This is a genomic window from Pseudomonas sp. R1-6, assembly GCF_051132115.1.
GTDB lineage: Bacteria > Pseudomonadota > Gammaproteobacteria > Pseudomonadales > Pseudomonadaceae > Aquipseudomonas.
Genome location: NZ_CP071662.1, coordinates 2,923,402 through 2,981,072, shown reverse-complemented (window position 1 = coordinate 2,981,072; position 57,671 = coordinate 2,923,402). Strand labels below are relative to the sequence as shown.

Genomic DNA, 57,671 nt, shown 5'->3' with positions numbered 1-57,671 from the left:
CGCGACCGAAAAGGAGTTGTCATGACCGTTACCGCCCATCCTATCTACCGAAGCACGCCGGGACCGCTCCATGCGGTCCTGCTTGCCGGCACGGTTCCACTGTTTCTCGGGGGCCTGCTCAGCGACATCGCTTACTACAAGACCTACCAGATCCAATGGAGCAATTTCGCCTCCTGGTTGATTGCCGGTGGGTTGCTGTTTTGTGGGCTGGCGTTGGTGTTCGCGCTGGTCAATCTGATTCGCGCGGACCACAAGGCCGGTCGTCCAGTAGGCTATTTCCTGTTGTTGCTCGTCACCTGGGTGTTGGGGCTGATCAACGCCTTCGAGCACGCCAAGGACGCCTGGGCCGCGATGCCCCAGGGCCTGGCATTGTCCGTCGTCGTGACCTTGCTGGCCTGCGTGGCGGCATGGGTCGGGCTGACCAACCTGCGTTCGGGAGGTGAGCAATGAACCCTCGCATCCCATTGACGGCCTTGAGCATGGCCCTGCTGTTGAGCGGTTGCGGAGGCGAAGGGGACGCCACGCAAGCGCGCGGTCCGGACCCGAAGTTGCCGGAGCCCCAGCGTAGCCTCCTGCCCAGCATGAAAATCGCCGAGCCGGTGGCTTGGGGTGACCAGAAGCCTACGGTGCCGCAAGGCTACGACATCACCGCCATCGCCACCGACCTGAAAATACCGCGCCAGACCCTCGTCTTGCCCAACGGCGATATCCTGGTGGCCGAAGGCAGAGGCGGAAATGCACCGAAGTTGAAGCCCAAGGATGTGATCGCCAGCGTCATCAAGGCGAAGGGCAACACGCAGGTCAAGGGCGGTAACCGCCTGACCCTGTTGCGCGACGCCGATGGCGATGGCACTTACGAGCTCAAGACTGTCTTCGCCGAAAACCTCAACGCGCCCTATGGGCTGGCGTTTGCCGACGGCAAGCTGTACGTGGCGAACCAGGATGCGCTGGTCCGCTTCGACTACCAGGAGGGCCAGACCAAGGCCAGCGGGGCGCCCGTCAAGGTCACTGATCTACCGTCGGCGATCAACCATCACTGGACCAAGGCGTTGGCCATCAGCCCCGACGGGCGCTCGCTGTATGTCGGTATCGGTTCCAACAGCAACGTCACCGAGCGTGGCATGGAAGTCGAGATCGACCGAGCGATGGTCTGGCAGATCGACGCCGAGACGGGCGCCCACAAGCCTTATGCGACCGGCCTGCGCAACCCGACGGCGTTGAAGGTCGAACCTGGTTCCGGGCAGTTGTGGGCGGTGGTCAACGAGCGGGACGAGTTAGGGCCCGACCTGGTGCCGGATTACCTGACTTCCGTGCGCGAAGGCGCGTTCTACGGGTGGCCCTATAGTTATTGGGGGCAGAACGTCGATCCACGGGCGCAGCCGCAGGATCCGCAAAAAGTCGCCGCTGCGGTCAAGCCCGACTACAGCCTGGGGTCCCACGTCGCCGCCCTGGGTGTCGATTTTTCGATTCCGGCCATGGGCGAACAGTTCGCCGAAGGGGCGTTCGTGGGTGAGCACGGCAGTTGGAACCGTGACCAGCCTGTGGGCTACAAGGTGATCTTCGTGCCGTTCAGCAACGGGCGGCCCGCCGGTGAGCCGGTGGATTTCGCGACTGGCTTTCGCGGGTCCGATGGCAAGACCCGAGGGCGGCCAGTGGGTGTGACGGTCGATCCTCGGGGTGCCTTGATCATCGCCGACGACCTCGCGAACACGGTCTGGCGTGTAACCCGCAAGCCATGATCCCCAAGCCCGGGGCGGATCGTCGTCCCGGGCAACCTCCATGACTTACTAAGCGGAAACACTGTTCGACCGGTTTTTTGCGCCTTCAGAACGGGCCCAGTTTAAGTGGGTACTGGATGACGATGTACAGCCTGTCGATGTCATCGCCGGCCTGGGCGCTGTTGGCGCGATGGGTGACGTGGGACAGCTGCAACGACAAGTTCTTGGCCGGGCCTGACGGCACGAGATAGCGCAGGTCGATGTCGCGTTCCCAATGTCGGCCGCCGTCTCCCTGCTGCGGGACGTAGTTGCCGATGTTGCCGTCGTACGGGTTGTAGGCGCCGCCCCGGGGAGCATGGCTGCCATCTATCCCGCGCCCTGTCACGTAGCGGGCCATGAAGCTAAGGCCGGGAACGCCCATGGCGCCCAGGTCAAGGTCGTAGCGTGCCTGCCAGGAGCGTTCGCCCGGGCCATTGAAGTCGGCATATTTGATCGAATTGGCCAAGTAGATGGAGTCGCCGCCGACGAAGTCGAAAGGCGTGTCGCCGCGCACTTTCTGATAGGCCAGGGTGAATGCCTGGGCCTCGCGTCGGTATTTGCCCGCGAGGCTGAATGCCGTGTTGTCGATGGCCCCGGCACTGGCTTGGCCGTGGTCGCGGGTGTAATACAGGTTGCCGTCCAGGAACAGGTCGCCAGCGGTTGCGTGCAGATTGCCGTAGTACTGGCGCCAGGTGTCGCTCAGTTCGGAGGCGTAGAGCGCGCCGCCCACTCGCTGGCCGCTGAAAAGATCGGCACCGATGAAATCGATGCTGGCGTGTCGGGTGGTTGCCCCGTAGCCGGAAAAATCTCCCTTGGCGGTGGACGCATCCTGATTCTTGAACGCGCTGAAATGACCGGCCTGGAGATCGACCCCGTCGATCTCCCGACTGGTGAGGAGTGCGCCGCTGGCGTATTCCGGTTGCAGGCGTTTGTCCGCAGTGTCGAATACCGGCGTCGCCACGGTCATTTCGCCCAGTGCCAGGGTGGTTCGCGACAGGTTGAATTTCAGCGCGCCGCCGGCGCTGGAATATTGATCCTCGCTACGGCTGTCGCTGTCCAGCGGCAGCAATCCCGTTCCGGCGTGGCCCTTGCCGCCGTCCAGTTTCAAGCCCAGGAACCCGTGGGCGTCGATGCCTACGCCGAGGATGCCGGGGGTGAAGCCAGACTCGAACGTGGCGATGAATCCTTGCGCCCATTCCTTCTTGTAGCTTTGGCCCGCCGGGGTAGGGGACCGGTAGTCACTGTTGAGGTAAAAGTTGCGGCCCAGTACCTCCAGCGACGCCCCTTCCAAGAGGCCGGGCGCCGCCAGTGCTGGGGCGTTTGCTGTCAGCAGGGCGAGGAACCAGAGCGGCTTCAGCGTAAACGTCGCTTGCCCGGGGGCGATCAGGTTTTTCATGACAGGCGACATGGATGATTTCCAGATAACAGAGGCTCGCGCGATCACCCAGGCTCCCCCGCGTGCAGTAACGTGCGCAGCATGCGGTATCGCCAGGCGAACGGGCTGATGCCTTCGCTATGGGTGAAGATGTGGCAGAAGTGCGCCTGGTCGCAAAAGCCGCATTCCTGGCTGATTTGCGTGAGGGTCAGGTCGGTGGTCTGCATTAGCCGCTTGGCGCGCATGATGCGCTGGGCCCTGATCCAGGCTTGAGGGGACTGACCGGTGCTGGCCTTGAACGCTCGGGAAAAGTGACTACGGGAAAGCGCGCACGCCTCGGCCAGCCGGGCTATTGCCAATGTTTCACCGAGGCCGTCGAAGATCATTTTCTTGACCAGGCTTTCACGCCAGGGCGAAAGGCCGCCGTGGTTGGATTTTTGCAACGGCGTAAGGGGCGTCCTGACGGCGGTGAGCGATGGATGAGCCATGACATGAGTTCCGTGCCAGCGGGAAGCACGTCGATGTGCAGCGCTCTGGGGCGCGCGTCCCGCTTTAGAAGGTCTGCAGAGAGCCTCCATTTTTGGTGACGCCGCGCGCGGGTGCGAGTTAATCGTTGTTAATTACGTTCAGACAATCGAATGAACGCCTGATTTGACCCACCGGTCATACGATAACGGACCCGACAGCACTCCAGAAAGCCGCGCCCGTGCCGACTCAAGGGTATTGCCTATAGTTTCTGCTTCACAGGGACGCCCGCTGACGCGACGGAACACAGATCATGACCCAATCTTCTTCCCATCCCAACTTCAAGTCCCTTGGCTGCGCCGAGTGTCGTGACCACGAGGCGCTGGGGTTCGAATTCACCATGGCGTTCCAACCCATCTTCAATGTCCGCACGCGCCAGGCGTTTGCGTACGAGGCGTTGGTCCGAGGCCTGAAGGGTGAGTCGGCCGGCCATATCCTGGGGCTGGTGAACGACAGCAACCGCTACCGATTCGACCAGGCCTGTCGCGTGAAGGCCATCGAAGAAGCCGCTCGGCTGGGTGTCCTGGAGATTCCCGGTTGCCTGCTCAGCATCAACTTCCTGCCCAACGCGGTTTACCGGGCCGAGACCTGCATTCGCGCAACCCTGGAGGCTGCGCGTCAGACCGGCTTTCCGCCAGACAGGCTGATGTTCGAAGTGACGGAAGGCGAGCGTGTCGACGACCCGGATCACTTGAAATCGATTTTCATGGAATACGAGCGCCAGGGCTTCACCACGGCCATCGATGATTTCGGGTCTGGCTACTCAGGGCTCAACCTGTTGGCACTGTTCCAACCCCAGGTGCTGAAAATCGACATGGCGCTGACCCGAGGCATCGATCACGATCCGGTCAAGCGTGCCATCGTCGAGGGGATCATCCTGGTCGCCAACCGGCTGGGGATTACCATCATTGCCGAGGGCGTCGAGACGCGCGAAGAGAGCGCTACGCTGCTGGCGATGGGCATCGAGTTGATGCAAGGATTTCTTTATGCGCGGCCCGAAATCGGCCGGCTGGCGGTCGGAAGCTTTGATTAACCGATAGCTTGAAGCAATGGTGACGCAGGCCTCACCGGGGTGGGCCTGCTTTTACCAGGGCGGTGCTGTTGTGGTTACACCGGCGGAGTCCGCGGCGGGATCATCCGTTTCGATCCCAGCGACTCGAACGCCGAAGCCAGCTGCAACAGCTTCGAATCGTCATAGGCTCGGCCGGCGAACGTCAGGCCGACAGGCATGCCGATGTCTGCCATGACGCCCATCGGCACGGTGACGGTGGGCACGCCCAGGTGGCGGATGGCGAGGTTGCCGTTGGCGACCCAGACCCCATTGCTCCAGGCGATGTCGGCCGAGGCTGGATTGACGTCCGCGTCCGCTGGGCCGACGTCGGCCACCGTGGGGAAGATCACCGCATCGAGGCCCAGGCGCGCCATCCAATCTTCCAAGTCGATCCGGCGCGTCTCTTCGAGACCTCGCAAGCCATCAGGCAAGGTAGGAATCTGGTCCCACGGCGTGATTCCGCGCTGGGCCATCTTCACGTACTCGTCCATGCCGGCGGCAAGGTCATCCTCGCGGTTGGGCAGGGTGCCAGGGTCGTGGGGGAAAATCAGCGGTCCGTCGACGTCGGCCAGGCGATTGAGTTTCGGATCACCGTTGGCCCGCAGGAAATCATCGAATGCCCAGGCCGATAGATCCCACAATTCGTGATGCAAGAACTCCTTGGACACCAGGCCGCGGGTGAACACGGTCGGCGCGCCAGGGCGATCACCCTCGCAGTTGGATACCAACGGGAAATCCACCTCGATCACCTCGGCGCCTTGGGCTTGCAGAGCCTTGCGCGCTTCTTCCCAAAGAGCGATCACCGACGGGCGCGTGATGATGCGCTGGCCGGTCGGGCCACCGATCCCTGGCTTTTCGGCCGTGCCCGCCTCGGGGTCGGCGTTGATGTACATGCGCGGGACCCCAAAGCGCACGCCGGCCAGCACCTGCGGTTTGGCGGCAAGGCTTTGGTAGGACGCGGGACGAACGGAATCAACGGAGGGAATCGGCACCCAGGGTTGCAGGCGCCACAGGTCTCCGCGGGTGTCGGGGTCATTGGCCACCACCACGTCCAGCACTTCGAGCAGGTCGGCCATGGTTCTGGCGAAGGGCACGACAACGTCCATGGTTGGCGTCAACGGCCAATTGCCGCGCACCGAGATCACTCCCCGCGAAGGCGTGTAGGCGCACAGCCCGTTGTTGGACGCGGGGCCGCGTCCGCTGGACCAGGTTTCTTCGGCGAGGCCAAAGGCGGCGAAGCTGGCGGCGGTGGCGGTGCCCGCACCGTTGGACGAGCCGGAGGCAAAGGGCGCGGTGAGGTAGTCACCGTTGTACGGGCTTTCGGCGCGGCCATACACGCCGCGTTGCATGCCGCCGTTCGCCATCGGCGGCATGTTGGTCTTGCCCAGGCAAATGGCCCCGGCGGCGCGCAGCCGCTCGACGGTGAAGGCGTCGCGATAGGCAACCAGGTCCTTGAAGGCCGGGCTGCCAGAGGCAGCGGTCAGGCCCTTCACCAGGTAACTGTCCTTGGCCGTGTAAGGAATGCCGTCGAGCGGGCCCAGTGTCTGGCCCTTGGCCCGACGGGTATCCGACGCCTTCGCCTCTTGCAGCGCGTCGGGGTTGCGAACCACCACGGCGTTGAGGGCCGTAGGCGTTTCGGGGCCGTCGTAGGCGTCGATTCGGGCAAGGTAGGCCTGGACCAGTTCGACCGCCGTGGTCTGGCCGGATTCGAGCGCAGCCCGGAGTTGGGCGATGGAGACTTCGGTGATTTCAATCATGCGATGACCGCTGCGGCTGGCGAATGACGTGATGCGAGGCTTGGTTCGAACGAAGTTCGGGTGGCTTCACGTCTTTCAAAATGGGTTCTGATATCGGTTGCAGACTTTACTACGAGAGCGCCGGCCATTCACGAGGAATGTCCCGTGGCGTGGCAGCCGTTGTCACTGACCGTCCGAGGGGACGTGCGGTAATCGAGCGTTCTTGACAACAGATTCGTGGGCGCGAATACTTCCGTCTAAATTCATATAGATGACTAGATAACAAGGTAGATAACGTCTGATGAACCCACTGCCCAGCGATGCCCGCTTGCCGCTCTATCAACGTTTGCGCGACCAATTGGCCGAGCAGATTGCCAACAATCGCTGGCGTCCGGGGGAGGCGATTCCCACCGAGGCGGCGCTTTCAGCCGAATACCAACTGTCCACCGGGACGGTGCGCAAGGCGATCGATGCGTTGGTCAGCGAAGGCGTCCTGGAGCGTCAGCAGGGCCGAGGCACCTTCATTCGTCGCCCCCAGTTCCAGTCGTCGTTGTTTCGTTTCTTCCGTTTTCAGTCCGCGTCCGGGGAGCGCCGGGTTCCAGAGAGCCGCATCTTGTCGGTAGAACCGGTGGCGGCGCCGTCAGCCGTGGCCCAGGCGTTGGGGCTGCCAGTGGAGGCGGCGGTGATTCGTATCGTGCGGGTGCGTCTGCTGGACGTCGAGCCCGTGCTCGCCGAAGAGATCTGGCTGCCTCGCAGCCGATTCCAGCCGTTGCTGGAAATCGACCTGAACCACAAAGGCCCGTTGCTTTATCCCATCTATGAAGAGACCTGCGGACAGGTTGTCGCTTATGCGCAGGAAACCCTCACCGCCGAGTCAGTCAACGACGTGCATGCCCGCTTGTTGCAAGTGCCGGTCAACAGCCCGGTGGTGGTAATCGAGCGTCTGGCCCGTGATTACGCGGGCAACCCGCTGGAGTGGCGACGTTCGCGCGGGCATGCCGAGCATTTCCGCTACAGCGTAGAGATTCGTTGACCTCACCGGGTTAGCGGATCGTCCGGCAGCAAATACCGCTGCCCTTGCCGTTTGTGTTTTTCCTGACTGGCCTTGCAGCGGCACGGTTCGCGCTCGGCTGCCTTTCGTTCCACCTACAAGGATAAAAATCATGTTCAGTTGGTATCGGCAAATCACCTCCCGGGAGCGTAAGACGTTCTGGGCCTGTTTCGGCGGATGGTCCCTCGACGCGCTGGAAGTTCAGATGTTCGGCCTGGCGATCCCGGCGCTGATCGCCGCGTTCGCCTTGTCCAAAGGCGATGCGGGGCTGATCAGCGGGGTCACGCTGGTGACCTCGGCCCTGGGTGGCTGGGTGGGCGGGACGCTGTCCGATCGCTACGGGCGGGTGCGCACGCTGCAGTGGATGATCCTGTGGTTTTCGTTCTTCACCTTCCTGTCGGCGTTCGTCACAGGCTTCCATCAGTTGTTGATCGTCAAGGCCCTACAAGGCTTCGGGATCGGTGGCGAATGGGCCGCCGGCGCGGTGCTGATGGCCGAGACGATCAATCCGAAATACCGTGGCAAGGTCATGGGCACGGTGCAGAGTGCCTGGGCGGTGGGCTGGGGGTTGGCGGTGGGCGTCTTTACGCTGATCTATTCCCTGGTGCCGCAGGACATGGCCTGGCGGGTGATGTTCATCGTCGGCCTGCTGCCGTCGTTCCTGATCATCTGGGTGCGTCGCAACGTCGAGGAGCCGGACAGCTTCCAACGGCTGCAAAAGGAACAGGCCATTCCCCAGAGTTTTTTCAAGTCCCTGGGCGGTATCTTTCGCCCTGAGTTGATTCGCGTGACATTGTTCGGTGGCTTGCTGGGGTTGGGGGCACACGGCGGTTACCACGCGGTGATGACGTGGCTGCCGACGTTCCTCAAGACCGAACGCAACCTGTCGGTGCTCAACTCCGGCGGCTACCTGGCGGTGATCATCTTCGCCTTCTGGTGTGGCTGTGTGGTCAGCGGGCTGCTGATCGATCGCATCGGCCGACGCAAGAACATCCTGCTGTTTGCGCTGTGCTGCGTCGTGACGGTGCAGTGCTACGTGTTCCTGCCGCTGACCAATACCCAGATGTTGTTCCTGGGTTTCCCCCTCGGCTTTTTCGCGGCCGGCATTCCGGCCAGTCTCGGGGCGTTTTTCAACGAGTTGTACCCGGCGGATGTGCGCGGCGCCGGTGTCGGCTTTTGCTACAACTTCGGCCGGGTCCTCTCGGCGCTGTTTCCGTTCCTGGTTGGTCATATGAGCGACTCCATGTCCCTGGGGTCGGCCATCGGCATCGACGCCGGCATTGCCTACGGCGTAGCGGTGCTTGCGGCGCTTTGCCTGCCGGAAACCCGAGGCCGCAGCCTTGAGGCCACGGCGCCGCCTGCACCGGACGTAGCGCCTGGCACCGAGAGCGCCCGGGCCTGATCACTGCTTATTTTTGAAAGATGAAGACCAATGGTTGATACCTGCACTACGCCGATCACCGGCATCGACAGCCATGCCCATGTGTTCAGCCGTGAACTGGAGCTGGCTGCGGTGCGGCGCTACACACCGGATTATGACGCCACGCTTGCGCAATACCTGGATCACCTGCGCTCCCACGGTCTGAGCCATGGGGTGTTGGTCCAGCCGAGCTTTCTCGGCACCGATAACCGTTACCTGCTGGCCGCCCTCCGGCAGGCGCTGGGGCAACTGCGCGGCGTTGTGGTGGTCGAGCCCGAGATCAGCCGGACCGTGCTGAATGAAATGGCACGGCTGGGCGTGGTCGGCGTTCGCTTGAACCTGATGGGCAGGGCCGTGCCTGATTTTTGCGAGACAAGGTGGAAAGGCTTCCTGGCGCATCTTGCCGAGTTGGACTGGCACGTGGAACTGCATGCGCCGATCGACCAACTGTCCGGGTTGATCAGCCAACTGATCCCTTTTGGCATCCGCCTGGTGGTCGACCATTTCGGTCGTCCGGATGCCCGTCTGGGCCTCGACCAACCGGGTTTCGCCGAGCTGCTTGAGTTGGGGCTCGGCGGGCAAGTCTGGATGAAGGTCTCGGGCATCTACCGATTGGCGGGGACGGATCGAGAAAATCTCGACTTCGCCCGCTCCGCGTTGGCGATGCTGGAGCAGAGCCTGGGCCCTCATCGGATGGTGTGGGGCAGCGATTGGCCACATACACAACATGAAGGCGTCGTGGGCTTCGACACCGTTGTCCGGCAGTTGCGGGCTTTGCAATGTCCGGCGCCGCTCTTGCGCGCGCTCATGGTGGAAACCCCCCGCAGATTATTCAAGTTTTAAGACGCGCCCGCCGGTATGGCGAACTTTCCTGAACTCGTAGGCTGAATAAACATCTAGTATCTATTGCAGCTGCATGAAAAAATCCGCGCCGGCATATTTATAAGGAGTTATCCGGGCCGGGATCACGACTCAGGTTGAAGCCTGAGTCGTTGTGTAGCAGGCATTCAGCCAGGCGGATTGAGGATCAACCATGTCGAATATAGAAGCGTTTCCCACGGGGACGCGCACGCCGAGCGAGTATGAAAGCCTTGTGGCAACGGGCGCCAGCGCACTTGATGCGATTCCTGGCGCGGTGTACCTGTGCGATCACAACGGCTGGCTGGTGCGGCACAACAGCGAGGCGGCCGCCATGTGGGGGCGGACGCCGATTCTGGGAGAGGGCGGTGATCGTTTCTGCGGTTCCTACCGTTTGTTCCTGCCCGACGGCACTCCGCTTGCCTTCGAAGACTGCCCGATGGCCACAGCCCTCGTCACGGGTGAGGCAACGCGCAACCAGGAAGTGTTCATCGAGCGTCCGGATGGGTCGCGATTCATTGCCCTGGTGAATATCAGGCCGTTGAAAGACTCCCAAGGCATCATCCAAGGGGCGATCAACTGCTTCCAGGACATTTCGGCGCAGCATGCCTTGGCCGAAGAGTTGCGACGCAAGAATGAGGACCTTGAAGATTTCTTCGAGAACAGCGCCGTGGGCCTCCACATCGTCAGTGGTGAAGGCATCATCCTGCGCGCCAACAAGGCCGAACTGGCCTTGCTGGGTTATTCGCCGGAGGAATACATCGGCCGTAGCATCACCGATTTCCATGCCGACGAGCCGGTCATCAACGACATCCTGAACAAGCTCGGCAGCGGTCAATGCCTGCAGGATTACCCGGCGCGCCTGAAGGCCAAGGACGGCTCGATCAAGCATGTAACCATCACGTCCAACGGCCGGTTCGAAGAGGGAAAACTGTTCAATACGCGGTGCTTTACGGTGGACATGACCAGTGTCCACGTGGCCGAGACGGCGCGCCAGGAGAGCGACGACAGACTCCTGGCGACTTACCAAGCGGCGACGATCGGCATTGCCGAGTCCGCCGCGGATGGCCGGCTGCTGCGCGTCAACGACGCCCTCTGCAACATGCTGGGCCGCACGCGCGAAGAGCTATTGGAAATGACATTCCTGGACTACACGCACAGGGACAGTACCGACGAGGATGCAGCCCTCTATGCACGCCAGGTGGCGGGTGAACTGGACAATTACGTGCTGCGCAAGCGCGCCTTCAAGCCCGATGGCGAGACCGTCTACCTGGACATCCACAGCTCGTCCGTGCGCGACGCCAACGGCGCGTTTCGGTATGGGGTCCGGATACTGCAGGACGTCACGCTGGCGCGTCGCATGGAAAATCAGATCCGCGACAGCGAGCGGCATATGCGCAATCTGCTCGAGGCCCTGCCGGCGGCTGTCTACACCACCGATGCTCAAGGCCGTATCACCTTTTTCAATCGGGCAGCAGTGGAGTTGTCGGGACAAACACCACAGTTGGGCGACCTTTGGTGCGTGACCTGGAAATTGTTCACCACCGACGGGACCTTCCTGCCCCACGACCAGTGCCCGATGGCAGTCGCCCTGAAGGAAAACCGGCCGATACGCGGGGTCGAAGCCGTCGCGGAGCGGCCCGACGGCACACGGGTGCCGTTCGCCCCGTACCCTACGCCGCTGCACGATGCCGAGGGCAACCTGGTGGGCGCCATCAACATGCTGGTGGATATCTCCGAGCGAAAACAGGCGGAAGACCGGCAAAAAACCCTGATCGACGAGCTCAACCATCGGGTCAAGAACACCTTGGCCACGGTGCAATCCCTGGCGGCCCAGACGGCACGCAACGCAGAAAGCGCCAAGGACGGTTACAACCGGTTCGAAGCGCGGCTGCTCGCGTTGTCCCGCGCCCATGACCTGCTGACGAGGCGGCATTGGGGCCATACGGCCCTGGGGTCCCTGGCCCAGGAGGTGCTCATGCCCATTTTCGGCACTGATTCTGACCGTATCACGATCGAGGGTGATCCCATTGACGTCGATACCCGGGTCGCGCTCGGCCTCACGATGACGCTCAACGAATTGGCGATCAACGCCCTCAAATACGGTTCGATGTCCGTCGAGACGGGCCGCCTTTCAGTGAGCTGGAATGTCCAGCCGCAATCGAACGGCGTGTTGCTGACCGTGGACTGGCGCGAGCAAGACGGACCGCCAGTGTCGCAACCGGAACGCGAGGGTTTGGGATCGCGATTGATGAAGCGCTGCATCGAACGCGACCTGGGTGGAATATTTGTGCTGACCTTCGCGCCTGAAGGCGTGCTCTGCCGGTTCTCCTTCATGGTTCCCGAGCACCACGCATGACGATATTTGCCGGGATCAAGGTGTTGCTCGTCGAGGATGAAGGCACAGTCGCCATGCTGATCGAGGAAATGCTCGAAGAGCAGGGGTGCGAGGTGGTGGCCTCCATCCCGCGGCTTGCCATGGCCCGGGAAGCGGCGGGGACGGTTGAGGTCGATCTGGCGATCCTGGACGTCAACCTGGCCGGAGAACGGGTTTTTCCGGTGGCTGAAATCCTTCGTGATCGTAAAATTCCTTTTTTATTCAGCACCGGATACGGCGCCAGCGGCCTGCCCGCCGAGTTTGCCCAGTGCCCCGTGTTGCACAAGCCGTTTTCGGAAAACGAGTTGCAGCGAAAAATCGCGCTGACCCTGCAAGAACGCAACGCCATCCCAGGGCCGATATCGGCGGCTCTGAAACCCAAGGAGCAACCATGAGTCTGCACGGCCAATACGATTCCCAGAACATTTTCGCGATGATCCTTCGGGGTGAAGCACCTGCCTACAAGATCTACGAAGATGACGATGTGCTGGCCTTCCTCGACATCTTTCCCCAGTCCCGGGGCCATGTGCTAGTCATTCCAAAGGGGGCCCAGGCGCGCAATATCCTCGACGTCGACCCGGCAATCCTTGGCAAGATGATGGCAGCGGTACAACGCCTGACCCGCATCATCGTCGACGAGTTGCAACCCGACGGCGTGCAAATCGCCCAATTCAACGGCGCGCCGGCGGGGCAGACGGTCTTTCACATCCATGTGCACATCGTTCCGCGCTGGGAAGGACAGGCGCCTGGCGTACATGGGCAAGGGAAAGCCGATCCGCAGGAGCTTGAGGCGTTGCAGGCGCGGTTGGTGGAACGGATTCGCTCGAGGGCCTGATGGGGCGTAGTGCTTGTCCTCACCGCAGCGGAACGTACACATCGGTTTGCCATTGATCTCGTGGTGTCTCGGGATAGGCGCTCAGGTAGTGGAAAAACAGCGGCTGGTCACGAAGTTCCTCGCCGCTCGCGGGTAGCCATTCACGGTAGATCGGATAGATCGTTTCGCCGATATGATCAGGCGATCCGGCGTGGCGGACCACTGCGTAGCGACCGCCGGGGATGACCATCGGCTGAACACCGAACGCGTTCGGCGCCACTTCCTCATCAATCTCGCCGCAGATCGCGAAGCGGAAGTCGTGTGGCGGTGTGGTGTCGGGGTTGCCGTAGGGAATGCCAAACGTACGGCTTGATGCCACGGGCGACTTCCCGCTACGCATACGCCATTCGATGAACCGGTCCACGCTTTCGCTGACGAGCCCGGCCGGGCCGCGATGTTCAAGCGCCGCAATCCTGACTTCAGAGAACTCGATGATTCGAACTTGCATAAAGATACTCCGTGAGAAATGGGGGATGGCAAACACCGTACTCCAGACCTGCCAGTTGGGTTTCTTCCTGAACGCGCTTGGCGCCATGCCGAACGCTCGGCCAAACGCTCGACAGAACGCCTCGGGGCTTTTAAAGCCCGCATCCAATGCGGCATCCAGTACCGAGTACCCAGCAAAGGCAACCAATTGATGTGCCGCGCGTCGTAGCCGCATCAGCTGCACATAACGTGAAACGGGCACGCCCATGAACGCCGTGAATTGTCGATGGAAGTGAAATACCGAGAAGTTCGCCACATCACTCAACGTTTTCACCGAGAGATCACCTTCGAGATTGGCGTCGATGTAGGCGAGGACGGCGTCGAAGCGTCTTTTATAGGTGGAGGTCTTTGGCAAGTCGGGCACGGATCAGGGCTCTTGGAAACGGGTCGGGCCTAGAGTCGACTATACGCCGCGAGCCCGCCTAGCCGCTTTTGCTAAAAGAACTGGCGGGGACTACGAACGCGGACGGCTGAAATTACCCCGCCCGCCCTTATCACCGCGTGTTACGCGGGTCCGATATGCACGCGGTACCGGATATGTCGATCGAATCGGTCTTCCGGATTTTCATAGGCTTCCAGCTTTTCCAGGAAGCCTATGCGCTCAAGACCGGCCAAGTCCTCTAGCGTCCAGTCAAACGGGAAGTCGCCGGAGAACGTCTTGCCTTGATGTTCAACCCAGTGATCGACGGGGAAGGGCATGTAGCCGAGCCACTCTGATTGATAGGTGATTTCATCAGATTGGCTCGTGGTCACAACGGCTCGGATCAGCTTCTTGGTAATTGCTAGGCGTTCGTCCATGGGTTTTTCGAACCTGGTTGCCGATATATCACTTCAGGCTGTTCTGAAAGAAACTCATCAACTTGTCAAACGGAATCAGATCGACCCGATCATAAAGATCCACATGCCCGGCCCCAGGGATGATCACCAGTTCCTTGGGCTGGCCGGCAAGTTTATAGGCCTCTTCGCTGAACTCCCTGGAGTGGGCATCGGCGCCGGCAATGAAGAGCATCGGGTGAGGTGAAATGGTCTCGATGTCATTGAGCGGGTAGAAGTTCATGAACTTGATGTTGCTGGTGAGCGTGGGGTGCGTAGTCAAGTCCCTGGACGAGCCGGATGGCGTGAACTCGCCGCGTGGGGTGCGGTAGAAGTCGAAGAATTCGCGTTGGATAGGGTGGGTGTTTTCATCCAGCTTGTGCACCGTACCGCTGGTGTACAGCGTTTCACCGCCGGCGAACTCGACGTTACGCTGCTGCGTTGCCTGAGCGATAATGGCTCGGCGTTGATCGAGCGTCTGGGAATGCTTCAACCCGTTGCGATTGACGCCGCCCATGTCATACATGCTCACGGTGGCGATGGCCTTCATGCGCGGGTCGATCTTGGCGGCACTGATCACGAAGCTGCCGCTGCCGCAGATACCGAGGGCGCCAATCCGTTCCTTGTCGACGAAAGGTTGGGCACTGTTACTTCATGTTGTGATCCAGCAAAGCAGTCGCCACGCTGACAGTCAGGAAAACGGCCAATAGCCACCGATCGCTGTGCGTCGCCTACAATCATTTGTGCATTTGACCTCCTGTGGACGCAGGACAACTTTTCACCCCTGGTCGCTTTCAGAACACGTTTAGTCGTCCATGTGCAATCGCCACCCCCCGGGAGTGGCAAGCTGTGAAGATGCCCCGGACCCAGTGCGCCAAAGACATTTGGCCGGCGAGCAAGAATGGCGATCGGATTGCCACGTAACCGTGACGTGGGCCGCACGCCGCAGCCAAGACTCCGAACGGCCACCGCCACGCGGCGCTGTCGTTCGAGATGCCGAGGTACGTTTATGCCTGATGAGACGCTTCACCTGCCTCTGATTCACGACGTGCTGGCGCGCAAGAAGGACACCCCTGGTGCCTTGCTGCCCATCCTCCATGCCATCCAGGAAGGGTGCGGTTACGTTCCCGACACCGCCGTCCCTGAAATCGCCCATGCCCTCAACCTCAGCCAGGCTGAAGTGCGCGGCGTGATCAGCTTCTACCATGACTTTCGCACAACGCCACCGGCGCGCCACACCCTGCGCCTGTGCCGGGCGGAGTCGTGCCAGAGCATGGGGGCCGAGGGGCTGGCTGCGCAGTTGCGCGAACAGCTTTCGGTGGATGACCACGGCACCAGCGCCGATGGAGCGATCAGCCTGCGACCCGTCTATTGCCTGGGCGCCTGCGTCTGTTCGCCGGCCCTGGAGCTGGACGGGGAACTGCATGCGCGGCTGACCCCGGAGCGCCTGCGCCAATTGGTGAATGGCTGCCTGGAGGATGGCCCATGCTGACCCTCTTCATTCCCCGTGATTCAGTGGCCCGCGCCGTCGGTGCGGACAAGGTGGCCGATGCGCTGGTCCGCGAGGCCGAGCGGCGTCAATTGCCATTGCAGGTGTTGCGCACCAGTTCCCGTGGGCTTTATTGGCTGGAACCGTTGGTGGAGCTGGACACGCCAGAAGGACGCTTGGGTTTTGGCCCAGTCACGGCCCAGGACGTACCGGGCCTGCTCGACGCGCTGGCGGGTGATCCTGGTAGCCATCCATCGGCATTGGGATTGGTTGAGCACATTCCCTACCTCAAGAGCCAGCAACGCCTGTTATTTGCCCGTGCCGGCATCACTCAACCTTTGTCCCTCGATGACTACCGCGCCCAGGGCGGGTTCCTTGGCCTGGCCCGGGCGATCCAGACGGACGGCGCCGAGGTGGTGGCGCAAGTGCTCGACTCTGGCCTGCGTGGCCGGGGTGGGGCGGCTTTCCCGGCGGGCATCAAGTGGCGCACCGTGCGCGACGCTCCGGGGCCGCAGAAGTACGTGGTATGCAATGCGGACGAAGGCGACTCCGGCACCTTTGCCGACCGCATGCTGATGGAAGGCGACCCGTTCCTGCTGATCGAAGGCATGATCATCGCCGGCATCGCCGTCGGCGCGACTATGGGTTACATCTACGTGCGCTCGGAGTATCCGGACGCCGTCAGCACCTTGAACGAAGCACTGCGCATCGCCCGCGAGGCGGATTACCTGGGGACCGATGTGGGCGGCAGCGGTCGCGCCTTCGAGCTTGAAGTCCGGGTTGGCGCCGGCGCCTATATCTGTGGTGAGGAAACGGCGCTGCTCGAATCCCTCGAAGGCAAGCGCGGCACGGTGCGCGCCAAGCCGCCGCTGCCGGCATTGCAGGGCCTGTTTGGCTTGCCGACGCTGGTGCACAACGTGGTGACGCTGGCCTCGGTGCCGGTGATCCTGGAGAAGGGCGCGCAGTTCTATCGCGATTTCGGCATGGGTCGTTCCCTGGGAACCATGCCGTTTCAATTGGCCGGCAACGTTCGCCGTGGCGGCCTGGTTGAGAGAGCGTTCGGCCTGAGCCTGCGCGAATTGGTGGAAGAATATGGCGGCGGCACCGCTAGCGGTCGTCCGCTGAAGGCCGCGCAAGTCGGCGGGCCGTTGGGCGCCTGGGTGCCGCCAGCGCAGTTCGACACGCCATTGGACTACGAGGCGTTCGCCGCCATGGGCGCAATGCTCGGCCACGGTGGCGTGGTGGTCGCCGATGACAGCCTGGACATGGCCAGGATGGCCCGGTTTGCCTTGCAGTTCTGCGCGGAGGAATCCTGCGGCAAATGCACGCCGTGCCGCATCGGCTCGACCCGTGGCGTCGAGGTGGTGGATCGCCTGCTCGCCAGCACCGATGCCCATGCCCGTCAGGACCAGGCGCTGTTGCTGCAAGACCTGTGCGACACGCTGCAATACGGCTCGCTTTGTGCCCTCGGTGGGATGACGTCCTACCCCGTCGCCAGCGCCCTCAAGCATTTCCCCGCCGACTTCGGTCTGGCGACCTCGGAGGCCGACCAATGATCACTATCTTCGATCCAGCCAGCGACATCGACCTGGGCACCCCGGCCCGCGAAAGCGACGTGCAGGTCAGCCTGACCATCGACGGGCGCGAAATCAGGGTTCCGTCCGGTACCTCGGTGATGCGCGCGGCGACCCTGCTCGGCACCACCATCCCCAAACTGTGCGCCACCGACAGCATGGAAGCCTTCGGCTCCTGCCGCATGTGCCTGGTGGAAATCGACGGCATGCGCGGCTATCCGGCCTCGTGCACGACGCCGGTGACCGACGGCATGGTGGTCCGCACGCAAACGTCCAAGCTCGCCACGCTGCGCCGCAACGTGATGGAACTGTACATTTCCGACCACCCGCTGGACTGCCTGACATGCCCGGCCAACGGCAACTGCGAACTGCAGACTGTGGCGGGGCAGGTGGGTTTGCGTGAGGTGCGCTACGGCTACGAAGGGGCCAATCACCTGGCCGAAGCCAAGGATGTATCCAACCCGTATTTCGATTACGACCCGAGCAAGTGCATCGTCTGCAGTCGCTGCGTGCGCGCCTGCGAAGAAATCCAGGGCACCTTCGCCCTGACCATCAGCGGGCGCGGCTTCGACTCCCGAGTAGAAGCGGCTGGCGGCGAGAATTTCCTCGATTCCGAATGCGTGTCCTGCGGCGCCTGCGTCCAGGCCTGCCCGACGGCCACACTGATCGACAAAAGCGTCGTGGAGATCGGCCAGCCGGAACGCAGCGTTGTCACCACCTGCGCCTATTGCGGCGTGGGTTGTTCGTTCCGCGCCGAGATGAAAGGCGAACAACTGGTGCGCATGGTCCCGGACAAGAACGGCCAGGCCAACCACGGCCACTCCTGCGTCAAGGGCCGCTTCGCCTGGGGCTACGCCACGCACCCGGACCGCATCACCAAGCCGATGATCCGCAAGCACATCAGCGACCCGTGGCAGGAAGTCAGCTGGGATGAGGCGGTCACCTACGCCGCCAGCGAACTGCGGCGCATCCAGCTCAAGTACGGGCGCGATTCCATCGGCGGCATCACCTCCAGCCGTTGCACCAACGAAGAAACCTACCTGGTGCAGAAACTGGTGCGCACCGCGTTCGGCAACAACAACGTCGACACCTGCGCCCGGGTCTGCCATTCGCCGACCGGCTATGGCCTCAAGCAAACCTTGGGCGAGTCCGCCGGCACGCAGAATTTCGACTCGGTGATGAAGGCCGACGTCATCCTGGTGATGGGCGCCAACCCTACCGATGCACACCCGGTGTTCGGCTCCCAGCTCAAGCGTCGCTTGCGCCAGGGTGCACGTCTGATTGTCATCGACCCACGGCGCATCGACCTGGTGGATTCACCCCACGCCCGCGCCGAGCTGCATTTGCAACTGCGTCCAGGCACCAATGTGGCGATGCTCAACGCGTTGGCCCATGTGATCGCCACCGAGGGCTTGATTGACCAACCCTTTGTCGAGGCCCGTTGCGAGGCGACGGATTTCGCTCGCTGGCGCGATTTCGTCAGCCTGCCGGAAAATGCCCCCGAAGTCCTCGGCCCTGTCTGCGGCGTGCCTGCCGAGCAGATCCGCGCCGCCGCAAGGGTCTACGCCACGGGCGGCAACGCAGCCATCTATTATGGCCTCGGCGTCACCGAACACAGCCAGGGCAGCACGTCGGTGATGGGCATTGCCAACCTGGCCATGGCCACCGGCAATATCGGTCGCGAAGGCGTCGGGGTGAACCCGTTGCGTGGGCAGAACAACGTCCAGGGCTCTTGCGACATGGGCTCCTTTCCCCACGAACTGCCCGGCTACCGGCACATCTCCAACGAAACGGTGCGAGCCCAGTTCGAACAGGCTTGGAACGTGACCCTGCAACCCGATCCGGGCCTGCGCATCCCGAACATGTTCGAGGCGGCGCTGGACGGGACCTTCAAGGCGCTTTACTGCCAAGGCGAAGACATCGCCCAGAGCGATCCGAACACCCAGCACGTGACCGCCGCGCTGTCCGCACTGGAATGCGTGATCGTCCAGGACATCTTCCTCAACGAAACGGCCAAATTCGCCCACGTGTTCCTGCCGGGCAGCTCGTTTCTGGAAAAGGATGGCACCTTCACCAATGCCGAGCGCCGCATCTCCCGCGTGCGCAAGGTGATGGACCCGTTGGCCGGCAAGGCCGACTGGGAAGCCACCATCGCCCTGGCCGATGCCCTGGGCTACAAGATGGACTACCGCCATCCCTCGGAAATCATGGATGAAATCGCCCGTTTGACGCCGACCTTCAGCCGCGTCAGCTACGCCGAACTGGAGCGCCACGGCAGCCTGCAATGGCCGTGCAACGACGCCGCGCCGGACGGCACGCCGACCATGCACATGGAGGCGTTCGTGCGGGGCAAAGGGCGTTTCATGCTCACCGGCTACGTGCCCACCGACGAGAAGGTCAACGGCCGTTATCCGCTATTGCTGACCACCGGGCGCATCCTCAGCCAGTACAACGTCGGCGCCCAGACCCGGCGCACCGACAACGTCGCCTGGCACGAGGAAGATCGCCTGGAAATCCACCCGACCGACGCCGAGAACCGCGGTATCGCCGAAGACGATTGGGTCGGCATCAGCAGCCGCGCCGGGCAGACCGTGCTGCGGGGCAAGGTCACCGAGCGGGTGGCGCCGGGCGTGGTCTACACCACGTTCCACTTCCCCGAATCCGGCGCCAACGTGATCACCACCGACAACTCCGACTGGGCCACCAACTGCCCGGAATACAAAGTCACGGCGGTGGAAATCGTGCGGGTCAGCCAGCCTTCGGAATGGCAGAAGCGTTACCAGGCCTTCAGCGACGAACAACGCCGCTTGCTCAAGGAACGCCGTCAAGGGGAAAAGGCCGAGGTGCGTCGATGAGCGCTCAGAACCTGATCAAAATGGCCAACGAGATCGCCCGGTATTTCGCCACCGAGCCTGACCAGGCGCTGGCGGTGAAGGGCGTTCGGCAACACATCAAGAACTTCTGGACACCAGGCATGCGCCGGGACCTGGGGGCTTGGCAGGAGAAATATCCGGATGCGGTGCTGCATCCATTGGTGTTGGCGTCGCTGAAAGAGCCGGAGGAGGCGGCCTGACGCAACCCCGACGGGAGCAAGCAATCCCCGTGGCGAGGGAGCTTGCTCCCGCTCGGTGGCGCAGCCGCCGCAAAACCGGGCGCTGCGGTGTACCTGAAGAAATGCAGTCGCTGATTTGGGGCCGCTTCGCAGCCCAGCGGGAGCAAGCTCCCTCGCCACGGGTGCAACGCTGCTTGGTCACGCCCGACGCGAAACCTGTGGGAGCGAGCTTGCTCGCGATGACATTCGATCAATCAATATTTTCACTGGCTGACACGGCGCCATCGCGAGCAAGCTCGCTCCACAGTGCTGTTTGCTGCGAGATCGCGTCGTTCGATAACGCCGAATACGTCCATCGCCCTCAGCCCTTACAACCGACCTGTAGAACGCCCCAATCCCCGTGGCGAGGGAGCTTGCTCCCGCTCGGTTGCGCAGCCGCCGCAAAACCGGGCGCTGCGGTGTGTCTGGAGAAATGGAGTCGCTGATGTGGGGCCGCTTCGCAGCCCAGCGGGAGCAAGCTCCCTCGCCACGGGTCGTCATTTCCTACGAGGTTTTCGGACCGCCTTGGCTTATAGCAAGTCCCGGAAAAATGCCCGAATATCCTCCGCCAACAACTCAGGCTGCTCCAACGCCGCAAAGTGACCGCCCCGGGGCATCTGTGTCCAACGCTGAACGTTGTAGCCTCGCTCCACCCAGCTTCGTGGTGGCAGCGGCAACTCCCTGGGAAACAGCGCGACCCCCAACGGCGGCTTTATTCGCTCACCGCTGGCAAGCACCAGAGGCCGGCGACTGCCTTCCACATACGGGCGAAACGACGAGCCAATGCAGTTGGTCAGCCAATAAAGCGTCACATTGGTCAGCAGCCATTCGCGATCGATGGGGGCGCTCGGATCGCACCACGACAGAATCTTTTCGCCCATCCAGGCCAGCAATCCCGCAGGCGAGTCGTTCAAGCCCACGGCCAGGCTTTGCGGCTTGGTGCGCTGGATGTGCGCATAGGCACCTTCGGTTTCGCTGAAGGCCGCGGCGCGTTGCAGGAATGCGGTTTCCTCTTCGCTCAGAGGCGGGTCGGTTTCGCCCAGGGGCGGGCGGTACGCGCCGGGGATGTAGTTGAGGTGGATGCCGGTCAGACGCTCGGCAAAGCGCACGCCCAACCAACTGGTGACAGCCGCGCCGACATCGCCGCCCTGGGCACCGAACCGCTCGTAACCCAGCCCGGTCATCAGCTCGCTCCATAACCCGGCCACTTCATAAGGCCCGCACCCGGTTTGCATGAACGGCGCCGAAAAGGTGTAGCCCGGCAAGGACGGTACCACCACATCAAAAGCATCGGCCGGGTCGCCGCCATGGCTGGCGGGGTCCGTCAGCAGCTCGATGATGCGCTGCATCTCGATGAACGAGCCGGGCCAGCCGTGGGTGAGCACCAGCGGCATCGGATTGGGCCCGATGCCGCGCTGGTGGACGAAGTGAATCTCTTGCTCGCCCAAGGTGGCGACGAAGTGCGGCAGGCGATTGAGCGCCGCTTCCTGGGCCCGCCAGTCGAAGTTTGTCGACCATTGGGTGAGGAGGTCGCGCAGCACGTCCGCGTCCATGCCTTCACTCCAGCCCACGCCGGCCAAGGGCTCTGGCAACCGGGTGCGACGCAGGCGATCATGCAGGTCGTCAAGCGCGCTGTCAGGGACGGCGATGGAGAAAGGTCGGACGAACATGTTTTGCTCCAGACGGGTGGTTTATTGAATTTATCAGACCGCCGTCGAGTCTTTGAAAAATGGACACCGCAACGGATCGGCGACCAGTCGCTGCCTGCCGACATATTCCATGACCTCAGACAGCTGACACCAGCTAAGGACGGACAATGACCTTCTTTATTTTTCTCATCGCCTGCTGTGCTGCTGCGAGTACTGGCGTCATTTTCAAACCGGGCCAATGGTACGAATCCCTCGTCAAACCCAGCTTCACACCGCCCAACTGGATGTTCCCGGTGGCCTGGTCGATTATTTACCTGCTGCTTGCCTGGGCAGGGTACCGCTTGAGCCTGATGCCGGGAAGCCAGTTGGTCTTGGCGCTGTGGGCGGCGCAAATTGCGCTCAACACGTTATGGACGCCAGTGTTTTTCGGGGCGCATCAGATTCTCGCCGGCATGGTGATTATCACGCTGCTCTGGTTGGTCGTGGCCGCGATGGTGGTATTGGCGTTGCGCCTGGACGTGATCACCGGGCTGATCCTGTTTCCCTACCTGGCGTGGCTATGCGTGGCTGCTGCGCTGAACTTCTCCATCCTGCGCAACAACCGTTGACGGCGAGCGGCGAAATCAACGCTGCTTTGATCCCCCACCAATCTGCCAGACATACGGCGGCTCCGTCCCATTGATCTCCCAATCCCCAATGATCCGTTCCTTGTAGATCAGTGGGTTGTGTGAAGCCGCCGTGCGGGCGTTGCGCCAGTGGCGGTCGAGGGCTTTGCCGGTGCTGGTGGCGGAAGCGCCGAGGGCGTTGAACAGGTCGCTGGTGGCGCGCAGCGTCAGGTCGGCGACCACCACTTGGGCCTGGGCCGATTCGAGTTCGGCGAGGATGTTGGCGGTGTGCTCGGCTTCGGTGTCCTGGCCGAAGCGGCTTTCATAGGCTCGCTGCGAGGCGCTGGCGGCGCGCAGGGTCGTGGCTTCGGCGGCGTAGACCTGGGCCGATGCCTTGCCGATCACTTGCTGGACTTGGACGTCCTGGCTCACTTCGCTGGCGTTGCCGGTGCTGAACACACGGGTGCGTTGGCGCACATGTTCGCTGAAGTCCTGGACAGCGGCGCGGCCGGCGCCCGTCTGCACGGCGAGCAGGACCAGTTGATAGAACGCGGTCTGGTATTTGAAACGGGTGGAAAAATCGATGAGGTTTTCAGCCTCCACCACGGCGTTGTCGAACACCGATGTGCCGCTGCCGGTGGTGCGCTGGCCGAAACCGTCCCAGTCATCGCTTTGCTTGACGCCCGGTTGGTGGACACTGACGGCGGCGATCACGTCGGCGCCGTTGTCGTCGCGCTGGGCATACAGGTCGATCCAGTCGGCGAAGATACTGCCGGTGCTGTAGTATTTGGTGCCGTTGGCCACCCATTGCTCGCCCTGGCGGGATACGCGGGTGATGACTTGGCCGATTTTCACCGCGCCGATTTCGGTCCAGGCGTTGCCCACCAGGTCACCGTCGACGAAGCGCTTGAACCAGACGTCTTGCGGGCTGCTGGCGTGGGCATTGAGACGGTCCTCGACAAAGGCGAAGTGGCCACGCAGCGCCTGGGGCAGGTTGGAGTCGGCTTCGGCCAGTTCGATCAGCAAGTGCAACAGCTGCGGCAACGACGCCCCGGCACCACCGAATTCGACCGGAACCCGTACGGCGCCGAAGCCCGCTTCCTTCAGCCATTTCACCTGTTCGAACGGCAGGCTGCGTGACTGTTCGCGTTCCAGGGCGCCGGCCTGGATACGCGCGAAGATCGGCCGGAACCGCTCGGCCAGGGCTTCATAGTTGGCGCCAGTGGAGAGAACGGGTGGCAAGTGTTGTTGCTGTGCGGTCATGGCGATGTTCCTTTTGAGGACGAGAGGGCGGGCAGGGTGAAAGCCTGCCGTTGCCGACAGCCATTGCACGCTCCATGCCCGGTGCTTGAAGCCAACGAAAACGGGGCGTTCGCGGGGTTTTCCAGCACAAAAGCTGTCGTCCTGCGGGCAATCTGTCCGGCGACTGTGCGCCAGGCAACAGTCAGTCCTTTGGGCAGCGGTACGCCGGGTGTTGGCTGGGCAACAGCGATCCAACAGCCTGCCTGTCGCACGACAGACATGAAAATCAGATAAATAACTAACCCGTTGAAAATAAATGAGAAATATAAGTGGCACGGTTGCTGCTCTAGCCCTTGTACAGAGGCGACGACGCCTACATCCAACGAGCTGGGAGTACACGCAATGAGCCAGGACCCGATCAAGTTTGCCTATTGGGTGCCTAACGTCAGCGGCGGGCTGGTGGTCAGCAAGATCCCGCAGCGCACTGACTGGGGCATCGATTACAACCGCAAGCTGGCGCAGATCGCCGAGGCTGCCGGTTTTGACTATGCGCTGACCCAGATTCGTTTCACCGCCGGCTACGGCGCCGAATACCAGCACGAATCGGTGGCGTTCAGTCACGCGCTGCTGGCGGCTACCACGCGCCTTAAAGTCATTGCAGCAGTGTTGCCGGGGCCGTGGACGCCTTCGGTGCTGGCCAAGCAGATCGCAACCATCGACCAACTCACCGACGGCCGCGTAGCGATCAACGTGGTCTCCGGCTGGTTCAAGGGCGAATTCACCGCCATCGGCGAACCCTGGCTGGAGCACGACGAACGTTATCGCCGCTCCGAGGAATTCATCACCACGCTCAAGGGCATCTGGACCACCGACAACTACACCTTTCGCGGTGATTTCTATCGCTTCAACGGCTACACCCTCAAGCCCAAACCGCTGCAACAGCACCCGGAGATTTTCCAGGGCGGCAGCTCCCGGGCCGCGCGGGACATGGCCGCTCGGGTGTCCGACTGGTACTTCACCAACGGCAACACGGTGGAAGGGGTCAAGGCCCAGGTCGATGACCTGCGGGCAAAAGCGGCGGCGAACAATCACACGGTCAAGGTCGGCGTGAATGCTTTCATCATTGCCCGCGACACCGAGGAAGAAGCCCGCGCCGTGCTGGCCCAGATCATCGACCAGGCCGACCCCGAAGCCGTCAACGCGTTTGGCGACGCGGCCAAGCAAGCCGGCAAGGCCAGCCCGGAAGGCGAGGGCAACTGGGCCAAGTCCAGCTTCGAAGACCTGGTGCAGTACAACGACGGCTTCAAGACCAACCTGATCGGCACGCCTCGGCAAATCGCCGAGCGCATCGTGGCGTTGAAAGCCGTGGGTGTGGATCTGGTGCTCGCCGCGTTCCTGCACTTCCAGGAAGAAGTGGAGTATTTCGGCCAACGAGTCCTGCCATTGGTGCGTGAGTTGGAGCCGCAGAAAGTCACGGTCAAAACGGCGGCGGTCGCCTAGGCGCGGAGGCAGCATGGGCAAGCTCACCGATACCCTCGACACGTTGCCGCATTGGCTGCATAGACAAGCGCTCGAGCATGGCACGGACGTCGCGCTGCGCCACAAGCACTTGGGCATTTGGCAAGTGCGGACCTGGGAGCAAGTGGCCGATGAGGTGCAGAGCTTGGCGGGTGCGCTGCAAGCACGGGGGTTCTCGGTGGGCGCGACCCTGACGATCATCAGCCGTCCGACGCCGCAAGCGATCGTGGCGGCGTTGGCGGCGCAATGGCTGGGCGGCGCCGCGAGTTTGTTCGATCCCTTGGACGCACCCGCCGGGCAGATCGCACTGCTCGGCGAATTGCAGCCGGATTTCGTACTGGCCCAAGGGCACGAAGAGTTGTTGCGCCTGGGCGCGGCGCAGGTGACGCCCCGCGTGCTGATCTACCTGGACGGGCGCGGGCTGTCGGGCTCGGGGCCGTTTGACCGGGCGTTGGATTACGCCACGTTGATGGGTTCGAAAGCATTCACTGACACGGTTCCGCTGGCCCACGCGCAACAAACGGCTTTGGTCTTTTACCGGCGCAGCCAACAAGCCACCGAAGCACAACGCATCCGCCACACCGAACTGCTGCAACACGGACGCCACTTGGTACAGCGCGAAGGCTTGGGTCGATACGAAGAAGCGCTAGCGGCCCGGGGATTTGCCTCGGCCGGCCAGGCGCGGTACCTGCTCGCGCCCTGGCTGATCGCCGGTTTCCGCTTGAATTTTCCGGAAAACCTCGCGACCCGTGATCGCGATCGGCGTGAGCTGGGTCCGACGCTGGTGGCCGGCACGCGGGAGACCTATGAGCGTTTGCATGGCTACGCACTGGAGCGCCTGCCACCGCCGGGCGATCGCGCCCGCAGGTTGGTGGATTGGGCCTTGGCGGCACGTCCGGGCGCGTTGCGGCGGTTCGTCGGCCATTGGCTGGTTCGTCGGCCCCTGCGGGATGTATTGGATTTTTCACGGACCCATGCGCCGCTGGTGGTGGGGGATGCCTTGCGGCCCGAAACCCAGGCGTTTTTCGAATCCGTGGGTATCAAGGTCCGTCGGTGGGGGGATTCGACTGAATGGGAAGTGCCGTCGAGTTCGCCGGGGTCCGTTACGAATGGACAGGATGAGCCTCATTCACAACGCGTCTGGAAGGAGGCGACTACATGACACAAACGGCCGCCACGCACCTGCTAGAGCTGGACAATATCTCGCTGTCGTTCAAAGGCGTCAAAGCGGTCACCGGCATCAGCTTTCGCGTCGCCGCTGGCGAGATCTGCGCCCTGATCGGCCCGAACGGCGCCGGCAAGAGTTCGTTGCTTAACATCATCAGCGGTGTCTACCAACCCCAGGAAGGACGCATACGTTTCGACAACCGCGAGCGTCGTCGCGTGCGTGCCCACGACGTGGCGGTGCGTGGCGTTGCCCGGACCTTCCAGAACATCGCGCTGTTCAAGGGCATGAGCGTGCTCGACAACGTGCTCACCGGACGCAACCTCAAGCGCCGCAGTACGTGGATCGAACAGGCATTGCGCCTGGGGCGGGCCGGTCGCGAGGACGACAGCCAGCGCGAAGCGGCCGAACGGATCATCGCGTTCATGCAGTTGCAGCCGTGGCGCGACGCGTTGGTGGGCACCTTGCCCTACGGCTTGCAGAAACGCGTGGAGCTGGCCCGGGCCCTGGCGGCGGAGCCCCGATTGTTGCTTCTGGATGAGCCGATGGCCGGGATGAACGCCGACGAGAAGCAACAGATGAGCCGTTTCATCATCGACATCAACCGGGAGCTGGGCACGACGGTGCTGCTGATCGAACACGACATTGGCGTCGTCATGAACATCAGCGATCACGTGGTGGTGCTCGACTACGGTCGCAAGATCGGCGACGGCTCGCCCGAAGCAGTACGGAAGAACCCGGAGGTCATTTCGGCCTACCTCGGCACGCGACACTGATTTTTTTGAGATTCGACGCCTTCCCGTCCGGGAGGGCTGGCAGGTTGCGCCCGCGAAACAGGAAAACGCGATGGAATTTTTCTTTGAAGTATTGATTGGCGGATTGCTCGCCGGGGTGATGTACGCCTTGGTGGCCATCGGTTTTGTGCTGATCTACAAGGCCTCCGGGGTGTTCAATTTCGCCCAGGGCGCGATGGTGCTGTTCTCGGCGCTGACCTTCGTCAGCCTGCTGGAGCGGGGCGTGCCGTTCTGGCTGGCGTTTCTTATCAGCCTGGCGGCGATGTTGCTGATTGCCGTGGCGGTGGAGCGCGTGGTGCTGCGCCCGCTGGTCAATCGCCCGCCGATCACGCTGTTCATGGCGACCCTGGGGCTTTCCTACGTCATCGAAGGTTTCGCCCAGGCGCTGTGGGGGACGCAAGTGCACGGGCTGGACCTGGGCATCAGCGATGAGCCGCTGGAGCTGGGCGGAATGCTGCTGTCGCAATTCGACATTTTCGCCGCGCTGACCGCCGCGTTGTTGGTGGCGCTGTTGTCCTGGCTGTTCAACAAGACCCGGCTCGGATTGGCGCTGCGGGCGGTGGCCGATGATCCCTTGGCGGCATTGGCGGTGGGCATCCGCTTGCAGCGGGTGTGGGTGGTGGTGTGGACGGTGGCGGGCTTCGTCGGCCTGGTCGCCGGCCTGCTCTGGGGCGCTCGGCTGGGGGTGCAGTTCTCGCTGTCGCTGGTGGTGCTCAAGGCGCTGCCGGTGTTGATCATCGGCGGCTTCACCTCGATCAGTGGGGCGATTGTCGGCGGGTTGATCATCGGCGCCTCGGAGAAACTGGCGGAGGTGTACCTGGGGCCGATCATCGGCAGCGGCATCGAGAACTGGTTTCCCTATGGGCTGGCGCTGCTGTTCCTGCTGGTGCGTCCGGCGGGGCTGTTTGGCGAACGCGCCATCGAACGGGTCTAGGAGAACAATATGATTTATCGAGAAGCAGGCCAGTTCAACAGCCGTTATGCCGAAGATCGCCGTAGCTTCCCCTTGCGCCAGGATCGCCATGGGCTCGCGGCGCTGCTGGCGGTTGCCTTTGTCGTGGTGCCGTGGGTGGGGAACGACTACTGGCTCAGCGCAATCCTCATCCCTTTCCTGGTGCTGTCCCTGGCCGGGCTGGGGCTGAATTTTCTCACCGGCTACGCCGGGCAATTGTCCCTCGGTTCTGCGGCGTTCATGGCCGTGGGGGCGTTTGCCACTTACAACCTTGAAGTGCGTGTCTACGGTTTGCCGTTATTGATCAGCATCGCCCTGGGGGGGCTGGCGGCGGCGTTGGTGTCCGCGCTGTTCGGCCTGCCGAGCCTGCGGATCAAGGGCTTTTATTTGCTGGTCTCGACCTTGGCGGCGCAGTTCTTCGTTGGCTGGGCGCTGACGCGGTTTGGCTGGTTTTCCAATAACAGCGCGTCGGGGGTGATCAGCGCGCCGCGCCTGGACATCTTCGGTGTGAACCTGGATGCGCCGGCCGGTCGTTATCTGTTGACCCTGACCGTGGTGGTGGCGCTGTTCTGGCTGGGCAAGAACCTGGTGCGCAGCGAATTGGGACGCCAGTGGATGGCCGTGCGCGACATGGACACGGCCGCGGCGGTGATCGGCATCCCCCTGGCGAAAACCAAGCTGCTGGCCTTTGCCCTCAGCGGGTTTTACCTTGGCGTGGCCGGCGCGCTGTGGGCTTTCGCTTACCTGGGCACCGTCGAGCCCCATGGCTTCGATCTCAATCGCTCATTCCAGATCCTGTTCATCATCATTATTGGTGGCCTCGGCAGCCTGTTGGGCAACTTGCTCGGGGCGGCCTTCATCGTCCTCTTCCCGGTGCTGCTGTCCAACCTGGTGTCGCTGCTGCCCGGCGGGCTGATCGATGCCGGCCAGGTGGAGAACCTGCAAAAGATGTTTTTTGGCGCCCTGATCATCCTGTTCCTGATCAAGGAGCCAGAGGGCCTTGCGCGCCTCTGGCAACGTTTTCGCGAGCGTGCGCGGCTGTGGCCGTTGCGCTACTGAACAGCTCCCTCCCGTTGGTTCTCTGTGGCTTCATAACAAGGAAAATCCGATGTCCAAACGATCGATCGCCAGCGGCCTCGCGCTGGCCCTGACCCTCACCACCGCAGCGTTCTGCGTCCAGGCGGGCGATGAACAATACTTTCCTCTGCAAAGCTATCGCGTCGGTCCCTACGCTGCCGGCGGCACCGGTTTTTTCGGTGGCTTTATCGACTACCTCAAGTATGTCAACGCCAATGGCGGCGTAAACGGAGTGAAACTGACCTGGAGCGAGTGCGAAACCGAGTACGTGGTGGAGAAGGGCGTCGAGTGCTACGAACGCCTGAAGAAAGGCTTGAACGGCGCGCCTGCGGCCGCCACCAACCCGCTGTCGGTGGGCATCGCCTACGCCACGCTGGACCGCTCGACGGCCGACAAATTGCCGCTGATCACCATCAACCACGGCCGCACGGACTCCACCGACGGTAGCGTGTTTCCCTACGTCTTCCCGTTGCAATTGAACCCGTATTCCGAAGTGTCGGCGATCATCAACTACATCGGCCAGCGCGCCGGCGGGCTGGATAAGCTCAAGGGCTTGAAGATCGTCACCCTGTACCACGGCTCCCCGTACGGCAAGGAAACCAACGAGGTATTGCAGACCCTGGCGGACAACTACGGCTTTGCCCTGACCTTGCTGGAGGTGCCGCATCCGGGCAACGAGCAACAATCGCAGTGGCTGAACATCCGTCGGGAAAAACCCGATTGGGTGATCCTGCGCGGCTGGGGTGTGATGAACCCGGTGGCGCTGAAAACCGCGCAGAAAGTCGGTTTTCCTGCGGACCACATCATCGGCAATATCTGGAGCAACTCCGAGGACGATGCAGCGCCGGCCGGTGCCGCCGCCAAGGGTTTCATCGCCATCACCACGCACCCTTCCGGCACCGATTTCCCGGTGCTGCAAGGCATCAAGAAGGACGTGGTCGACGCAGGCCACGGCGACTTGGCGGACCCCAAGCGTTTCGGCACGGTGTATTACAACCTGGGCGTGGTCAACGGCATCCTCAACGTCGAGGCCCTGCGCATCGCCCAGCAGAAGTTCGGCCAACAACCGTTGACCGGCGAGCAGGTGCGCTGGGGCTTCGAGAACCTCAGGCTGGATGACGCCCGTCTGAAGGAGCTAGGCGCGTTAGGGCTGGTGCAGCCGTTGCAGTTGTCCTGCTCGGACCATGAAGGGGGCGGCGCGGTGCGCTTCCAGCAGTGGGACGGTACGCAATGGAAACTGATCAGCGACTGGGTACAGGCCGACCGCGCCTTGCTGCGGCCGATCATCGAAGCCTCGTCGCACCAATACGCTCGGGAAAAAGGCATCACGCCGCGCGATTGCAGCAAGGAATCCTGAATTATTTGTTGCGACCAGGCGCTTGCGTCCGGTCGCTTTTGCGAGAAGGCGGGACAGCATGACGACAGATGAGCCCATCCTGCGGATCGAGGGTATCGAGGTATTGTATGAGTCCACCATCCTGGCGCTTCGCGACGTGTCGCTGAGCGTGGCGAGAGGACAGATCGTGGTGCTGCTGGGCGCCAACGGCGCGGGCAAGAGCACCACGCTGAAGGCCGCGTCGAACCTGGCGCGCGCCGAGCGGGGCGAAGTGGTGCGCGGACGGATCGTCTATCAAGGTCGGGACGTGACGCGCAGCGCACCGCATCTGCTTGCGCAAGGCGGCCTGGTGCAGGTTTTGGAGGGACGGCACTGCTTCGGTCAGTTGACGGTGGAAGAAAACCTTTTGGCGGGCGCGCAGCCCCGTCAGGTTTCGCGACGTCAGCTCTTGGCTGACCTGGAGTCGGTGTATGCGCATTTCCCACGTCTGAAGCTGCGCCGCAAAAGTTTGGCAGGCTACACCTCCGGCGGCGAACAACAGATGATCGCGATCGGACGCGCGCTCATGGCCCGGCCGCAGTTGGTCCTGCTGGATGAGCCATCGATGGGGCTGGCGCCGCAGATCGTCGAAGAGATTTTCGAAATCATCCACCAGCTCAATCAGCGCGAGGGCACCAGTTTTTTGATCGCCGAGCAAAACATCAGCCTCGCCCTGCGTTACGCCCAGTATGGTTATGTCCTGGAAAGCGGGCGGGTGGTCAGCGAGGGCAGCGCCGAACGACTGGCGGCGCCTGGGGACCTGGAGGATTTCTACCTGGCTGCCCGGGCAGGGTGATGACCCAACACGCCTTCGGGAAGGGAAGCGTACCCGTGGGAGCGCGCTTGCTCCCACCGGGTCCTTGTGTGCTTGGGGAAGTGGCTCAAGTCGACAGATTGACCACCCGACCGTCCCGCGTACTCAACGCCGGTCGCCGTCTGTTGACCACCAACTCACCGATCCGGATCAGCAGGCTGCGGGTGACGTTGCGGCTCAGGCCCAGCAGGCTGGCGGTGTGGACCTGGTTGCAATTGGCGTAGCGATAGGCGGTGCGCAGCAGGGCGGCTTCTACCTGTTCATGGACATCACCGTGCGCTTGCTCAAGCATTTGCACGAAGGCTTTTTCCAACAACGCCTCGGCGGTCTGCGGGGTGTTGTCGTGCGGCGTGTCCTGACGCTCGATGCGCAAATTGGACAGGTGCAGATCCTGCACGCCAATCACCTGGTTGCGGCAAATCAGCAAGGTGTGATGGATGACGTTTTCCAGCTCGCGAATATTCCCCGGCCACGAATAATCCAGCAGCTTGCGCTGCGCCTGGGCATCCAGCGTAACCTTGCCATGACCAAGTCGGCGGCTATATTGCGCGATGAAATGACGAATCAACGGGATGATGTCGCCGGGTCGCTCGCGTAAGGGTTTGAGCACCACGCTGACCACGTTCAAGCGGTAATACAGATCCTCGCGAAAGTGCCCGGCATTAATGGCTTTTTCCAGCTGCACGTTGGTGGCCGCCAATACACGCACATTGATCTTGATGCTCTTGCGCGAGCCCAGGCGGACCACTTCACGCTCTTGTAGAACGCGCAGCAACTTGACCTGGATCGGCAGCGGCAGATCGCCAATTTCATCCAGGAACAGCGTGCCGCCATCGGCCTCTTCGAACCACCCGGCCTTGGCTGTCAAGGCGCCGGTGAACGCGCCTTTTTCATGCCCGAACAGCTCGGCTTCCACCAGCGTCTCCGAGAACGCCCCGCAGTTCACCGCCACGAATGGCCTGTCACGTCGGGCGCTGAGGTTGTGGACGTGGCGCGCCACCAGTTCTTTGCCGGTGCCGGTCTGGCCGATGATCAACACGCTGGCGTCGCTGGGCGCCACCTGTTGCAAGTGGGCCAGGAGCGCTTGGGAACTGGGGTCTTCGAAAACCTGGGCGGTGGCGCGGATCGACGTAGCCAGGCCGGGAGAAGGGGGAAGCGTGAGAAGCTGCATGGCAGTGGCCCGTTGATAAATCGAGGAAGAGTGGGTGGCGGCCAACGCCGGTGATGGCATCGCCGTGCAGAACCATTGGCCTTGACGGCTAATCTAGAAGATCTAAAAACCATATTGAAAATAACATTAAGCTATATGCTTAAGTCGTTGGATCGGATCAACGGGCGCAAACCTCCCATTTCCCCGCACAGGCTCCAATGATCACTCACCCACACGAATATGCGGCGTAACGGACATCCCCACCCGCAGCTTCCTGGCAGCGGGCTGGTCGGGGGCAATGTGGATTCGTACCGGCAGGCGCTGGACGATCTTGGTGAAGTTCCCGGTCGCATTGTGCGGCGCAACGGCCGAATAACTCACGCCACTGGCCGGTCCCAGGCTTTGCACCGTGCCTTGCAACGCCTCGCCCGGCAATGCGTCCACTTCGATGTCCACCACCTGTCCGGTCTCAACCCGCGCCAGTTGCGTCTCGCGAAAGTTCGCGGTGATGTAGACGGCGTCGAGCGGGACGATGGCCAGCAACGGTTTGCCCGCATTGACGAACGCACCGACCCGTACCGATTTCTGCCCGATCATGCCGCTGATCGGTGCCGTGATCCGGGTGTAGGACAGCTGCAGTTGCGCGATGGATTGCGTGGCCTCGGCATGGGCGAGGGTCGCCACGGCTTTTTCCAGGTCGGCCTTGAGGATATCCACTTGTTGCCGGGCAGCTTGCAGACCCGCCTCGCTCTTGTCCCGGCGTGCCTGCTGGATGCTCAGTTGCGCTTCGGCCTGTTGCCGTGCCTGCACGGTGCCCGAGCCGTCATTGGCCAGGTTGCGATACCGCGTCTGGTTGGCAGTCGCCAACTTGACCGCGGCCTCGTCTGCCGCCAGCGCAGCCTGGGCCTGGCGAATGGCGGTGGCCTGCCGGGCCAGGTGTGCCTGCAAGCTGACGATACCGGCCCGGGCACTGGCGACCTGGGCTGTCGCCGCGCTCAGCGCCGCCACGAAATCACGGTCGTCGATGGTCGCCAGCAAGTCGCCCTTGGCCACCGGTTGGTCGTGTTCGACCCATACCGAAGCCACCGTGCCCGACACTTGCGGCGCTACCGTGGTGAAGTCGGCGTGGACATAAGCATCGTCGGTCGACTGGATGGCGGCAGCCGACTCGGGTCGGTTGAGGTAGGCGGCCCCGCTGATCGCCACGGTGAGCAGCAATGCAATGATGAGCTTGGCTTTCTTGGGTAATGCCATGATGGGTCACCGATGGGAGGAAGAAGGGGGCGAGGCGGCCCGTATGACCGGGGCAGGGATGAAGCTCAGGCGCAGCACCAGCGGAATCAGCAGCACGGCCAGTGCGCCCAGGACGCGGTAGGCGTCGGCGATAGACAGCACCAGCGCCTGCCCGCCGATGAGCATCATCAGTTGCTGTGGATCGGGCATGGACGGCAAGGCGCCGCCCACCATGGCCGTGTGGTCCAGCAGCATTTCCGAGTGGAAACGTGCGCGCAACACCATCAACTGCCCGACCAGCGCAGCGCCGGCCAGGGACCCGAAGGCGCGCACTGTATTGATGGTGCCGGAGAAAAAAGGCCCCTCGGCAGGCTGCACCACGCTGGTGATCAGAAACAGCATCGACACCACGGCCATGGGTTGCCCCAGCGATTGCAGCGTTTGCGCCAAGACGAATTGTTCGCGGTTCCAGTCGCCGGTCAATTGCGCGCCACACAGGCACGCCAGGGCAATCAGGCACAACCCCGCGGCGAAGACCAGGCGCGCATCGACCCACTTCTGGTAGAGCAGCAGCGCCACCAGGGGGCCCAGAATCAACTGCGGCAGCGCCACGATCAGGCCAATGGAGGCCATTTGGAAGGGCCGATAATCCTGGAGCGTGGCCAGATAGCTGGCGGGCAACAGCGAGCTGGACATCAGCACCACCAGCAAGCAGAGAAACAAGGTGCAGCCCAGCCCCAGGTTGCGCCGCCCCAGAACTTGCAATTTGATGAAGGGCGAGGGGTGATACCACTCGGTCAACAAGTAGATCACCAGCAATGCCAGGCCGGCCAGCAGCGAGGAGGTGACCAGCGGCGAGTTGAACCAGTCCAGGCGCGTGCCTTGGTCCAGTGCCACCGTGATCAGGCCGAAGGCCGGCACCGCGAATGCCATGCCCAGCCAGTTGGCATGCCCGAAACGCTGGGGTTGGATGGGTTCTTTGGGCAATCCCCAACCAATCAATGCCGCAGCGATACAGGTCAGCGGAATGATCTGCCAGTACACCCAGCGCCAGTCCTGCAGGCCATCCGTCCAATGGCCGGCCAGCCAGATGGACAGGTTGGGCGCGAAGGTGGCGGTCATGGCATACAGCGCCAACCCATACAGCCGTATCGATGGCGGCAAGAATTTCAGCGCAGCCATCATCAGCAAGGGGATCGTCATGCCACTGGCGAGGCCTTGAACAAAGCGCAACGCCAGCAGCAGGTCCAGGTCCCGGATGAAGGGCAATATCGCCGCCAGCGCGGTACAAGTGCTCAACACCCACAGTTCGAGGCGGCGGACCGAAAGCGTCATGGCAAACCAGGCCGCAAACGGCATGGCGATCAGTTCACCGGCGCTATACGCCGTGGTGAGCCAGGAGGCATCGTCCAGGCCGAAGCCCAACGCGCCCCTCACGTCCGCCAGGGCCAATGCGCCGACGCGGATGTTCAGTCCCGCCATCATTGCCGCCAGGAAGATGCCCAGCAGGCCGACCAACGGCCGCTTCGAGGCCCCGGCGTGGGGCGCTTCGCTGACAGCGACGGCGGCCGTCGGCAAGGCCATGCTGTTCATCGAACCTGCTCCGGATCCCAGCCGCCGCCCAGGGATTTGTACAGATTGACCACGGTGAGGGTGGCGTTGGTCGCGCTGGTGTTGAGGTGGGTCTGGCTGGCCAACAAGTTGAGTTGCGCCGTGAGGACGCTCAGATAGTCGGCGGCGCCTTGTTGATAGCCACGCTCCGCCGCGTCCAGTGCCTCCCTGTTCTGTTCGTACGAAACCTGCAGCTCGTCGTGCTGGCGCCGTTGAGCAGCCCAGGCGTCCAAGGCATTGTCTATCTCGTGCCAGGCTTGCAGCACGGTCTGGCGATAGGCGAGGGCGGCGGTTTTTTGCCGCGATTCGTTCAGGGCCAAGCGCTGCATCAGGCGGCCACCCTCGAAGATGGGCAGGTAGACGGTCGGCCCGACCGAAAACATCCGCGAGTCCCAACTGGTGAGGTCGCCGCTGTCGAAAGCCTCCACGCCGATGCGGCCTTTCAAGCCGATACGCGGATAGAAATCAGCCTTGGCCACGCCGATGGCCGCCGTGGCAGCGTGGAGTTGCGCCTCGGCGCGCAGGATATCCGCGCGCCGGTGGGCCAGTTCCGACGGCACGCCCAGCGGAATGCGTGCAGGCAGCGACGGCAGGGGCATGGCCTGGCGCAGTTGCGCATCGAGGGCTCGCGGTTGTTCACCCATGAGCAGGGCGAGGGCGTTCATCTGGGCGTTACGACGCTGGGCCAGCTCGGGAAGCAGGGCTTTGACCGTCGCCAACTGCGCGCGGGCCGATGAGGTTTCGAAGCGTGTCGCCACGCCGTTGCGCTCGCGGCTTTCGGCCAGGGCCAGGGTGCGTTCGGCAACCGCTTGGTTCTGCCGGGCAATGTCCAGTTGTGCCTGGGTCCCGCGCAACTGCAGATACGTGCGCGCCACTTCGGCGGTCAGCGCCACCCTCGCGGCTTCACGGTCGTAGACAGAGGCTTGAGCCGTCGCCTCGGCGCTTTCGCGTGATCGTCGGGCCCGGCCCCAGAGATCAACTTCCCAGTTGGCGTCGAAACCCAACTGCCAGAAATTGCTGGGGTCGGTGGGAGCCCCCAGTGCGGCAAATTTGCCATGCTCACTCAGCGCCTCGCGGGCATAGCTGGCGTTGGCGCCGACGGTGGGCAACAACTGCGCCGCTGCGATGCCCAGCCGTGCGCGGCTTTGCTCGATGCGTTCGGCGGCCATTTGCAAGTCAAGGTTTCCCTCCAGCGTGCGTGCCAGCAACTGGGTGAGCAGGGCGTCATTGAACAGCCGCCACCATTGCATGGGCACGGCCGCAGTGGAGGAGCGAGGCTCGCCGCGGTGTTCCTGGCGGGGCGTCAGTTGCGCGGCGTCAAATCCGTTTTCAGGCCTGGTGAAATCCGGGCCCACCATGCAGCCCGCCAGGCAAGCAGCGCCAAGAGCCGCCGTGATGGCGGGGACGCGTGCAAGGAGGTGTTGAGGTAAAACGTCGAAGCCCGACATAGCCAGATCCCCGCAGTGTTTCGGCGTCGCCGCAAGAGCGTTCGCCATGGGGTCGATGGGTTCATGAATGACGATTCGCTCGCCTGACCCCATGTTATCGACGGGTTGCCCCAGGCACACTTCTACCTCGGTTCAGCGAAACCATACGTGGGATAGGCGGGGATATACGCAAGTATGAGCAGGAACCGATCCCGTTGATCAGTGCGGCTGACCGAGGGCTTTTGCGATGCAGTCCAGCAACCTTCTGGCATCGCAGGGCTTGGGCAGGCAATCCACCAGCCCCGACGTGTTGGCGGCCAGTTCCGGGTACGCCGTAATGAACAGGGTAGGGATACGCACCTTGTTTTTCAGCAGGTGCCGATGCAACTCGATGCCGCTCATGCCCGGCATCTGTATGTCGCAAACCAGGCAGCCGGTTTGCGCGGGCGCTTCTGAATCGAGGAATTCCCTGGCGCTGCGATACGTACGGACCTGATGGCCGCTGGACCGCAACAGGCTATTGAGCGCCGTGCGTACGGATTCATCGTCATCGATGACTGCGATCGTCTTGTTGCACACGGGGGTGTCTTCCATGGGATCGCTCGTAACAGCGCCGGTTTTCAATTCACCATACGCGGTCCGTCCAGGCGCAAAAGTATACCTATGTATATCCGGCTAAGACCTAAGGTGCGCGCGCCCCTGGCGGCATGCAACCAACGGATGCCCAAGTCATACGCGGGCAGGAATGACTGGCGGGGAATTTCACATAGACTGGCGCCGCATCGTCGGCCTGCGTGGTCATTCAACTGCCGTATCCGCTGTGTCCGAGGCCCGTCATCGCCGTTGAAAAAAATATGGGAAGGGCACAGGCGAGGCGCTAATCTAAACGACGGCAATACGATCCGTCCCGGAACCCGACATGAACGCTTTTCGTCGAGTCGCCGGCGCAGCCATGGAAGCCGAACCCTGGCCTTGGCAATTGCGGCACGACACCGGATGGCAGCTCGACGGTAAATGCAACTGAACCCCTCTTGCTCCAGTGCCGATGGAAACCCGCATGCAAACACAATGGGACGATGGCGAGCGTATCTTCTGCCGGGAACGACGCCCAGGTGCCGACGGCGATAAACCTGTCCTGGTGGTTCGGCCCGCCACCCGCCAGCCGCGGCCCGATTGCCTTGAGCGTCTTGCTCATGAATTCGGCCTGAGGGACCAGTTGGATGCTTCGTGGTGCGTACAGCCCCTGGAATGGATCAGTGAAGGTCCTCAAGTGCAACTGGTCGCCAGCGACCCGGGTGGTTTGCCGCTGTTGCAATTGCTCACCTCGCCCTTGGAGACGACCCGCTTCTTGCAGCTCGCGGTGAGCATTGCCGTCGCATTGGGCAAGCTTCACGAGCGTGGCCTGATCCATAAGGACATCAAGCCCAGCCATATCCTGGTGGATTGCGACGACGGCCAGGCCCGGCTCACCGGGTTCGGCATGACGTCACGCTTGCCCCGCGAGCGGCAGGCCCCCGAGACGCTTGCCGGGACGCTGGCCTACATGGCGCCCGAACAGACCGGCAGGATGAATCGCTCGATCGACTCGCGCAGCGATCTCTATTCTTTCGGCGTCACGCTGTACCAGATGTTGACCGGCTCGCTGCCGTTCACAGCATCGGACCCGATCGAATGGGTGCATTGCCATATCGCCAAGAGGCCGCTGGCGCCCAACGAGCGGATCCAAACCATTCCCGACATGCTGTCGCGGATCGTCATGAAGCTGCTCGCCAAGACCGCCGAGGAACGCTACCAGACGGCCGCGAGCGTAGAGCACGACCTGCGTCAGTGCCTGTCGCATTGGCGGCAGTGGCGTCGCATCGAAGATTTTGCATTGGGCGAGCAAGGCGGCTCAGACCGCCTTTTGATTCCCGAAAAACTCTATGGACGCGAGCCCGAGGTCCAAGCGTTGGTAAGCGCGTTCAACCGGGTGGTTGAACGTGGCGCGCCGGAACTCGTGCTGGTCACGGGGTATTCCGGGATTGGTAAATCTTCCGTGGTCAACGAGCTGCACAAGGTACTCGTGCCGCCAAGGGGGTTGTTCGCCCGTGGCAAGTTCGATCAGTACCGGCGCGATATTCCCTATTCGACGCTGATCCAGGCGTTTCAGAGCCTGGTGCGTACGCTGTTGGGCAAGAGCGATGCCGAGTTGGCCGGTTGGCGCGATGCATTGCGCCAGGCCCTGGACCCCAACGCACGGCTGATGACGGACCTGATCCCTGAACTGAGGCTGATCGTCGGGGAGCCGCCTGCGGTGCTGGTACTCGATCCCCAGCAGGAGCAACGGCGCTTCCTGCTGGTGTTGCGCCGTTTTATCGGTGTGTTCGCCCGCCGCGAGCATCCCCTGGCGCTGTTTCTCGACGACTTGCAATGGCTTGACGCGGCGACGCTCGACCTGCTGGAAGACCTGCTGACCAGCGACGACGTGCAATATCTGCTGCTGGTCGGTGCGTACCGCAGCAACGAAGTGGATGCGACGCACCCGCTGTCAGGCAAACTCAAGACGCTGCGCAGCGTCGGCGGCAAGGTCAGCGAAATCATGCTCTCACCGCTCGCCAAGGGGCATATCGAGCAATTGATCGCCGAGGCGCTGCATGACGAGCCTGCTCGCATCGAGCCGTTGGCGCAGTTGGTGCTGGACAAGACCGCGGGCAATCCGTTCTTCGTGATCCAGTTCTTGCAGGCGCTCGCCGATGAGCACTTGCTGGCGTTCGATCATGGCAGCCGACAGTGGTGGTGGGACCCGGATCGGATCCACGCCAAGGGGTACACCGATAATATCGTCGACTTGATGAGCGGCAAGCTGGCGCGCCTGCCGGCCCAGACGCAGCAGGCCTTGCAGCAGCTTGCTTGCATGGGGAACGTCTGCGGGCTGAACGCACTGGCGATTATCCTTGAGGTCCCCAGAGCGCAAATCCGCACGGTCCTCTGGGAGGCGGTCCGCCAGGAGCTGGTGGAGCGCCGCGACGGTGCTTACGGTTTTGTCCACGACCGTATCCATGAAGCGGCCTACTCGATGATCCCCCCGGAGTCACGCGCCTCGGCCCATTTGAAAATCGGCCGGCTGCTGGCCCGGCGGACCGCTCCCGAGGGCCGGGACGAGGCGATATTCGACATCGTGGGCCAGCTCAACCTCGGCGCCGGGTTGCTCGTCGATCAGGCCGAGCGAGAGGAGCTGGCCGCGCTCAACTTGCTCGCCGGCCAACGGGCCAAGGCGTCGACGGCCTATGCTTCGGCACTCAATTACCTTGCCCATGGTGCCCAGCTGCTGGGCGATGACAGTTGGACGCATCGGCACGGCTTGAATTTCGCCCTTGAGCTGAACAGGGCCGAATGCGAGTTCCTCACCGGCCAGCTCGCCATTGCCGACGAGCGGCTGACGGCGCTGGCCAATCGCGCCGTGACGGTGAGCGAACGGGCCAGCGTCGCCTGCCTGTTGATGGATGTGTACTTGCTGATGGATCGCAGCGACGGCGCGGTGGCGGTGTGTCTCGCGTATTTGCGGCATGTCGGCATTCACTGGGCCGCGCAGCCAAGTGACGAGGCCGTGCGCCAGGAATACGACCGCATCGCCACATTGCTCGGCGATCGGGCCATCGAGGATTTGATCGATCTGCCCTTGATGGAAGACGCGACCGCGTTGGAGACCGTCAATGCGCTGAGCAAGCTCTTCGCCCCGGCCCTGCAAAGTGACGCGAACCTGGCGGACCTGTTGATCTGCAAGGCCATCACCTTGAGCCTGGAACGCGGCAATTGCGACGCGTCCTGTGTGCTCTATGCCAATCTGTTCAGAGTCGCGGGCCGGCGGTTCGGCGACCATGAGGTGGGGTTTCGTTTCGGGCAGCTGGGCTGCGACCTTGTCGAGCACCGTGGCATGACTCGATTCGAAGCCAGCACCTATCTGTGCTTCTCTTGCTTTGCCGTGCGCTGGATGAGACCGGTCGGACAATGCCGCGACCTCTTGCGTCGTTCGTTTGCGGCTGCGAACCGGATCGGGGACCTGCCGTACGGTGCTTACGCGGGCAACAACCTCACTGCGGATCTGCTCTTCGCCGGGGAACCGCTGCCCAAGGTACAAGATGAAGCCGAGCGTGGCCTGGACTATGCGAGGAAGGTGCGTTTCGGGCTGGTGACGGATTTCATCGTCACGCAATTGCTGCTGATCCGGATGCTTCGCGGCCAGACGTCGATCTTCGGGCGCATGGATGACGACGAACTGGACGAGGTGACCACCGAATCCCATTTGTCCAGCAATCCGGACTTGGTCCTGGCTGAATGCTTGTACTGGGTTCGCAAGCTACAGGCCCGCTGTATGGCCGACGAGCCAGAAGCGGCCTTGGCCGCTGCCGAAAAAGCGCGCCGGTTGCTCTGGGTTTGCCAGTCCTTTTTCGAGGAAGCCGAATATCACTTTTTCGGTGCCCTGGCCCATGCTGCCGTTTATGACAAAGCCCCTGCGGATCAGCGAGGGGCGCATCTGGACGCAATGAAGGAGGGCCATGGACAGCTTCAGGCCTGGGCGCGGCAGTGCCCGGACAACTTTGCGAGCCGCGCCGCACTGGTGGGCGCGGAGATTGCCCGTGTCGAAGGGCGGCCAATCGATGCCGAGCTGCTTTACGAACACGCCATGAACCTCGCCCGGCAAAGCGGCTTCGTCCATGTCGAGGCGCTTGCCAACGAACTAGCCTCACGTTTCTACGCCGCCCGTGGCCTTGGGAAAATCGCTCGCATGTATATGCAGGACGCCTGCTACGGCTATCTGCGTTGGGGAGCCGACGGCAAGGTTCGACAGCTCGAAGCCCGGTATCCGTGGCTGCGCGAAACAGAACCCGCGCCCGGCCCGGCGACTACGATGGCGACTCCGGTGGAACACCTGGACATCGCCACCGTGCTCAAAGTCTCTCAGGCAGTGTCAGGAGAAATCGTCCTGGAGAAGCTGATCGATCGGGTGATGGCCACGGCCATCGAGCAAGCCGGCGCTGAGCGCGGCCTGCTGATCCTGTCCACTGGCGAGGGGCACCGGATCGCGGCGCAAGCGACGACCGGCGGGACCACGACGCAACTGCGTGACGAGCCGGTCAGTTCGGCGCTGTTGCCGGAGTCGATTTTTTACCATGTGCTGCGGACCCAGGAGAGCGTGTTTCTCGACGACGCCATGGGCCCGGCCGCCGCGACGTTTGCCGCCGATCCCTACTTTCGCAAACGTCCGGTGCGGTCGATCCTGTGCCTGCCGTTGATCAACCAGGCCGCGCTGGTGGGCGTGCTGTATCTGGAAAACAGCCTTGCCGCCCATGTATTCAGTCCGAACCGGCTCACCATCCTGAATCTGGTGGCGTCTCGCGCGGCCATCTCCCTGGAAAACGCTCGTCTGTACCGAGAGGTGGCCGAACGGGAGGCAAAGATCCGTCGTCTCGTCGATGCCAACATCATCGGGATTCTGGTCTGGAATGCCGAGGGCGACATCATCGAAGCCAACGACGCATTCCTGCGCATGGTGGGCTATGAGCGCGAAGACCTTGCCTCCGGCCGGCTGCGTTGGAGGGACCTGACGGTGCCGGAGTATCGCGAGCTGAGTGAGCGTTCGTTGGCCAAGGCCCTGCGCACCGGGCAAGCCTGCCCGTACGAGAAGGAATACTTCAGGAAAGACGGCAGCCGTCTGCCGGTGATCGTTGGCCTGGCCATGTTCGAAGCCAGCAGCCGGGAAGGCGTGGCCTTTGTGCTGGATCTGACCGAGCGCCGACAGGCCGAGGAGAAGATTCGCGAAAGCGAGCGTCGCTATCGCGAAGTGCAGGCCGAACTGGCCCATGCAAACCGAGTCGCGACGATGGGCCAGTTGGTCGCCTCGATTGCCCATGAGGTCAACCAGCCGATCGCCGCGACGATCCTCAATGCCGACGCCGCCCTGCGTTGGCTCAACGCCCAGCCGCCGGAAATCGAGGAAGTCCGGCAGATTCTCGGGCATCTGGTCTTCGATGCCAATCGAGCCGCCGATGTGCTGGGGCGAATCCGCGAGCACATCCGCAAGGCTCCACCGCAGAAAGGGCCGCTGGACATCAACGCAGCCATCGAGGAAATGGTCGAGTTCAGCCGCAGCCAGATCATCAAGAGTGGCGCCTCGATCCAAACACACCTGGCCGACGCGCTGCCTGCTATCGACGGGGATCGCGTGGAGCTGCAACAGGTGCTGCTCAACCTGATCATGAACGCATTGGAGGCCATGAGCGCCGTCGATGAAAGCGAGCGGCACTTGTCGATCAGTTCCGGGCTGGACGATGCCGGTTGCGTGTGGGTGAAAGTCTGCGATTCGGGGCCGGGCTTTGCCTTGGGATGCGCGGAACGGGTGTTCGCATCGTTCTACACCACCAAGGCTTCGGGCCTTGGGCTGGGATTATCCATCTGTCGATCGATCATCGAAGCCCACGGCGGCTGTTTGCAGGCGCACGCCAACCAGCCCCGTGGGGCTGTCCTCGAGTTCTCGCTGCCCGTTGCTCGCTAATACCAAGGTTTACACGCTGCATATCAATCGATCAGTGAACCAATCCCACGTACAAATGATCCCCGCCAACCCGAGCGATACAGTGATTGCCATGGGTTGCGGAGGATCTGGCAATGAAACTGACAGGCATCGCGGCGGATGAATTTTCGTCACTTCGTTCAATAGTGCTTATCTGCCTGGCGTTGGTAGCGGCCAACGTCTCCTACCGTTTGGTTGTGCCGGTGCCGGCAGGCGTGACTCTGGAACCCCGCCACGGCACCAAAAGGCCCGGAGGGCTGGCGATCGATTCGCTGAGGTTGGTCGATATCAGCGCCTTGGGCGAGGTGCCCATCGGGGCGCATCTGATCAGTCCGCGCCGTTTCTATATCCATCACGGGATTTACCTGGGCGCCGGAAGCGTTGCCCATTATTCGGGGTTCAGTGGCGCGCTGGAAGCGGGGCCCATCGAAGTGACCGATCTGGAGCATTTCGCCAGTGGCAGGCCGGTGTGGATCATCCAACAACCCGCCCGCTATCCGGCCAACGAAGTGGCCCGTCGGGCCCGCTCCAGGTTGGGCGAAAACCGCTACAGTCTCCTGGCCAACAACTGCGAACATTTCTGCACCTGGTGCCTTACCGGGAAGGGCTACAGTGCCCAGGTCGGCGCGTATTGGCACCGGCCGCGCGAGTTCCTGGCAACGATTACCGCACTGAAGGCTCTTTTCGTTGCGTGACGCTACCGATTGCGCCTCGTCAGGCCCACTTCGGCGTCGAAGGCGCTGTGCTAGGCTTTTTCAATCCACCCTGCGAGAGAATCGTGCATGAACGGCAATATCAAAAACAATGAGCCGGGCAGCGAAGGTCCTGTTGTGTTCGTGCTGGACGACGATGCGTCCATACGTTGTGCATTGAGCAATCTCCTGCGCTCTGTCGGCATGCGCGTCGAGACATTCGCGTCCACCGCCGAGTTTCTCCAGCGGCCCAAACCCGATTGCGCCAGTTGCCTGGTACTCGATGTCCGGTTGCAGGGCAGTAGCGGGCTGGATTTCCAGCGCCAGTTGGCGGCGTCGAATATCAGGATTCCCATCATCTTCATTACCGGTCACGGCGACATTGAAATGTCCGTCAAGGCGATGAAGGCCGGCGCCATGGACTTTTTGGCTAAACCGTTTCGCGAACAGGATTTGCTGGACGCCGTGTCAGCTGCGCTTGAGGCGGACGTCAAACGGCGGGAAATCGAGCAGCAGCTTTGCGGCTTGCATACGCGTTACCAGACGTTGACGGCGCGCGAGAAGGAGGTCATGGCCCTGGCCGCCAAGGGACTGATGAACAAACAGATCGCGGGGCAGATGAACCTGAGCGAGATTACCGTGAAAATCCATCGCGCCCATGCCATGAAGAAAATGCACGCCAAGTCGTTCGCCGACCTGGTGCGGATGGCTGAAACCCTCGGCGCAGAACCTGCCTAACGCGCCAAACCTGTGGGAGCGAGCTTGCTCGCGATGGCCGTAAGGCGGTCAAATCGATGCGACTGACCCGCCAACATCGCGAGCAAGCCCGCTGCCACAGCAGAGCCCGATCCCGAACCGCCGCCGTTTTGCTCTATCCCCCGCAAAAATCCCGCTTCCCCTCTGGCACTAACCTGCGACTACGTTGTCAGTACTTGGCCGCCGTAGGGCCGACGTTCGGCTCATATAGCGACAATGTCAGCTACATGACGCCCTTTTTTTGACGCCTTCGGGGCAAAGACTCGCATGGATTTCGCGGGGACCGTTATTTCCTTTTGCGGGTTGACACTCTATGGGTTTTTTTCTCGATCCACGGCATGACATTGATGCCGCTTTGTTAAGTTATCGCCGTGTATTCTGGTCCCTGGCCTTGTTCAGCGGCGTGATCAATCTGCTGGTGCTGGTGCCGTCGCTCTACATGATGCAGGTCTACGACCGGGTCCTGACCAGTCGCAACGAAACCACCCTGGTCATGCTCACCTTGATCGCCCTTGGGCTGTTCATGTTCAGTGCGTTGATCGAATGGGTGCGCGGCGAGGTGATGATCCGCATGAGCGCCGGGCTGGACGACGCCTTGGGCGAGCGGATTTTCGATGCGGCGTTTGCCCGCAGCCTGCGCGAGCACAACGCCAACCCGGCACAAGTGCTCACCGATCTTGCCACCTTGCGACAGCTGATTACCGGCCAGGGCCTGATCGCCTTGCTCGATGCGCCGTGGCTGCCGATCTTCCTGCTGGTGGCGTTCATCTTTCACCCTTGGTTCGGCGTATTGACGCTGGTGCTCGCCGTATTGCTGATCGGCCTGGCGCTGTGGGGCGAGTTGGCGACCCGTTCGCGCCTGGGAGAGGCCAATCGACTGGGCGTGCAGTCCTCGGTCTACGTCAACAGCACATTGCACAACGCCGAGGTCATCCAGGCCCTGGGCATGCTCGGGCCGCTGCGCCAGCGCTGGAGCCTGCTGCAACAACGGATCATCGCCGCGCAGGCCCACGCCAGCGACCGCGGGGCGCGCATCACCTCGGCGACGCGATTCGTGCGGATTTCCGGTCAGTCCCTCGCTTTGGGGTTGGGCGCGCTGCTGGTGCTGGAGGGGCAGCTCTCGGCGGGGATGATGATCGCCATGTCGCTGCTGCTGGGACGTGCCCTGGCTCCGGTGGAAATCGCCATCGGCTCGTGGAAGCAATTCAACAGCGGCCGCCAGAGTTACCAGCGCCTGAGCCAACTGCTCGCGCAACATCCACGCGATCGCTTGCGCATGCCGCTGCCACCGCCCACCGGCGCGCTGCGCCTGGAGCAGTTGTACGTCGGACCGCCCGGGGCATCACAGCCGATTCTGCGGGGCATCAATTTCAGCCTCGGCAAGGGCGAAGTGCTTGCGGTGGTTGGTCCCAGTGCCAGTGGCAAATCGACTCTGGCTCGCGCGTTGGTTGGCGTGTGGCCGGCCATGGGCGGATCGGTGCGCCTGGACGATGCCGAGATCAGCCAGTGGTCCCATGACGCGCTGGGGCCATACCTGGGCTATCTGCCCCAGGACATCGAACTGTTCGATGGCAGCGTCGCCGACAACATCGCCCGTTTCGGCGAGCAGGACGCCGACAAAATCATCGCCGCCAGCCGTCAAGCGGGCATTCACGAAATGATTCTCAGGTTTCCCAAGGGCTACGACACACCGTTGGGCCCTGGCGGGCTTGGCCTGTCTGGCGGTCAGAAGCAACGCCTGGGCCTGGCGCGCGCGCTGTATGGCAGCCCGTCGGTGATCGTGCTCGACGAGCCCAACTCCAACCTCGATGAAGCCGGTGAACTGGCGCTGGTGCAGGCCATCGGCGTGCTCAAGGCCGCCGGCAGCACCGTGGTGTTGATCACCCATCGGCCCAACGTGCTGGCGGTGGTCGATCACATCCTCGTGTTGAAGGACGGCACTCAACAAGCGTTCGGCCCTCGGGACCGGGTGCTCAAGGCGCTGATGCCGGGGCCGCGGCCGGCCGCTGTGCGGGAGGCAGGCAAGGATGCGTGATTTGAAATCGGCCACACCGGCCCACGGCGAGCATGGCCTGAGCGTGCTCAGCAGCGACACATTGCCCACCGCGAGCACCGATGCGGGCGGGGCGGCGCGCTACGGCGTGGTTTTCCTGGCCCTGACCCTTGGCGGCTTTCTGCTTTGGGCCTGCCTGGCGCCGCTCGACCAGGGCGTGGTGGGCAGCGGCACCGTGGTAGTGGCGGGGGAGCGCAAAGCGGTGCAGTCGCTGGTGGGGGGCGTGGTGGAAAAACTGTTGGTCAGTGATGGCGATCGTGTCAGCCAGGGGCAGTTGCTGGTGCAGCTCAACACGGTGCAGGCGCAATCGCAGTTGGACGTGACCCTGGGCAAGCTGCTCAACGACCGCAGCATCGAGGCGCGGTTGATGGCCGAGCGCCTGGGCGCCGATGAAATCCAGTGGCCGCAACAATTGCTGGAGCGCGCCGAAGAGCCACGTGTCAAGGCGGCCATGGCCCTGCAGAGTCAGCTGTTCATGACCCGGCGTGCCGAACTGGGCAGCCGCCTGAAGATCATCGAGCATGAAATCGGCGCCTTGCAGCAACAACTGCAGGGCTACGAAGGGGTCAAGCGCAACTACGATGCGCAAATGCGCTTCCAGCAACAGGAACTCGAGGGCTTGCGCGAGTTGGCCCGGGAAGGCTACGTGCCGCGCAACAAACTTTTCGAGGCCGAGCGAAACGCGGCGCAACTGGCCGGACAGATCGCTTCGGGCATCGGCGACGTCGGGCGCACCCGCCAGGCCATCAACGAAAGTCGGCTCAAGGCCTTGCAGGCGCAGCAGGAGTTTCGCCGCGATGCCGAAACCCAGCTCAGCGAGGTTTCGGCCGAAGCCGCGGCCTATGCCGATCAGATCCGCGCCTTGCAGTTCGAAGTCGATAACGGTGCGATCCGCGCGCCGGTGGCGGGCCAGGTCATGGACATGTCGATCCACACGGTGGGCGGCGTCGCCCAAGCCGGGCAGACGCTGATGCAGGTGGTGCCGTTGGACGCGCCGATGGCGATCACCGCGCGTTTCGATCCGTTGATGGCCAATAAGCTCACCCCCGGATTGCCGGTGCATGTGCATTTCACCGCCCTGCAGCGGGTGGATACGCCGACTGTGACCGGCACGGTCACCACCGTGTCGGCGGACCAACTGATCGACCAGCAGACCCACCAGCCGTACTTCTCCGCCAAGGTAGAAATTCCCGCCGAGACAGTCGTCGCGCTGCAAGGCGCCGGTTTGCTGGTGCGTCCCGGCATGCTCGCCGACGTCACCGTCGTGACCGGTGAGCGCACCTTGATGAACTACCTGATGAAACCTTTGCGCGAACGCTTGCTCGCTGCCTTCAAAGAGGAATGAGCATGACCGACCGTTGCCGTTACGGCGTCCGTGTGCTGTTGAGCCTGTACACCAGTTGGGCGGTGATCGGCCCCGCCTGGGCGGCGGAGGGCGGGCTGAGCCTGACTGCCGCCTACGATGCCTCGCGGCTCAATGACCCGACCTTGCAGACCGCGACCCACGCCTACGACGCGTCCCGGCAGGAAGAAGCGATTGGGCGTGGCGGGCTTTATCCGCAGGTCTCGCTGTCCTCGCGGTATGGGTATGGCGGGCGTACCGATGGCGGCGACGACAGCAGTTATGTGAACAGCAACGACTACCAGGCGAACAGCGTGACGCTGGCGGCGCAACAGCCGCTGTATGACAAGGGGCGCTGGGCGGCTTATCAGGAAGGCAAGGCCCGCGGCGTGCTCGGTAGCCAACAATTCGACGTGGCCGGCCAAGCCTTGTTCGACCGGGTCGCCAAGGGCTATTTCGATGTGGCCCGGGCCGAGAATGAATTGAAGTTGATCGCCCAGCAGAAGACCGCCATTCGTGGCTTGGTCATCCAAAGCAAAAAGCTCTATGAAGGCGGCCAGGGGGCAATCACCGACATCGACGAGGCCCAGGCCCGGCTCGATCTGGTGGAGGCCCAGGAAACCGAAGCCCAGGCCCGTCGCGTGGCCGCGCTGCGGGCACTGTCGGGGCGGGCGAGTGTGCCCATCGAGGACATCCAGCCGATGCGCGAAGAATTGCCTGCCGGCAGCCCCATCCCGCCGGAGCAGGATTTGCCGTACTGGACGGCAATCGCCCGCGAGGCCAGCCCCGAACTGGCCGCGCGGCTGGCGGCGGTGAAAGTCGCCGAGGCCCAGGCCGACAGCCAGCGCGCCGGGCATTACCCGACGTTGTCGTTGACCACGCAGTTGACGCGCCGGGAAACCCGCCAGTACCAAGAGCTCGACCCGCGCCAGGACACCTATTACGTCGGTGTGCAGCTGGACATCCCCTTGTATCGCGGCGGCGCGGTGCGCGCTTCGGTGGCCAAGGCCGAGGCACAACTGGCCGGCGCCCAGTCCGACTATGACGTGCAGCGTCAGGAGCTGGCTGAGTCCATCGAGACCGATTACCTGGGCGTGGTGGCGGGGTTCGCCAAGAGCAGGGCCATGCTACGGGCGGTGGAGTCCAATCAGCGCGCGCTGACGTCGACGGAAAAAGGCTTCCAGGGCGGCGTGCGCTCGACGGTCGACATCCTCGACGCCCAGCAACGGCTGTTCCAGGCGCGCCGGGACCTGCTCGACACCAAGCTCGACATGCTCCAAAGCTACGTAAGCCTGCACACCCACACCGGCCAGATGAACCGTGCGGTGCTGGAGCAGGTGCAAAGTCTGTTCTGAAGTCCTGGCGCTGTGGTGGCGAGGGAGCTTGCTCCCGCTGGGCCGCGAAGCGGTCCCAAAGCAAATTACTGCGGTGTGTCAGGCAAATTCCGTCTTGCCTTTTTAGGGCCGCTACGCGGCCCAGCGGGAGCTTGCTCCCTCGCCACAAAGCAGGAGAGTACAAGGGCTGCAAAGCAGCCCCTATAAGCTCAATCAGGCAGTGAAGTCGCTGGCATGCAGCTCCTTGACGCCCACCAGAGAGAGTTCGAACTCGGCGGTGGCGTCGGAGTCGACGCTGCCGTAGAGGATGCCGTCGACAAAGCGCAATTGGCCGGTGGCGTTGGTGGTGTCAAAGGCGTTGCTACCAATGAAGGTGAACGCATCGAGGTTGGCGGTCAGCGGGTTGGCGTCCAGGCCGGTGAAGTCCAGCTTGTCCATCTCCGTGCTCTTGAAGCCGTTGATCACGTCCCGTGCCGCCCCGACGCCCATGTCAGACAGCGCGCCAAACGCATAGGTGTCCGCGCCGGTGCCGCCGGTGAGGTTATCGGTGCCCGCACCGCCGATCAGCCGATCATCGCCCGACCCGCCCACCAGGGTATCGTTGCCGGCACCGCCGTCGAGGATGTTTCCAGCGCTGTTGCCCGACAATGTGTCGGTGTAGGCGCTACCGGTCAGGTTTTCGATGAACTTCAAGGTGTCCAGCCCGGAGCCCACGGTGTTTTGCTGGGCAGAGGTCGAGAGGTTCACGGTGACCCCGGCCAGGGCTCGGTCGTAGGACACGGTGTCGTTACCATCACGCCCGTCGAGGATGTTGTCGCCGGCACCGGCGAACAAGGTGTTGGCCAGCGCGTTACCCGTCCCGTTAGCGACGCCGGGGCTGTCGACGTAGAGGTTCTCCACGTTGTTGCCCAAGGTGTAGGCGGCGAGGCTACTGTGGACGCTGTCGATGCCGCCGGTCACCGGATTGCTGCTTTTCTCGATGATGGTATCGCTGGCATTGTCGACATAGTAGGTATCGTCGCCGTCGCCACCGCTCATGCTGTCGGCTCCCGCAGCGCCATTGAGCACGTTGTTGGCGACGTTGCCGGTGATGAAATTTCGCCGATCGTTACCGGTGCCGTCGATGTCCGAAACGCCGGTCAGCACCAGGTTTTCCAGGTTGGCGCCCAGTGTCCAACTGACCGAAGCCTGTACCGTATCGATCTGCGCGGTCGAGGTGTTGGTTTCCACGACGCTGTCGAACGCGTTGTCGACGACGTAGATATCGTTGCCATCGCCACCGGTCAACGTGTCGGCGCCCAGGTCGCCGTTCAGAGTATCGTTGCCCGAGCTGCCCACCAGCGTATCGTCCTGGTCGGTGCCGGAAATCATCCCGCCCTCATTCTGCGCGCCGTCGAAAATGTCCTGCACGCTGTTGTTGTCGTTGGGGTTGCCCTGGAAACCGAGGTCATCGGCGATGTAGTCGGCCAGGCGCTGGCCGACGATTTCCGCTGATTCCTCGTGCAGGTGCCAGACGTCGTCGGGATAGACCAGCGGGTCCACTTCATAACGCAAGGGCAGGTCGTTGGGGTCCACCGCCAGTTTCACATCGGCACGCTCGGCGGCGATGGCTTCCTGGACGGCGCGAACGTAGCCCACACCCTCGACGATGTCGGCGATCTTATCCTCCGGGTAACCACGGGCGCGCGCGGCGTCCTGCTCGTAGTGGCCGGTCTCCATGATGTACACGTTGAAGTTGCCGAATTGGCTGTGCAGGTAATCGAATACCTTCAATGTCGCCGCTTTGTAGGCTGCCGCTGCTGCCGCCTTGTCCGTGGAGCGGGCGATTTCCTGGGCGGCTTCTTCGCCTTGGCCCCAGATGATGCCCATGGTTACGTTATCGATGGACTTCAGTTCGGTGAGCTGGTCACGCAGCAACGTCACGGCGCGCAACAGCGCCGGCCCCGGTTGATTGGTATCGGTCAGCCACCAGCACAACTTCAGCTCCTCGGCGCCCAGCGTCGACAAGCCGTTGACCGTGCTGCCGCCGACGGCGATGTCAATGCCGTTGCCATCGGCATCGTCGAACTGGCTGCGTACGTCGTAGGTGGTGTACTTGCTCAGATCGTTGACCAGCATCGAGGTGCCGGATTGATCGTCGTCTTCGCTCATGCGCAGCAGGCGCGCGTTGGATTGGCCAAGAGTCGGCAGGTAGAGGATGTCTTGCTGGGCGCGTTCGCCAAAGACGAAATCGTCGGCGGTGAGGGTGTTGAGGTAGTTGCCGTTCAGGGCGATTTCGAAGCGATTGCCATCGGCGTCGGCCTGGCTGGATTTGACGTAGGTCTTGTCGCCCGCCGCGTTCAGGGTCATGTAGAGCGTGCCGTTGTTGCCGTCGCCCAGGCCAAGGAAGCCCAGCCCGGAGACGTCGATCTTGTCCACGCCAACGGTGAAGTCGTAGATCGTGTCCGTGGCGGTCACGCCGCCGGTGTCGTAATCCCGGTAGCTGTCGGCCAGGTTGTTGTAGCGGAACGTGTCGGCGCCGTCGCCGCCATACAACGAGTCGCGTCCGGCGCCGCCGTCGATGATGTCCGCGCCGGTGCCGGCCTTTATGGTGTCGTTGCCGCCGAGGCCGAGGATCAGGTCGGCGCCTGCCGTGCCGTTGAGGCTTTCGGCGTTGGCGGTACCGGTGATGGTGTTGGCCGGCGCATCGGCGACCACCAGGGCGAAGTTGTCGCTGACCGAGGCGCCCGAGGGGTCGGTGGCCTTGACCAGCACGTCGTAGTTACCAGCAGCGGCGGTGGTGGGCGTGCCGCTGAACGTCAGGTTGGCGGCGTTGAACGTCAGCCACGAAGGCAGGGCGTTGCCGTTGGCGAGGGTCGCGGTGTAGGTCAGCACATCCTGGTTGGCGTCGCTGAAGCTGTTGCTGGCCACGGTGTATTTGAACGGCGTGCTTTCGCTGGCGTTCTGGTCCAGAAGGGGGATGACCACCACCGGCGCGACGTTCGTCGGAGTGTTCTGGTCGGCAAAGACAAAATGATTGGCGGTCAGGCTGCTGACCAGGTTGCCGGCCATCGAGATTTCGAAGCGGTTGCCGTTGGCATCGACCGTGAGGTCCTTGAGGTAGGTGCGGTTGGTCGATGCACTGTAAGTGACTTGCAGCGTGCCATTGAGCCCGTTGCCCAGGCCCGTATAACCGAGAGCCGCGACGTCGATCTTGTCGGCGGCCACGTCGAAATCGAGGATCTGGTCACTGGCGCTGGTGGAACTGGTGCGGTAGCTGTCGAGCTTGGACGTATAGCGGAATACGTCGGCGCCCGTACCACCGGTCAGTTTGTCCACGCCGGTGCCGCCCACCAGGACATCGTTGCCGGCGGCGCCATTGAGGGTGTCGTTGCCCGCACCGCCGAAAATCTGCTCGTTGGCGACGGTGCCGGTCAAGGTGTCGTTGTTCGGCGTGCCGTTGATCACCACGGACGAGGGCACGTCTTGCACGGCCAGGGTAAAGCTGTCGCTGACGGTGGCGTTGCTGCCATCGGTTGCGGTGACCTGGATCGAGTAAGTGCCCGACGCCGTGTCGGGAGGCGTGCCGCTGAAGGTGCGCGTGGCGGCATTGAACATCAGCCAGCTGGGCAGGGCGCTGCCGTCGGCCAGCTTGGCGGTGTAGCTGAGGCTGTCATTGTCCGGATCGTTGAAGCTGGTGGCCGGGACCACATAATTGAAAGGTGTCTTTTCGGTTGCGTTCTGATCCAGCAATGGCGTGGCTACTACCGGCGCCTGGTTGGTGGGCGAGGACGTGGCGAAGACGAAATTGGCATTGGTCAGCTTATTGAGGTAGTTGCCGTCCAGCGCTACCTCGAATCGATTGCCGTTGGCGTCTGCCTCCAGGGACTTGATGTAGGTCTTGGTGCCGGCGCTGTTGAGCACCAGGTAGACGGTGTTGTTCTTGCCGTCGCCAAGGCCGGTGAAGCCCATGGCGGAAAGGTCGATCTTGTCGGCGGCGATGTCGAAGTCGGTGATCAGGTCACCCAGATTCGCGCCGCCGGTGTTGTAGTTGCGGTAGCTGTCGAGTCGGTTGGCAAACACAAAGGTGTCTGCCCCGGCGCCGCCGGTGAGGGTGTCCATGCCCGCGCCGCCGTCGAGCTTGTCGGCGCCCGCGCCACCACTGAGGCTGTCGTTGCCCGCCAGGCCGAGCAGGGTGTCCGCCGCATCGCTGCCCTGCAACGAGTCGCTGCCGGTGGTGCCGGTGATCACCCGGTTGAAGATGAAGTTATCTGCCGTCAAGGTACTCGCCAGGTTGCCTGAGAGAATCAGCTCGAAGCGATTGCCGCTGGCATCGGCGTCGTAGTCCTTGATGTAGGTGCGGTTGCTGCTGGCGTTGTAGCTGACCTGCAGGGTGCCGCCACGGCCATTGCCCAGGCCGGTGAAGCCGAGATCGGCGAGGTCGATCTTGTCCTGGGTCACGTCGAAGTCGGTGATGGTGTCGTCGAAGCTCGCCGTTGCGTTGCGGTAGCTGTCGGACTGGCTGGTGAAACGGAACGTATCGGCGCCCGTGCCGCCGGTGAGTTTGTCGACGCCCGCGCCGCCCACCAGAATGTCGCTTCCGGCCGCGCCGTTGATGGTGTCGTTGCCCGCCGCCCCAAAGAAGATCTCGCTGGCGCTGGTGCCGGTGAGTGTGTCGTTGCCGGCCGTACCCTGCACGGTGGTCATCGGCACCGTGGCGCTGACGTAGCTGCCATCGCCATAGACCAGCGTGGCGCCCTTGCTGGTGTGGCTGATGGTGTTGGCGATGATGGCGTTGCGATCGGTGCCGTCTTCGTTGCGCTCGGCGACGCCGTAGGTGGACAGGTTGCTGCCGCTGATGATGTTGCCCTGGATCAGGTTGTCGCTGCCGTTGAAGTACTTGCCGGACACCCCGAGCGTATCGTCGTAGGACTGAATGATCACTTCCGGCACCGCGCTGCCCAGCGCGTTGTTGTTCAGCGTGTTGTCCAGTACCTCGACATGGTTGCTGCCATAGATGCGGACACCGGCGCCGTTGTTGTCATGGATGTCCACCCCGGTCACGGTTACGTCGCTGGACAGCTTGATCAGCACGCCTTCAGCGCCGTTGCCGTACATCTCGCCACCGGTGATGGTGATGTTGCTGGGGGAGGGGATGTCTTCACTGCCGCGCTGCACCACGATGCCGTTGCCGCCGTTGTTGTAAGCGACGTTGTTGGTCATGGTGAAATCGTGGGTACTGGTGACAACGTTGAAACCGTGGCGGTCGTTGTCGTAGGCAACGTTGTTTTCGAAGGTGCTGTCGCTGAGGAAGTCGGCGACGAATCCGTCCAGGCCGTTGCCGTGGGACACGCTGTTCTTGATAACCATGTTGACGGTTTGCTCGTGGGGGTCGAAGCCATACCCGGAGCAATCCTTGATCTCGACGCTGTCGAGGGTGACGTTTGAGTCGTAGCCTTCTTCGCCGGGGATATACCCGTTGAACCAGCCGTCCACCTTGCCGGTGGTGGCGTCGCGGTTGCCGTCGATGGTGAGGTTGCTGACCCCGAAATCATGGGTTTCTTCGCCATAGGCTGAGCGGATGATGCCGGTGATCTTGGCATCGGAGCCATCGACCAATTTCACCGTGGTGTCGCCCATGCCGTCGCCGTACAGGTAAACGTTGCTCTTGAGCATCAGGCAGCCGTCGGAGGGTTCCTCGCCCCCTGACACGATGTAAGTGCCCGTCGGCATGTACACCTGGCCCCCGCCCGCGGCAGCTGCCGCATCAATTGCACTTTGAATGGCCGCCGTGTCGTCAGTGACGCCATCTCCTTTGGCGCCAAAATTTTGTACGTTGAAAATCATGGACTTATCTCCGTATCAGGTTAAGAACCTCGGTATCTGCCAATATTCCATCAGCGACCACGGAGTTATGACCGGAGTAAGTGAAAAAGTTGCGTCCGCATATCGGCGGAGTGTCAAAAAACTGATAAACGGTTGTGGGTTGGTTTGATGTGTAACATTTAATTGACGCTTTTGAGCGCCGTATCAGAGCTGTGGGAGTTCGATCGCGATAGCGGTGTACCCGTTACCTTTGATGCAACTGATCCGACGCCATCGCGAGCAAGCTCGCTCCCACAATGAAAGGGTGGTGCGGCTTGCAGTGCCTTGGCCAAGGTGAACATTCACTCCAAGACCTTCTTGAGAAACGGCGCCGTGCGGCTCTCCCCGCAATTCGCCACCACCTGCGGCGCGCCGCACACCACGACTTTGCCTCCCTGAGTCCCGGCCCCTGGCCCGATGTCGATGACCCAGTCGCTTTGCGCTACCACGCGCATGTCATGTTCCACCACGACCACCGTATGCCCTTCATCCACCAGTCGATTGAGCTGCACCAGCAAGCGGTCCACGTCCTGGGGGTGCAGGCCGTTGGTCGGTTCATCCAGCACGTAAAGCGTCGCGCCTCGGGCCTTGCGTTGCAGTTCCGTCGCCAGCTTGATCCGCTGGGCCTCGCCGCCGGACAGTTCGGTGGCCGGTTGGCCCAGGCGCAGATAGCCCAGGCCGATGTCTTTGAGTACCTGGAGCGAACGCCTGGCTGGCGGTTGCTCGGCGAAGACCTCCAGGGCCTGGTTCACCGTCAATTGCAGCACTTGGGAGATGTCCAGGCCTTGCCAGGTCACTTCCAGGGTCTGTGGGTTGTAGCGGGCGCCATGGCAGGTCGGACAGGGGGCGTACACGCTGGGCATGAATAATAATTCCACGCTGACGAAACCTTCCCCCTCACAGGTTTCGCAACGGCCCTTGGCGACGTTGAAGGAGAACCGTCCGGCATCGAAACCGAGCGCTTGTGCCTGCTCCGTCGCGGCGAAGAGCTTGCGCACATGGTCGAACAGCCCGGTATAGGTGGCGAGGTTGGAGCGTGGCGTGCGGCCGATGGGTTTCTGGTCGACCTGAACCAGTCGCTTGACCCCCTCGAGCCCGGCGGTGACCTGGCCGCCGCTGGCCAGCACCGGTTCGTCTTCCAGGCTTTGCTCTTCGCCATCGGCGTTGGCGCCGGGCTGGCCCAGGTGGGCGCCGACCAGATCCAGCAGGGCCTGGCTGACCAGGCTGGATTTGCCCGAACCGGAAATGCCGGTGACAGCCGTGAAGCAGCCCAGGGGAAAACCCACGCTCAGGTTGTCGAGATTGTTGCGGGTGATGCCGTCCAGCCGCAGCCAGTCCTTGGGTGGGCGCGGATGGCGCGCAATGGCCCGTTCTTCGGCGAACAAGTAGGCGCGGGTGCGGGATTCGGGCACTTGCCCAAGGCCTTCGGGCGGGCCACTGTAAAGGACCCTGCCGCCTTGCTCGCCCGCGTCGGGGCCCACGTCGATCAGCCAGTCGGCGCGGCGCATGGTGTCCAGGTCGTGCTCGACCACAAACACCGAGTTTCCTGCTGCTTTCAACCGTTGCAAGGCGCCAAAAAGCGCCTCACTGTCGGCCGGGTGAAGGCCGGCGGAAGGTTCGTCCAGCACATAGATCACCCCGAACAATTGGGAGTTGAGCTGGGTCGCCAGGCGCAGGCGTTGCAGTTCACCGGAGGAAAGCGTCGGCGTGCTGCGCTCCAGGGCCAGATAGCCGAGGCCCAGGTCGATCAGCGTGACGATGCGCTCCAGCAGTTCGGCGGCAATGCGCTGGGCGGCCAGGCGCTTTTCCAGGGACAGATTGGGCGTGTGGCGCGCGTCCGGCCCGCCAGCGTGCGGGTTGTCGCCCCTGGCGGCGCGCTGCTCACGAGCCTCGCGCGTCTGGCGATGGGTCAGGACATCGCCCGATTCTTCGGGCTGCTCCAGATAATCCGGCGCCGCGACGGCCTTGAGCACCTCGGCCAATTCCAGCAATGACAGGTTGGACAGCTCGG

General features: G+C 62.7%; 41 protein-coding genes and 1 pseudogene (1 of these 42 running past the window's edge). 27 read left to right on the top strand and 15 right to left on the bottom strand.

What is annotated here, in order from left to right; translation table 11 throughout:
- The first annotated feature begins 21 nt into the window (after positions 1–21).
- Together J3P81_RS13465 and J3P81_RS13460 are read left to right on the top strand one after the other, a co-directional pair.
- Positions 22–450, top strand: coding sequence for a DUF2231 domain-containing protein (locus J3P81_RS13465; protein WP_420763786.1), 429 nt, complete (start codon positions 22–24; stop codon positions 448–450).
- Complete coding sequence (locus J3P81_RS13460) at positions 447–1,739, top strand: PQQ-dependent sugar dehydrogenase (RefSeq protein WP_434559066.1); 1,293 nt, start codon at positions 447–449, stop codon at positions 1,737–1,739. Before J3P81_RS13465 ends, J3P81_RS13460 begins: the two co-directional genes overlap by 4 nt.
- An 85-nt stretch (positions 1,740–1,824) precedes the next feature.
- Here the strand turns inward: J3P81_RS13460 and J3P81_RS13455 are convergent, their stop codons facing one another.
- Positions 1,825–3,165, bottom strand: coding sequence for an OprD family porin (locus J3P81_RS13455; RefSeq protein WP_434559064.1), 1,341 nt, complete (start codon positions 3,163–3,165; stop codon positions 1,825–1,827).
- A 32-nt stretch (positions 3,166–3,197) separates the two neighbouring features.
- Complete coding sequence (locus J3P81_RS13450) at positions 3,198–3,620, bottom strand: helix-turn-helix domain-containing protein (protein WP_434559062.1); 423 nt, start codon at positions 3,618–3,620, stop codon at positions 3,198–3,200.
- A gap of 290 nt (positions 3,621–3,910) precedes the next feature.
- Between J3P81_RS13450 and J3P81_RS13445 the strand changes: the two genes are divergently transcribed.
- Positions 3,911–4,690 carry an EAL domain-containing protein gene (locus tag J3P81_RS13445; protein WP_434559060.1) on the top strand — a complete coding sequence of 260 codons (780 nt, stop codon included), beginning with the start codon at positions 3,911–3,913 and terminating at the stop codon, positions 4,688–4,690.
- Between the two features lie 74 nt (positions 4,691–4,764).
- Here J3P81_RS13445 and J3P81_RS13440 read toward each other — a convergent pair whose 3' ends face one another.
- Positions 4,765–6,465 carry an amidase gene (locus J3P81_RS13440; RefSeq protein WP_434559058.1) on the bottom strand — a complete coding sequence of 567 codons (1,701 nt, stop codon included), beginning with the start codon at positions 6,463–6,465 and terminating at the stop codon, positions 4,765–4,767.
- Positions 6,466–6,745: 280 nt separating this feature from the next.
- Here J3P81_RS13440 and J3P81_RS13435 point away from each other — a divergent pair, with 280 nt between their 5' ends.
- The 6 genes from J3P81_RS13435 to J3P81_RS13410 all read left to right on the top strand — a co-directional run bounded on the left by J3P81_RS13435 (position 6,746) and on the right by J3P81_RS13410 (position 12,985).
- Positions 6,746–7,477, top strand: a complete 732-nt coding sequence (locus J3P81_RS13435) for a GntR family transcriptional regulator (RefSeq protein WP_420763790.1) — start codon at positions 6,746–6,748, stop codon at positions 7,475–7,477.
- 130 nt (positions 7,478–7,607) lie between these two features.
- On the top strand, positions 7,608–8,897 hold the full coding sequence (locus J3P81_RS13430; protein WP_420763791.1) for an MFS transporter: 1,290 nt from the start codon (positions 7,608–7,610) through the stop codon (positions 8,895–8,897).
- 30 nt (positions 8,898–8,927) lie between these two features.
- The gene (locus J3P81_RS13425; RefSeq protein ID WP_434559056.1) at positions 8,928–9,758 is read left to right on the top strand and encodes an amidohydrolase family protein; all 831 of its coding nucleotides are present in this window, start codon (positions 8,928–8,930) and stop codon (positions 9,756–9,758) included.
- Between the two features lie 190 nt (positions 9,759–9,948).
- A complete protein-coding gene (locus J3P81_RS13420; RefSeq protein ID WP_434559054.1) occupies positions 9,949–12,132 on the top strand; it encodes a PAS domain-containing sensor histidine kinase in 2,184 nt (727 codons plus the stop codon).
- Between the two features lie 53 nt (positions 12,133–12,185).
- A complete protein-coding gene (locus J3P81_RS13415; protein ID WP_434559052.1) occupies positions 12,186–12,545 on the top strand; it encodes a response regulator in 360 nt (119 codons plus the stop codon).
- Positions 12,542–12,985 (top strand): HIT family protein, encoded by a 444-nt coding sequence (locus J3P81_RS13410; RefSeq protein WP_434559050.1) that lies wholly within the window; start codon positions 12,542–12,544, stop codon positions 12,983–12,985. Before J3P81_RS13415 ends, J3P81_RS13410 begins: the two co-directional genes overlap by 4 nt.
- A 19-nt stretch (positions 12,986–13,004) precedes the next feature.
- Here the strand turns inward: J3P81_RS13410 and J3P81_RS13405 are convergent, their stop codons facing one another.
- The 3 genes and pseudogenes from J3P81_RS13405 to J3P81_RS13395 form a co-directional block, all read right to left on the bottom strand.
- On the bottom strand, positions 13,005–13,874 hold the full coding sequence (locus J3P81_RS13405) for an AraC family transcriptional regulator (protein ID WP_434559048.1): 870 nt from the start codon (positions 13,872–13,874) through the stop codon (positions 13,005–13,007).
- A gap of 140 nt (positions 13,875–14,014) precedes the next feature.
- A complete protein-coding gene (locus J3P81_RS13400) occupies positions 14,015–14,308 on the bottom strand; it encodes a hypothetical protein (protein WP_434559046.1) in 294 nt (97 codons plus the stop codon).
- Between the two features lie 28 nt (positions 14,309–14,336).
- Positions 14,337–14,963 (bottom strand): annotated as a pseudogene (locus J3P81_RS13395) (alpha/beta hydrolase); the annotation flags it as partial.
- A gap of 369 nt (positions 14,964–15,332) precedes the next feature.
- Here J3P81_RS13395 and J3P81_RS13390 point away from each other — a divergent pair.
- The 4 genes from J3P81_RS13390 to J3P81_RS13375 are packed head-to-tail and all read left to right on the top strand — an operon-like array spanning position 15,333 to position 20,459.
- The gene (locus J3P81_RS13390) at positions 15,333–15,815 is read left to right on the top strand and encodes a formate dehydrogenase subunit gamma (RefSeq protein ID WP_434559044.1); all 483 of its coding nucleotides are present in this window, start codon (positions 15,333–15,335) and stop codon (positions 15,813–15,815) included.
- Positions 15,809–17,368, top strand: a complete 1,560-nt coding sequence (locus J3P81_RS13385; RefSeq protein ID WP_434559042.1) for a formate dehydrogenase beta subunit — start codon at positions 15,809–15,811, stop codon at positions 17,366–17,368. Before J3P81_RS13390 ends, J3P81_RS13385 begins: the two co-directional genes overlap by 7 nt.
- The gene (gene fdhF / locus J3P81_RS13380) at positions 17,365–20,241 is read left to right on the top strand and encodes a formate dehydrogenase subunit alpha (RefSeq protein WP_434559040.1); all 2,877 of its coding nucleotides are present in this window, start codon (positions 17,365–17,367) and stop codon (positions 20,239–20,241) included. The genes J3P81_RS13385 and fdhF overlap by 4 nt, the downstream gene beginning before the upstream one ends.
- The gene (locus J3P81_RS13375; protein ID WP_434559038.1) at positions 20,238–20,459 is read left to right on the top strand and encodes a formate dehydrogenase subunit delta; all 222 of its coding nucleotides are present in this window, start codon (positions 20,238–20,240) and stop codon (positions 20,457–20,459) included. The genes fdhF and J3P81_RS13375 overlap by 4 nt, the downstream gene beginning before the upstream one ends.
- Positions 20,460–21,007: 548 nt before the next feature.
- Here J3P81_RS13375 and J3P81_RS13370 read toward each other — a convergent pair.
- Positions 21,008–22,147: an epoxide hydrolase family protein gene (locus J3P81_RS13370; RefSeq protein WP_434559036.1), complete on the bottom strand. Its 1,140-nt coding sequence runs from the start codon at positions 22,145–22,147 to the stop codon at positions 21,008–21,010.
- 146 nt (positions 22,148–22,293) lie between these two features.
- Between J3P81_RS13370 and tspO the strand changes: the two genes are divergently transcribed.
- Complete coding sequence (gene tspO, locus J3P81_RS13365; protein ID WP_434559034.1) at positions 22,294–22,734, top strand: tryptophan-rich sensory protein TspO; 441 nt, start codon at positions 22,294–22,296, stop codon at positions 22,732–22,734.
- A 15-nt stretch (positions 22,735–22,749) separates the two neighbouring features.
- Here tspO and J3P81_RS13360 read toward each other — a convergent pair whose 3' ends face one another.
- A complete protein-coding gene (locus tag J3P81_RS13360) occupies positions 22,750–23,994 on the bottom strand; it encodes an acyl-CoA dehydrogenase family protein (protein WP_434559032.1) in 1,245 nt (414 codons plus the stop codon).
- Positions 23,995–24,375: 381 nt separating this feature from the next.
- Here J3P81_RS13360 and sfnG point away from each other — a divergent pair, with 381 nt between their 5' ends.
- The 7 genes from sfnG to J3P81_RS13325 all read left to right on the top strand — a co-directional run bounded on the left by sfnG (position 24,376) and on the right by J3P81_RS13325 (position 31,650).
- On the top strand, positions 24,376–25,473 hold the full coding sequence (sfnG, locus tag J3P81_RS13355) for a dimethylsulfone monooxygenase SfnG (RefSeq protein WP_434559030.1): 1,098 nt from the start codon (positions 24,376–24,378) through the stop codon (positions 25,471–25,473).
- A gap of 13 nt (positions 25,474–25,486) precedes the next feature.
- Entirely contained in the window at positions 25,487–26,653 is a 1,167-nt protein-coding gene (locus tag J3P81_RS13350) for an AMP-binding protein (protein ID WP_434559028.1), read from the top strand.
- Entirely contained in the window at positions 26,650–27,432 is a 783-nt protein-coding gene (locus tag J3P81_RS13345; protein ID WP_434559026.1) for an ABC transporter ATP-binding protein, read from the top strand. Before J3P81_RS13350 ends, J3P81_RS13345 begins: the two co-directional genes overlap by 4 nt.
- 70 nt (positions 27,433–27,502) lie before the next feature.
- Positions 27,503–28,384, top strand: a complete 882-nt coding sequence (locus J3P81_RS13340) for a branched-chain amino acid ABC transporter permease (protein ID WP_434559024.1) — start codon at positions 27,503–27,505, stop codon at positions 28,382–28,384.
- Between the two features lie 9 nt (positions 28,385–28,393).
- On the top strand, positions 28,394–29,461 hold the full coding sequence (locus tag J3P81_RS13335; protein WP_434559022.1) for a branched-chain amino acid ABC transporter permease: 1,068 nt from the start codon (positions 28,394–28,396) through the stop codon (positions 29,459–29,461).
- A gap of 49 nt (positions 29,462–29,510) precedes the next feature.
- Complete coding sequence (locus tag J3P81_RS13330; protein ID WP_434559020.1) at positions 29,511–30,836, top strand: ABC transporter substrate-binding protein; 1,326 nt, start codon at positions 29,511–29,513, stop codon at positions 30,834–30,836.
- Positions 30,837–30,894: 58 nt separating this feature from the next.
- Complete coding sequence (locus tag J3P81_RS13325; protein WP_434559018.1) at positions 30,895–31,650, top strand: ABC transporter ATP-binding protein; 756 nt, start codon at positions 30,895–30,897, stop codon at positions 31,648–31,650.
- Between the two features lie 85 nt (positions 31,651–31,735).
- Here the strand turns inward: J3P81_RS13325 and J3P81_RS13320 are convergent, their stop codons facing one another.
- The 5 genes from J3P81_RS13320 to J3P81_RS13300 form a co-directional block, all read right to left on the bottom strand.
- Positions 31,736–32,839 carry a sigma-54 interaction domain-containing protein gene (locus tag J3P81_RS13320; RefSeq protein ID WP_434559016.1) on the bottom strand — a complete coding sequence of 368 codons (1,104 nt, stop codon included), beginning with the start codon at positions 32,837–32,839 and terminating at the stop codon, positions 31,736–31,738.
- Positions 32,840–33,040: 201 nt separating this feature from the next.
- Positions 33,041–34,072 (bottom strand): HlyD family secretion protein, encoded by a 1,032-nt coding sequence (locus J3P81_RS13315; RefSeq protein ID WP_434559014.1) that lies wholly within the window; start codon positions 34,070–34,072, stop codon positions 33,041–33,043.
- Positions 34,073–34,078: 6 nt separating this feature from the next.
- Positions 34,079–35,644, bottom strand: coding sequence for an MFS transporter (locus J3P81_RS13310; protein WP_434559012.1), 1,566 nt, complete (start codon positions 35,642–35,644; stop codon positions 34,079–34,081).
- On the bottom strand, positions 35,641–37,020 hold the full coding sequence (locus J3P81_RS13305; RefSeq protein WP_434559010.1) for an efflux transporter outer membrane subunit: 1,380 nt from the start codon (positions 37,018–37,020) through the stop codon (positions 35,641–35,643). Before J3P81_RS13305 ends, J3P81_RS13310 begins: the two co-directional genes overlap by 4 nt.
- A gap of 288 nt (positions 37,021–37,308) precedes the next feature.
- Complete coding sequence (locus tag J3P81_RS13300) at positions 37,309–37,683, bottom strand: response regulator transcription factor (protein ID WP_434559008.1); 375 nt, start codon at positions 37,681–37,683, stop codon at positions 37,309–37,311.
- A 463-nt stretch (positions 37,684–38,146) separates the two neighbouring features.
- On the opposite strand from J3P81_RS13300, the gene J3P81_RS13295 reads away from it, so the two are divergent.
- The 6 genes from J3P81_RS13295 (at position 38,147) to J3P81_RS13270 (ending at position 49,837) form a co-directional block, all read left to right on the top strand.
- On the top strand, positions 38,147–43,621 hold the full coding sequence (locus tag J3P81_RS13295; RefSeq protein WP_434559006.1) for a trifunctional serine/threonine-protein kinase/ATP-binding protein/sensor histidine kinase: 5,475 nt from the start codon (positions 38,147–38,149) through the stop codon (positions 43,619–43,621).
- Between the two features lie 113 nt (positions 43,622–43,734).
- A complete protein-coding gene (locus tag J3P81_RS13290) occupies positions 43,735–44,334 on the top strand; it encodes a lecithin retinol acyltransferase family protein (protein ID WP_434559004.1) in 600 nt (199 codons plus the stop codon).
- 87 nt (positions 44,335–44,421) lie between these two features.
- Entirely contained in the window at positions 44,422–45,069 is a 648-nt protein-coding gene (locus J3P81_RS13285; protein ID WP_434559002.1) for a response regulator transcription factor, read from the top strand.
- A gap of 331 nt (positions 45,070–45,400) precedes the next feature.
- On the top strand, positions 45,401–47,122 hold the full coding sequence (locus tag J3P81_RS13280) for a type I secretion system permease/ATPase (protein WP_420763811.1): 1,722 nt from the start codon (positions 45,401–45,403) through the stop codon (positions 47,120–47,122).
- Positions 47,115–48,485 (top strand): HlyD family type I secretion periplasmic adaptor subunit, encoded by a 1,371-nt coding sequence (locus tag J3P81_RS13275; RefSeq protein WP_434559000.1) that lies wholly within the window; start codon positions 47,115–47,117, stop codon positions 48,483–48,485. The genes J3P81_RS13280 and J3P81_RS13275 overlap by 8 nt, the downstream gene beginning before the upstream one ends.
- A 2-nt stretch (positions 48,486–48,487) precedes the next feature.
- Positions 48,488–49,837 (top strand): TolC family outer membrane protein, encoded by a 1,350-nt coding sequence (locus J3P81_RS13270; RefSeq protein WP_420763813.1) that lies wholly within the window; start codon positions 48,488–48,490, stop codon positions 49,835–49,837.
- 192 nt (positions 49,838–50,029) lie between these two features.
- On the opposite strand, the gene J3P81_RS13265 is transcribed toward J3P81_RS13270, so the two are convergent.
- Both J3P81_RS13265 and J3P81_RS13260 read right to left on the bottom strand, forming a co-directional pair.
- Positions 50,030–55,642 (bottom strand): putative Ig domain-containing protein, encoded by a 5,613-nt coding sequence (locus tag J3P81_RS13265; RefSeq protein WP_434558998.1) that lies wholly within the window; start codon positions 55,640–55,642, stop codon positions 50,030–50,032.
- 320 nt (positions 55,643–55,962) lie between these two features.
- On the bottom strand, positions 55,963–57,671 hold the 3' portion of the coding sequence (locus tag J3P81_RS13260; protein ID WP_434558996.1) for an excinuclease ABC subunit A. It continues 928 nt past the right edge of the window; only the last 1,709 of its 2,637 coding nucleotides appear in the window; its start codon lies off the right edge, out of view; the stop codon is at positions 55,963–55,965.

What these genes read in the sequence shown, in the direction of transcription:
- J3P81_RS13465 (WP_420763786.1), top strand. Translation starts at nt 22, where the DNA reads ATGACCGTTACCGCCCATCCTATCTACCGAAGCACGCCGGGACCGCTC.
- J3P81_RS13460 (WP_434559066.1), top strand. Translation starts at nt 447, where the DNA reads ATGAACCCTCGCATCCCATTGACGGCCTTGAGCATGGCCCTGCTGTTG.
- J3P81_RS13455 (WP_434559064.1), bottom strand. Translation starts at nt 3,165, where the DNA reads ATGTCGCCTGTCATGAAAAACCTGATCGCCCCCGGGCAAGCGACGTTT.
- J3P81_RS13450 (WP_434559062.1), bottom strand. Translation starts at nt 3,620, where the DNA reads ATGGCTCATCCATCGCTCACCGCCGTCAGGACGCCCCTTACGCCGTTG.
- J3P81_RS13445 (WP_434559060.1), top strand. Translation starts at nt 3,911, where the DNA reads ATGACCCAATCTTCTTCCCATCCCAACTTCAAGTCCCTTGGCTGCGCC.
- J3P81_RS13440 (WP_434559058.1), bottom strand. Translation starts at nt 6,465, where the DNA reads ATGATTGAAATCACCGAAGTCTCCATCGCCCAACTCCGGGCTGCGCTC.
- J3P81_RS13435 (WP_420763790.1), top strand. Translation starts at nt 6,746, where the DNA reads ATGAACCCACTGCCCAGCGATGCCCGCTTGCCGCTCTATCAACGTTTG.
- J3P81_RS13430 (WP_420763791.1), top strand. Translation starts at nt 7,608, where the DNA reads ATGTTCAGTTGGTATCGGCAAATCACCTCCCGGGAGCGTAAGACGTTC.
- J3P81_RS13425 (WP_434559056.1), top strand. Translation starts at nt 8,928, where the DNA reads ATGGTTGATACCTGCACTACGCCGATCACCGGCATCGACAGCCATGCC.
- J3P81_RS13420 (WP_434559054.1), top strand. Translation starts at nt 9,949, where the DNA reads ATGTCGAATATAGAAGCGTTTCCCACGGGGACGCGCACGCCGAGCGAG.
- J3P81_RS13415 (WP_434559052.1), top strand. Translation starts at nt 12,186, where the DNA reads ATGCTGATCGAGGAAATGCTCGAAGAGCAGGGGTGCGAGGTGGTGGCC.
- J3P81_RS13410 (WP_434559050.1), top strand. Translation starts at nt 12,542, where the DNA reads ATGAGTCTGCACGGCCAATACGATTCCCAGAACATTTTCGCGATGATC.
- J3P81_RS13400 (WP_434559046.1), bottom strand. Translation starts at nt 14,308, where the DNA reads ATGGACGAACGCCTAGCAATTACCAAGAAGCTGATCCGAGCCGTTGTG.
- J3P81_RS13390 (WP_434559044.1), top strand. Translation starts at nt 15,333, where the DNA reads ATGCCTGATGAGACGCTTCACCTGCCTCTGATTCACGACGTGCTGGCG.
- J3P81_RS13385 (WP_434559042.1), top strand. Translation starts at nt 15,809, where the DNA reads ATGCTGACCCTCTTCATTCCCCGTGATTCAGTGGCCCGCGCCGTCGGT.
- fdhF (WP_434559040.1), top strand. Translation starts at nt 17,365, where the DNA reads ATGATCACTATCTTCGATCCAGCCAGCGACATCGACCTGGGCACCCCG.
- J3P81_RS13375 (WP_434559038.1), top strand. Translation starts at nt 20,238, where the DNA reads ATGAGCGCTCAGAACCTGATCAAAATGGCCAACGAGATCGCCCGGTAT.
- J3P81_RS13370 (WP_434559036.1), bottom strand. Translation starts at nt 22,147, where the DNA reads ATGTTCGTCCGACCTTTCTCCATCGCCGTCCCTGACAGCGCGCTTGAC.
- tspO (WP_434559034.1), top strand. Translation starts at nt 22,294, where the DNA reads ATGACCTTCTTTATTTTTCTCATCGCCTGCTGTGCTGCTGCGAGTACT.
- J3P81_RS13360 (WP_434559032.1), bottom strand. Translation starts at nt 23,994, where the DNA reads ATGACCGCACAGCAACAACACTTGCCACCCGTTCTCTCCACTGGCGCC.
- sfnG (WP_434559030.1), top strand. Translation starts at nt 24,376, where the DNA reads ATGAGCCAGGACCCGATCAAGTTTGCCTATTGGGTGCCTAACGTCAGC.
- J3P81_RS13350 (WP_434559028.1), top strand. Translation starts at nt 25,487, where the DNA reads ATGGGCAAGCTCACCGATACCCTCGACACGTTGCCGCATTGGCTGCAT.
- J3P81_RS13345 (WP_434559026.1), top strand. Translation starts at nt 26,650, where the DNA reads ATGACACAAACGGCCGCCACGCACCTGCTAGAGCTGGACAATATCTCG.
- J3P81_RS13340 (WP_434559024.1), top strand. Translation starts at nt 27,503, where the DNA reads ATGGAATTTTTCTTTGAAGTATTGATTGGCGGATTGCTCGCCGGGGTG.
- J3P81_RS13335 (WP_434559022.1), top strand. Translation starts at nt 28,394, where the DNA reads ATGATTTATCGAGAAGCAGGCCAGTTCAACAGCCGTTATGCCGAAGAT.
- J3P81_RS13330 (WP_434559020.1), top strand. Translation starts at nt 29,511, where the DNA reads ATGTCCAAACGATCGATCGCCAGCGGCCTCGCGCTGGCCCTGACCCTC.
- J3P81_RS13325 (WP_434559018.1), top strand. Translation starts at nt 30,895, where the DNA reads ATGACGACAGATGAGCCCATCCTGCGGATCGAGGGTATCGAGGTATTG.
- J3P81_RS13320 (WP_434559016.1), bottom strand. Translation starts at nt 32,839, where the DNA reads ATGCAGCTTCTCACGCTTCCCCCTTCTCCCGGCCTGGCTACGTCGATC.
- J3P81_RS13315 (WP_434559014.1), bottom strand. Translation starts at nt 34,072, where the DNA reads ATGGCATTACCCAAGAAAGCCAAGCTCATCATTGCATTGCTGCTCACC.
- J3P81_RS13310 (WP_434559012.1), bottom strand. Translation starts at nt 35,644, where the DNA reads ATGAACAGCATGGCCTTGCCGACGGCCGCCGTCGCTGTCAGCGAAGCG.
- J3P81_RS13305 (WP_434559010.1), bottom strand. Translation starts at nt 37,020, where the DNA reads ATGGTGGGCCCGGATTTCACCAGGCCTGAAAACGGATTTGACGCCGCG.
- J3P81_RS13300 (WP_434559008.1), bottom strand. Translation starts at nt 37,683, where the DNA reads ATGGAAGACACCCCCGTGTGCAACAAGACGATCGCAGTCATCGATGAC.
- J3P81_RS13295 (WP_434559006.1), top strand. Translation starts at nt 38,147, where the DNA reads ATGCAAACACAATGGGACGATGGCGAGCGTATCTTCTGCCGGGAACGA.
- J3P81_RS13290 (WP_434559004.1), top strand. Translation starts at nt 43,735, where the DNA reads ATGAAACTGACAGGCATCGCGGCGGATGAATTTTCGTCACTTCGTTCA.
- J3P81_RS13285 (WP_434559002.1), top strand. Translation starts at nt 44,422, where the DNA reads ATGAACGGCAATATCAAAAACAATGAGCCGGGCAGCGAAGGTCCTGTT.
- J3P81_RS13280 (WP_420763811.1), top strand. Translation starts at nt 45,401, where the DNA reads ATGGGTTTTTTTCTCGATCCACGGCATGACATTGATGCCGCTTTGTTA.
- J3P81_RS13275 (WP_434559000.1), top strand. Translation starts at nt 47,115, where the DNA reads ATGCGTGATTTGAAATCGGCCACACCGGCCCACGGCGAGCATGGCCTG.
- J3P81_RS13270 (WP_420763813.1), top strand. Translation starts at nt 48,488, where the DNA reads ATGACCGACCGTTGCCGTTACGGCGTCCGTGTGCTGTTGAGCCTGTAC.
- J3P81_RS13265 (WP_434558998.1), bottom strand. Translation starts at nt 55,642, where the DNA reads ATGATTTTCAACGTACAAAATTTTGGCGCCAAAGGAGATGGCGTCACT.